This is a genomic window from Cupriavidus gilardii (assembly GCF_013314895.1).
In the GTDB taxonomy this organism is placed as follows: domain Bacteria; phylum Pseudomonadota; class Gammaproteobacteria; order Burkholderiales; family Burkholderiaceae; genus Cupriavidus; species Cupriavidus gilardii_C.
Genome location: NZ_JABTYE010000033.1, coordinates 1 through 42,629, shown reverse-complemented (window position 1 = coordinate 42,629; position 42,629 = coordinate 1). Strand labels below are relative to the sequence as shown.

General features: G+C 67.2%; 46 protein-coding genes and 1 pseudogene. 31 read left to right on the top strand and 16 right to left on the bottom strand.

What is annotated here, in order from left to right:
* The 3 genes from HTY53_RS22985 to amt all read left to right on the top strand — a co-directional run.
* The coding region (locus tag HTY53_RS22985) for a TorF family putative porin (RefSeq protein ID WP_368041061.1) at positions 1-191 on the top strand (191 nt) is incomplete at its 5' end.
* 66 nt (positions 192-257) lie between these two features.
* Positions 258-596 carry a P-II family nitrogen regulator gene (locus HTY53_RS22980; RefSeq protein ID WP_006159494.1) on the top strand — a complete coding sequence of 113 codons (339 nt, stop codon included), beginning with the start codon at positions 258-260 and terminating at the stop codon, positions 594-596.
* A gap of 64 nt (positions 597-660) precedes the next feature.
* Positions 661-2,190: an ammonium transporter gene (gene amt, locus HTY53_RS22975; protein WP_174108912.1), complete on the top strand. Its 1,530-nt coding sequence runs from the start codon at positions 661-663 to the stop codon at positions 2,188-2,190.
* A 300-nt stretch (positions 2,191-2,490) separates the two neighbouring features.
* Here amt and HTY53_RS24995 read toward each other — a convergent pair whose 3' ends face one another.
* On the bottom strand, positions 2,491-2,613 hold the full coding sequence (locus tag HTY53_RS24995; RefSeq protein WP_274383356.1) for a hypothetical protein: 123 nt from the start codon (positions 2,611-2,613) through the stop codon (positions 2,491-2,493).
* 94 nt (positions 2,614-2,707) lie between these two features.
* Between HTY53_RS24995 and gshA the strand changes: the two genes are divergently transcribed.
* From gshA to mnmH, 9 genes are all read left to right on the top strand, one after another.
* Positions 2,708-4,003 (top strand): glutamate--cysteine ligase, encoded by a 1,296-nt coding sequence (gene gshA / locus HTY53_RS22970; RefSeq protein WP_006578775.1) that lies wholly within the window; start codon positions 2,708-2,710, stop codon positions 4,001-4,003.
* Between the two features lie 57 nt (positions 4,004-4,060).
* Positions 4,061-5,047: a glutathione synthase gene (gshB, locus tag HTY53_RS22965; protein WP_174108911.1), complete on the top strand. Its 987-nt coding sequence runs from the start codon at positions 4,061-4,063 to the stop codon at positions 5,045-5,047.
* 90 nt (positions 5,048-5,137) lie between these two features.
* A complete protein-coding gene (locus HTY53_RS22960; RefSeq protein WP_174108910.1) occupies positions 5,138-5,593 on the top strand; it encodes a PTS sugar transporter subunit IIA in 456 nt (151 codons plus the stop codon).
* Complete coding sequence (locus HTY53_RS22955) at positions 5,562-5,831, top strand: HPr family phosphocarrier protein (protein ID WP_006579200.1); 270 nt, start codon at positions 5,562-5,564, stop codon at positions 5,829-5,831. Before HTY53_RS22960 ends, HTY53_RS22955 begins: the two co-directional genes overlap by 32 nt.
* Positions 5,832-5,881: 50 nt before the next feature.
* On the top strand, positions 5,882-7,663 hold the full coding sequence (gene ptsP, locus HTY53_RS22950) for a phosphoenolpyruvate--protein phosphotransferase (RefSeq protein ID WP_174108909.1): 1,782 nt from the start codon (positions 5,882-5,884) through the stop codon (positions 7,661-7,663).
* A gap of 214 nt (positions 7,664-7,877) precedes the next feature.
* A complete protein-coding gene (locus HTY53_RS22945; protein WP_174108915.1) occupies positions 7,878-8,186 on the top strand; it encodes a (2Fe-2S)-binding protein in 309 nt (102 codons plus the stop codon).
* 120 nt (positions 8,187-8,306) lie between these two features.
* Positions 8,307-8,786, top strand: a complete 480-nt coding sequence (gene bfr / locus HTY53_RS22940) for a bacterioferritin (protein WP_006579203.1) — start codon at positions 8,307-8,309, stop codon at positions 8,784-8,786.
* 228 nt (positions 8,787-9,014) lie between these two features.
* Positions 9,015-10,070: a selenide, water dikinase SelD gene (gene selD, locus HTY53_RS22935; protein WP_174108908.1), complete on the top strand. Its 1,056-nt coding sequence runs from the start codon at positions 9,015-9,017 to the stop codon at positions 10,068-10,070.
* Positions 10,070-11,203, top strand: a complete 1,134-nt coding sequence (mnmH, locus tag HTY53_RS22930) for a tRNA 2-selenouridine(34) synthase MnmH (RefSeq protein ID WP_174108907.1) — start codon at positions 10,070-10,072, stop codon at positions 11,201-11,203. The genes selD and mnmH overlap by 1 nt, the downstream gene beginning before the upstream one ends.
* A gap of 81 nt (positions 11,204-11,284) precedes the next feature.
* Here the strand turns inward: mnmH and HTY53_RS22925 are convergent, their stop codons facing one another.
* The 3 genes from HTY53_RS22925 to gpmA all read right to left on the bottom strand — a co-directional run bounded on the left by HTY53_RS22925 (position 11,285) and on the right by gpmA (position 14,647).
* Positions 11,285-12,034 (bottom strand): HesA/MoeB/ThiF family protein, encoded by a 750-nt coding sequence (locus HTY53_RS22925; protein ID WP_174108906.1) that lies wholly within the window; start codon positions 12,032-12,034, stop codon positions 11,285-11,287.
* Positions 12,035-12,110: 76 nt separating this feature from the next.
* Positions 12,111-13,724, bottom strand: a complete 1,614-nt coding sequence (locus HTY53_RS22920) for a S41 family peptidase (protein WP_174108905.1) — start codon at positions 13,722-13,724, stop codon at positions 12,111-12,113.
* 176 nt (positions 13,725-13,900) lie between these two features.
* Positions 13,901-14,647 (bottom strand): 2,3-diphosphoglycerate-dependent phosphoglycerate mutase, encoded by a 747-nt coding sequence (gene gpmA / locus HTY53_RS22915; protein ID WP_174108904.1) that lies wholly within the window; start codon positions 14,645-14,647, stop codon positions 13,901-13,903.
* Between the two features lie 162 nt (positions 14,648-14,809).
* Here gpmA and HTY53_RS22910 point away from each other — a divergent pair, with 162 nt between their 5' ends.
* The 3 genes from HTY53_RS22910 to secB all read left to right on the top strand — a co-directional run bounded on the left by HTY53_RS22910 (position 14,810) and on the right by secB (position 16,302).
* Positions 14,810-15,223, top strand: coding sequence for a rhodanese-like domain-containing protein (locus tag HTY53_RS22910; RefSeq protein ID WP_174108903.1), 414 nt, complete (start codon positions 14,810-14,812; stop codon positions 15,221-15,223).
* A 149-nt stretch (positions 15,224-15,372) separates the two neighbouring features.
* Positions 15,373-15,630: a glutaredoxin 3 gene (gene grxC / locus HTY53_RS22905; protein ID WP_006579210.1), complete on the top strand. Its 258-nt coding sequence runs from the start codon at positions 15,373-15,375 to the stop codon at positions 15,628-15,630.
* A 153-nt stretch (positions 15,631-15,783) separates the two neighbouring features.
* Positions 15,784-16,302: a protein-export chaperone SecB gene (gene secB, locus HTY53_RS22900; RefSeq protein WP_149317143.1), complete on the top strand. Its 519-nt coding sequence runs from the start codon at positions 15,784-15,786 to the stop codon at positions 16,300-16,302.
* A 64-nt stretch (positions 16,303-16,366) separates the two neighbouring features.
* Here the strand turns inward: secB and HTY53_RS24990 are convergent, their stop codons facing one another.
* The gene (locus HTY53_RS24990; RefSeq protein WP_302480494.1) at positions 16,367-16,495 is read right to left on the bottom strand and encodes a hypothetical protein; all 129 of its coding nucleotides are present in this window, start codon (positions 16,493-16,495) and stop codon (positions 16,367-16,369) included.
* Between HTY53_RS24990 and HTY53_RS22895 the strand changes: the two genes are divergently transcribed.
* Positions 16,494-17,519, top strand: a complete 1,026-nt coding sequence (locus HTY53_RS22895; RefSeq protein ID WP_174108902.1) for an NAD(P)H-dependent glycerol-3-phosphate dehydrogenase — start codon at positions 16,494-16,496, stop codon at positions 17,517-17,519. The two genes, HTY53_RS24990 and HTY53_RS22895, sit on opposite strands and share 2 nt — an antisense overlap.
* On the top strand, positions 17,516-18,520 hold the full coding sequence (locus tag HTY53_RS22890) for a tripartite tricarboxylate transporter substrate binding protein (RefSeq protein WP_174108901.1): 1,005 nt from the start codon (positions 17,516-17,518) through the stop codon (positions 18,518-18,520). Before HTY53_RS22895 ends, HTY53_RS22890 begins: the two co-directional genes overlap by 4 nt.
* Before the next feature lie 100 nt (positions 18,521-18,620).
* Here the strand turns inward: HTY53_RS22890 and trmL are convergent, their stop codons facing one another.
* Both trmL and HTY53_RS22880 read right to left on the bottom strand, forming a co-directional pair.
* Positions 18,621-19,091: a tRNA (uridine(34)/cytosine(34)/5-carboxymethylaminomethyluridine(34)-2'-O)-methyltransferase TrmL gene (trmL, locus tag HTY53_RS22885; RefSeq protein ID WP_174108900.1), complete on the bottom strand. Its 471-nt coding sequence runs from the start codon at positions 19,089-19,091 to the stop codon at positions 18,621-18,623.
* Positions 19,092-19,139: 48 nt separating this feature from the next.
* Positions 19,140-19,871, bottom strand: a complete 732-nt coding sequence (locus HTY53_RS22880) for a ComF family protein (RefSeq protein ID WP_174108914.1) — start codon at positions 19,869-19,871, stop codon at positions 19,140-19,142.
* A gap of 144 nt (positions 19,872-20,015) precedes the next feature.
* Between HTY53_RS22880 and HTY53_RS22875 the strand changes: the two genes are divergently transcribed.
* The 8 genes from HTY53_RS22875 (at position 20,016) to HTY53_RS22845 (ending at position 26,877) form a co-directional block, all read left to right on the top strand.
* Positions 20,016-20,978: a methyltransferase domain-containing protein gene (locus HTY53_RS22875; RefSeq protein ID WP_174108899.1), complete on the top strand. Its 963-nt coding sequence runs from the start codon at positions 20,016-20,018 to the stop codon at positions 20,976-20,978.
* A gap of 304 nt (positions 20,979-21,282) precedes the next feature.
* A complete protein-coding gene (locus tag HTY53_RS22870) occupies positions 21,283-21,795 on the top strand; it encodes a DUF2244 domain-containing protein (RefSeq protein WP_174108913.1) in 513 nt (170 codons plus the stop codon).
* Between the two features lie 62 nt (positions 21,796-21,857).
* Positions 21,858-23,111, top strand: coding sequence for a cytochrome c oxidase subunit II (gene coxB, locus HTY53_RS22865; RefSeq protein WP_174108898.1), 1,254 nt, complete (start codon positions 21,858-21,860; stop codon positions 23,109-23,111).
* Positions 23,112-23,150: 39 nt separating this feature from the next.
* Positions 23,151-24,755 (top strand): cytochrome c oxidase subunit I, encoded by a 1,605-nt coding sequence (gene ctaD / locus HTY53_RS22860; protein WP_174108897.1) that lies wholly within the window; start codon positions 23,151-23,153, stop codon positions 24,753-24,755.
* 107 nt (positions 24,756-24,862) lie between these two features.
* The gene (locus HTY53_RS24650; protein ID WP_217435719.1) at positions 24,863-24,994 is read left to right on the top strand and encodes a cytochrome oxidase small assembly protein; all 132 of its coding nucleotides are present in this window, start codon (positions 24,863-24,865) and stop codon (positions 24,992-24,994) included.
* A 39-nt stretch (positions 24,995-25,033) separates the two neighbouring features.
* Positions 25,034-25,660: a cytochrome c oxidase assembly protein gene (locus tag HTY53_RS22855; protein ID WP_174108896.1), complete on the top strand. Its 627-nt coding sequence runs from the start codon at positions 25,034-25,036 to the stop codon at positions 25,658-25,660.
* Between the two features lie 22 nt (positions 25,661-25,682).
* Positions 25,683-25,898 carry a DUF2970 domain-containing protein gene (locus HTY53_RS22850; protein ID WP_174108895.1) on the top strand — a complete coding sequence of 72 codons (216 nt, stop codon included), beginning with the start codon at positions 25,683-25,685 and terminating at the stop codon, positions 25,896-25,898.
* 118 nt (positions 25,899-26,016) lie between these two features.
* Positions 26,017-26,877 carry a cytochrome c oxidase subunit 3 gene (locus HTY53_RS22845; RefSeq protein WP_174108894.1) on the top strand — a complete coding sequence of 287 codons (861 nt, stop codon included), beginning with the start codon at positions 26,017-26,019 and terminating at the stop codon, positions 26,875-26,877.
* A 79-nt stretch (positions 26,878-26,956) separates the two neighbouring features.
* Here the strand turns inward: HTY53_RS22845 and HTY53_RS22840 are convergent, their stop codons facing one another.
* The 6 genes from HTY53_RS22840 to HTY53_RS22815 all read right to left on the bottom strand — a co-directional run bounded on the left by HTY53_RS22840 (position 26,957) and on the right by HTY53_RS22815 (position 35,913).
* The gene (locus HTY53_RS22840; protein ID WP_174108893.1) at positions 26,957-28,249 is read right to left on the bottom strand and encodes an MFS transporter; all 1,293 of its coding nucleotides are present in this window, start codon (positions 28,247-28,249) and stop codon (positions 26,957-26,959) included.
* Positions 28,250-28,294: 45 nt separating this feature from the next.
* Positions 28,295-29,077 (bottom strand): peptidylprolyl isomerase, encoded by a 783-nt coding sequence (locus HTY53_RS22835; protein WP_174108892.1) that lies wholly within the window; start codon positions 29,075-29,077, stop codon positions 28,295-28,297.
* A 24-nt stretch (positions 29,078-29,101) separates the two neighbouring features.
* Positions 29,102-29,785, bottom strand: coding sequence for a respiratory nitrate reductase subunit gamma (gene narI, locus HTY53_RS22830; RefSeq protein WP_174108891.1), 684 nt, complete (start codon positions 29,783-29,785; stop codon positions 29,102-29,104).
* Between the two features lie 74 nt (positions 29,786-29,859).
* Complete coding sequence (gene narJ / locus HTY53_RS22825; protein ID WP_174108890.1) at positions 29,860-30,585, bottom strand: nitrate reductase molybdenum cofactor assembly chaperone; 726 nt, start codon at positions 30,583-30,585, stop codon at positions 29,860-29,862.
* Position 30,586: 1 nt separating this feature from the next.
* Entirely contained in the window at positions 30,587-32,113 is a 1,527-nt protein-coding gene (narH, locus tag HTY53_RS22820) for a nitrate reductase subunit beta (protein ID WP_174108889.1), read from the bottom strand.
* The gene (locus tag HTY53_RS22815) at positions 32,110-35,913 is read right to left on the bottom strand and encodes a nitrate reductase subunit alpha (protein WP_254600079.1); all 3,804 of its coding nucleotides are present in this window, start codon (positions 35,911-35,913) and stop codon (positions 32,110-32,112) included. Before HTY53_RS22815 ends, narH begins: the two co-directional genes overlap by 4 nt.
* On the opposite strand from HTY53_RS22815, the gene HTY53_RS24860 reads away from it, so the two are divergent.
* Positions 35,809-36,045 (top strand): hypothetical protein, encoded by a 237-nt coding sequence (locus tag HTY53_RS24860; protein WP_254600083.1) that lies wholly within the window; start codon positions 35,809-35,811, stop codon positions 36,043-36,045. The two genes, HTY53_RS22815 and HTY53_RS24860, sit on opposite strands and share 105 nt — an antisense overlap.
* Before the next feature lie 346 nt (positions 36,046-36,391).
* Here HTY53_RS24860 and HTY53_RS22810 read toward each other — a convergent pair whose 3' ends face one another.
* Positions 36,392-36,604, bottom strand: a complete 213-nt coding sequence (locus HTY53_RS22810; protein WP_006577163.1) for a twin transmembrane helix small protein — start codon at positions 36,602-36,604, stop codon at positions 36,392-36,394.
* A 60-nt stretch (positions 36,605-36,664) separates the two neighbouring features.
* On the opposite strand from HTY53_RS22810, the gene HTY53_RS22805 reads away from it, so the two are divergent.
* The 5 genes from HTY53_RS22805 (at position 36,665) to HTY53_RS22785 (ending at position 41,137) form a co-directional block, all read left to right on the top strand.
* Entirely contained in the window at positions 36,665-37,531 is an 867-nt protein-coding gene (locus HTY53_RS22805; protein WP_174108887.1) for an SURF1 family protein, read from the top strand.
* A gap of 18 nt (positions 37,532-37,549) precedes the next feature.
* A complete protein-coding gene (locus tag HTY53_RS22800; protein ID WP_174108886.1) occupies positions 37,550-38,209 on the top strand; it encodes an SCO family protein in 660 nt (219 codons plus the stop codon).
* 10 nt (positions 38,210-38,219) lie between these two features.
* Positions 38,220-39,401, top strand: a complete 1,182-nt coding sequence (locus HTY53_RS22795; RefSeq protein ID WP_174108885.1) for a COX15/CtaA family protein — start codon at positions 38,220-38,222, stop codon at positions 39,399-39,401.
* Positions 39,398-40,336, top strand: coding sequence for a heme o synthase (gene cyoE / locus HTY53_RS22790; RefSeq protein WP_174108884.1), 939 nt, complete (start codon positions 39,398-39,400; stop codon positions 40,334-40,336). The genes HTY53_RS22795 and cyoE overlap by 4 nt, the downstream gene beginning before the upstream one ends.
* Positions 40,337-40,498: 162 nt before the next feature.
* Positions 40,499-41,137 (top strand): SCO family protein, encoded by a 639-nt coding sequence (locus HTY53_RS22785; RefSeq protein ID WP_174108883.1) that lies wholly within the window; start codon positions 40,499-40,501, stop codon positions 41,135-41,137.
* A 66-nt stretch (positions 41,138-41,203) separates the two neighbouring features.
* Here the strand turns inward: HTY53_RS22785 and HTY53_RS22780 are convergent, their stop codons facing one another.
* The gene (locus tag HTY53_RS22780; protein ID WP_174108882.1) at positions 41,204-42,121 is read right to left on the bottom strand and encodes a GntR family transcriptional regulator; all 918 of its coding nucleotides are present in this window, start codon (positions 42,119-42,121) and stop codon (positions 41,204-41,206) included.
* A gap of 175 nt (positions 42,122-42,296) precedes the next feature.
* Positions 42,297-42,629: pseudogene (locus HTY53_RS22775) on the bottom strand (hypothetical protein); the annotation flags it as partial.

The following is a 42,629-nucleotide window of genomic DNA, read 5'->3' as shown; positions in this document are numbered from 1 at the left end:
AGAAGGTGCAGAACGTGGCGGACGCCTCGTACACCGACTGGAAGCTCGGTCTGACCAAGGACCTGGGCAACGGCTTCTCGGCGGCGGTCGCGTACATCGACACCAATGCCAAGCGCGGCGTCTACACCAACACCTCCGGCCGCTACATGGGCAAGGCCACGGTGGTCGCCACGCTCACCAAGACTTTCTAAACAGAAACAGGATCACCACGAGCGCGCGCCCGGTTGCAACGGGGCCGCGCTGTCAGGAGAACACGGATGAAACTGATCATCGCCGTCATCAAGCCGTTCAAGCTCGACGAGGTGCGCGAGGCGCTCTCGGACGTGGGCGTGTCCGGCATCACCGTCACCGAGGTCAAGGGCTTCGGACGGCAGAAGGGCCATACCGAGCTGTATCGCGGTGCCGAGTACATCGTCGACTTCCTGCCCAAGGTCAAGATCGAGGTGGCGGTGCCCGACGACGTGGTCGATCGCGCGATCGAGGCGATCGAAAAGTCGGCCCGCACCGGAAAGATCGGCGACGGCAAGATCTTCGTTGCGCCGATCGAGCAGGTCATCCGGATCCGTACCGGGGAGACCGGCGGCGACGCCCTGTAACGGCACGCCGGACGTCAACACAAGAGCGACACAAGCGCGAAAAGAGCGACAAAAGGGTATTCAGATGACTAGCTGGTTCAAACGATTGCTGACTGCCGGCGCCATGGCGCTGGCGCTGGGCACGGCAGGTATGGCCCTGTCGGGCCCGGCCGCGGCGCAGGACAAGCCCGCCGCCGAGGCTTCGGCCGCCGTCACGGCGCCGGCCGCCCCGGCTGCCGCAACGGCCGCTCCGGCAGCGGCCCCCGCGCCGGCCGCGGAAGCCGCGGCGCCGGCCGCCGCGCCGACGCCGAACAAGGGCGACGTCGCCTGGCTGCTGATGTGCACGGCCTTCGTGATCCTGATGACGCTGCCGGGCCTGGCGCTGTTCTACGGCGGCCTGGTCCGTTCGAAGAACATGCTGTCGGTGCTGATGCAGTGCCTGGTGATCTTCTCGCTGGTCGCCCTGCTGTGGGCCATCTACGGCTACAGCTTCGCCTTCACCGAGGGCAACGCCTTCTTCGGCGGCACCGATCGGCTGTTCATGAAGGGCCTGACCCCGGAAGCGGTCACGGCGACCTTCAGCAAGGGCGTGGTGATTCCCGAGCTGGGCTTCTTCGCCTTCCAGTGCGCGTTCGCCGCGATCACCTGCAGCCTGATCATCGGCGCCTTCGCCGAGCGGGCCCGCTTCTCGGCCGTGCTGGTGTTCATCGTGCTGTGGTTCACCTTCGCCTACATCCCGATGGCCCATATGGTCTGGTTCTGGCCGGGTCCGGATGCGTACACCGACGCTGCGGCGGCCGAAGCGGCTACGGCCAAGGCCGGCTGGCTGTTCCAGAAGGGCGCGCTCGATTACGCCGGCGGTACCGTGGTGCATATCAACGCCGCCGTCGCGGGCCTGGTCGGTGCCTATATGTTCGGCAAGCGGATCGGCTTCGGCCGCGAGGCGCTGCGCCCGCACAGCCTGACCTTCACCATGGTGGGCGCCTCGCTGCTGTGGTTCGGCTGGTTCGGCTTCAACGCCGGCTCGGGCCTGGAAGCGAGCGGCGGCGCCGCGCTGGCCTTCGTCAACACGCTGCTGGCGACCTGCGCCGCGGTGCTGGCATGGACCTTCGGCGAGTGGATCACCAAGGGCAAGCCGTCGATGCTGGGCGGTGCGTCGGGCGCGGTCGCCGGCCTGGTGGCGATCACCCCGGCCGCCGGCTTCGTCGGCCCGATGGGCTCGATCGTGATGGGCCTGGTGGCCGGCCTGCTGTGCCTGTGGGGCGTGACCGGCCTGAAGCGGATGCTCGGCGCGGACGATTCGCTCGACGTGTTCGGCGTGCACGGCGTCGGCGGTATCGCCGGGGCGATCCTGACCGGCGTGTTTGCAGCGCCGAGCCTGGGTGGCGTCGGCATCTACGACTACGTCGCCAACAAGGTGTCGGACGAGTATTCGATTGCCCACCAGGTCTGGGTGCAGACCGAAGGCGTGCTGACCACGGTGGTGTGGTCGGCGGTGGTGGCCTTCGTCGCCTTCAAGCTGGTGGACCTGCTGATCGGCCTGCGCGTGCCCGAGGACGAGGAGCGCGAAGGTCTGGACATTACCTCGCACGGCGAGACCGCCTACGAGGCCTGATTCAACGAAATGCGCGATGCGGGGACCCACGGCTTGCCGCCCCCGCATCGCCCACGGTGTTGTGCTGGAGAGCTGATTGGGAATCTTCTCTCAGGAGTTTTGCCCGGCCGCGTGCCGGGCTTTTTTATTGTCGGCCGCCCGCAAAGCCAGCGCCGGCGCGGGATTGCGGGGAGATAGGCAAGCACTGTTCGCCATCCGCTTAAATCCGAATTCAAAAACCTTCATTTGTGTTAAGGACAGCACCCGCATAGAGTGCAGGTGAGGCAGTTTCCTCCACCTGCAGAACGCTCCCCGTATCTGTCAGGCCACTTGAAACGCGGCGATGCCGCGTTTTTTTTTGCCCTCGCGACGGCGCTCCCCGCGCTCTTTGAAATCGGCCAGCCATCCCCATATTGTTAGCCCAAGGCGGAAAGGATCGGACATTGACCGGTCCCGCCGGCATTGGCATGCCAACTGCATGCAATTGGCCGTTCCTCTACAATCGGGGCGGACGATAAAGACGATCAATAGGATGGATATGGTCCCGCACCTCATCACCGCGCTGAACGGCCCGCTGCTCGAACTGGAAAAGAAGATACTGGACGCCACCCCGTCCATCGAGCGGTGGTTCCGTCTGGAATGGCAGGAGCATACCCCTCCGTTCTACTGTTCGGTCGATCTGCGCAATGCCGGCTTCAAGCTGGCCCCGGTCGATACCAACCTGTTCCCCGGCGGTTTCAACAATCTGGCGCCCGAAATGCTGCCGCTGGCCGTGCAGGCCGCGATGGCGGCGATCGAGAAGATCTGCCCGGATGCCAAGAACCTGCTGCTGATTCCCGAGCGCCATACCCGCAACATGTTCTATCTGCAGAACGTGGCGCGGCTGTCGCTGATCATGCGCCAGGCGGGGCTCAACGTCCGGCTCGGCTCGCTGTCCGAGGACATCACCGAACCGACCCCGATCGAGCTGCCCGACGGCCAGACCCTGGTGGTCGAGCCGCTGACCCGGCTGGGCACCAAGGACCGCCGGCTCGGCCTCAAGGACTTCGACCCCTGTTCGATCCTGCTGAACAACGACCTGTCGGCCGGCGTGCCGCCGATCCTGGAAAACATCAACGAGCAGTACGTGCTGCCGCCGCTGCACGCGGGCTGGTCGACGCGGCGCAAGTCCTCGCACTTCTCCGCCTACGACGAGGTGGCCAAGAAGTTCGCCAAGCTGATCGATATCGACCAGTGGATGATCAATCCGTATTTCGCCAAGGTCGGCGGCATCGATTTCCATGAGCGGGTCGGCGAGGAAGCGCTGGCCGACGCGGTCGAGGGCGTGCTCAAGAAGATCGCCAAGAAGTACCGCGAGTACGGCATCAAGGAAACGCCGTACGTGGTGGTCAAGGCCGATGCCGGCACCTATGGCATGGGCGTGATGACGGTGCGCGATCCGGCCGAGGTCAAGGGCCTGAACCGCAAGGAACGCAACAAGATGAGCGTCGTCAAGGAAGGCCTCGAGGTCAACGACGTGATCATCCAGGAAGGCGTGCATACCTTCGAGAAGGTCAACGAGGCGGTGGCCGAGCCGGTGGTCTACATGATCGACCGCTACGTCGTTGGCGGCTTCTACCGCGTGCATACCGGCCGCGGCGTCGACGAGAACCTGAACGCGCCCGGCATGCATTTCGTGCCACTGGCGTTTGCGCCGAACAGCATTCCGGACACGCATGCCAAGCCGGGCGCCGCGGTGCCGAACCGGTTCTACATGTATGGCGTGGTGGCGCGGCTGGCCTTGCTGGCGGCCTCGCTGGAACTGGAAAAGACCGACCCCAATCCGATCCTCTGATCGCCCGCCCCGGCGCCGGGGCGCTGCCAACGGGACCATCAACCGGAACACGCCAGCATGCGCATTCTGTTCATTACCGATCCGCTCGAGACCTTCAAGACCTACAAGGACTCCACCTACGCGATGATGACCGAGGCCGCCTCCCGCGGCCACGAGCTGTACTTCTGCCTGCAGTCGCAGCTGTCGCTGGTCGGTGGTGCCGTCGAGGCGGTGGCGCAGCGGCTGCATCTGACGGGCGCCGGGGAAGACCACGGCCACGGTCACGCGGCCTGGTTCCGCCTCGATGCCGCCGCCGCGATGCCGGTGCCGTCGTTCGACGCGGTGCTGATGCGCAAGGACCCGCCGTTCGACATGGAATACGTGACCAGCACCTGGCTGCTGGAACTGGCCGAGTCGCAGGGCGCCAACGTCTTCAACAAGCCGCAGGCGATCCGCGACCATTCCGAGAAGGTGGCGATCGCGCAGTTCCCGCAGTTCATCACGCCCACGCTGGTCACGCGCGATGCCGCCCGGATTCGCGCCTTCCACGCCGAGCATCGCGACATCATCCTCAAGCCGCTCGATGGCATGGGCGGCATGGGCGTGTTCCGCGTCGGTGCCGACGGCATGAACCTGGGCGCGATCATCGAAACGCTGGGCGCGAACGGCGTGCGCACGCTGATGGCGCAGCGCTATATCCCGGCGATCAAGGACGGCGACAAGCGCATCCTGCTGATCGGCGGCGAGCCGGTGCCGTACGCGCTGGCGCGCGTGCCGATGGCCGGCGAGGTGCGCGGCAATCTGGCGGTGGGCGGCACGGGGCGCGCCCAGCCGCTGTCCGAACGCGACCGCGAGATCGCGCAAACGCTGGCGCCGGTGCTGTGGCAGCGCGGCCTGCTGCTGGTCGGACTCGACGCGATCGGCGACTACCTGACCGAGGTCAACGTGACCAGCCCGACCTGCTTCCAGGAGATCATGCAGCAGACCGGTTTCCCGGTCGCCGGCATGTTCATCGACGCGCTGGAGCGGGCGGTCGCGGCGCGGGCGGACGCGAAGGGCGCCTGAGCACGGGCGCCTGCGCGCCGCAGCACACTGGGCGCGACGTTCCCGTTACCCCGCCTGCTACAATCGCGCCAATCCACAGGATTCACCATCATGGCAGGCATTCTGATCATCGCCCATGCGCCGCTCGCTTCCGCGCTGCGGGACTGCGCCGCGCATGTCTATTGCGGCGAGCCGAAGCGGCTCGAGGCGATCGACGTCGCTCCCGATGCGGAGCCGGCGGCCGTGCTGGCCGAGGCGCGCCGGTGCCTCGCCTCGGTGATCGAAGACAATGGGGCGCTGGTGCTGACCGACATTTTCGGCGCCACCCCCGCCAATATCGCCGCCCGGCTCGCCGAGCCGGGCCGGATCAAGGTGCTCGCCGGCGTCAATCTGCCGATGCTCGTGCGGGCGATCTGCTACCGCTCCGAAAAGCTGGACCAGCTCGCCACCAAGGCGCTCGCCGGCGGCTCGCAAGGCGTGCTGCAGATCGGCTCGACCACCGTACAGAACCAGATCGCCAACCACCCCGACAAGTATGCTGCAGAGGGACGTCACCATCATCAATAAGCTCGGGCTGCATGCCCGCGCCTCCGCCAAGCTCACGCAACTGGCGGGCAGTTTTGTCAGTCAGGTCAGAATGTCGCGCAACGGGCGCCAGGTCGACGCCAAGAGCATCATGGGTGTGATGATGCTCGCCGCGGGCATTGGCTCGACGGTCACGATCGAGACCGAGGGACCCGACGAGCAGGAGGCGATGGACGCGCTGACCGCGCTGATCGCCAATCGGTTCGGCGAGGGAGAATGAGGGCGCAGGCCCTGTCCGGATTTCACCAACGTTCCTGAACGGAGCGGTTCATGCCATTCGCCCTGCACGGCATCCCAGTCTCGCGCGGCGTAGCGATCGGGCGCGCCCACCTGCTGGCGCCCGCCGCGCTCGACGTGTCCCATTACCTGGTCGACGAAGACCGGCTCGAGGACGAGGTGGAGCGCCTGCGCAACGCGCGAGCCGCGGTGCGGGCCGAACTGGCAGCGCTAAAGCGCGACCTGCCGCGCGATGCGCCGGAGGAGATGGGCGCCTTCCTCGACGTGCACGCGATGATTCTCGACGACGAGATGCTGTCGCGCGAGGCCGAGAGGCTGATCCGCGAGCGCCGCTACAACGCCGAATGGGCGTTGACCACGCGGCTCGAGGATCTGATGCGTCAGTTCGACGAGATCGAGGACGAATACCTGCGCGAGCGCAAGGCCGATATCGAGCAGGTGGTCGAGCGGATCCTGAAGGTGCTGGCCGGCGCGCCGGTACTGACGCCGGCGCCGGTGCCCGCGATCGCGGCCGATGGCCAGCCGGCCCCCGGGGTCATCGTGGTCGCCCACGATATCTCGCCGGCGGACATGCTGCAGTTCCGCCATACCGTGTTCCACGGTTTCGTGACCGACCTCGGCGGGCGCACCTCGCATACCGCGATCGTCGCGCGCAGCCTCGACATTCCGGCCGCGGTGGGCGTGCAGAACGCCAGCGAGCTGATCCGTCAGGACGACTGGATCATCATCGACGGCGATGCCGGGCTGGTAATCGTCGATCCGACGCCGATCATCCTCGAGGAGTACCGGCACCGGCAGAGCGAGCGGGCGCTGGAGAACAAGCGGCTGCAGCGGCTGCGGCACACCCCGGCGGTGACGCTGGACGGCATCGAGATCGATCTGCTGGCCAATATCGAGATGGCCGAGGACGCGTCCGCCGCGCTGGCGGCCGGCGCAGTCGGCGTGGGCCTGTTCCGCTCCGAATTCCTGTTCATGAACCGGCGCGGCGAGCTGCCCGGCGAGGACGAACAGTTCGAGGCCTACCGCGCCGCGGTCGAGGCGATGCGCGGGATGCCGGTGACCATCCGCACCATCGACATCGGCGCCGACAAGCCGCTGCTGGATTTTCGCGACGGGCGCGACGGCCGCGCCGAGGAATACGAGACCGCGCTGAATCCGGCGCTGGGTTTGCGCGCGATCCGCTGGTCGCTGTCCGAGCCGGCGATGTTCCTGACCCAGCTGCGCGCGCTGCTGCGCGCGTCCGCCTTCGGACCGGTGCAGCTGCTGTTCCCGATGCTGGCGCATGCGCGCGAGATCGACCAGACGCTGGAACTGCTAGCGCGCGCCAAGCACGAGCTCGACCAGCGCGGGGTCGCCTACGACCCGAATCTGAAGGTCGGCGCCATGATCGAGATTCCGGCCGCGGTGCTGCTGCTGCCGCTGTTCCTGCGGCGCATGGACTTCCTGTCGATCGGCACGAACGACCTGATCCAGTACACGCTGGCGATCGACCGGGCCGACAACGCCGTCGCGCATCTGTACGACCCGCTGCATCCGGCCGTGCTGCAGCTGATCGCACGGACCATCCGCGAGGCCAACCACGCCGGCGTGCCGGTCGCCGTCTGCGGCGAGATGGCCGGCGACCCGGCGATGACCCGGCTGCTGCTCGGCATGGGCCTGCGCGAGTTCTCGATGCACCCGGCGCAGCTGCTGCGCGTCAAACAGGAAATCCTGCATGCCGACTGCGGGCGGCTGGAGGGCCTGGTCGAGCAGGTGCTGTGCGCGTACGAGCCGGAAGAGGCCGCGGCCGCGCTGGCCAGACTGTCGCAACCCTGAAACCTTCGGGGTTATAGGGTGGCGAATTGATGCCTCGTACGCCACCCCTGTGCACCACAGGTGATGCCGTAAGCCCTTGATTTGGCAGCAAAGTGACGCCGATTCCCTTTAGTGTTTCTGTTTCTTAATGGGAATTGTTATCATTTTTGATCTCTGTTATTCTGCCTCCATCAGTCAGGACATGCCGGTGTCCGCGCTGCCCCAAGGAGGCTTTGTGTACGTCTGCATCTGCAACCAGGTAACCGATCGCGAGATTCATGGCGCCGTCCAGCTGGGCGTGTCGACGCTCGACGAGCTGGCCGAAACGCTTGGCGTCGGCACTTGTTGCGGCCGCTGCCGCGATTGCGCGCAGCAGGTCCTTGCCGAGGGCGTTGCAGCGTCCTGCCACAGCGCCTCCGCCGTGACGGCCCAGACCGTCCACGTCGTCCAGTTTTCCTCCTGTTCCTCGTCGGGACCGCGTGCCATAATGGACACACGGGACCCGGCAGTCGCGAACGACCAGCAAACCGAGCTGGTTGCCTGAACACGCTTGCCGATCGCAGACCGGCGATCGGCGCGTGTCTTCGTCGTTTTCTTCTGACTGCACGCGGCGCAACCAGCGCCGCGTCGTGTTTTTGCGGGCCCGTAGCAATTAGGAGCCCCCATGAAAGGTGACAAGAAGGTCATCCAGTACCTGAACGCGCAGCTCACCAACGAGCTGACCGCGGTCAACCAGTATTTCCTGCACGCCCGTATGTATCGCCACTGGGGCCTGAAAAAGCTCGGCGACGTGGAGTACAAGGAATCGATCGGCGAAATGAAGCATGCCGACCGGCTGATCGACCGCATTCTGATGCTCGACGGACTGCCCAACCTGCAGGATCTGCACAAGCTGCTGATCGGCGAAGACACGCCCGAGATGCTCAAGTGCGACCTGAAGCTGGAGCAGACCGCTCACGTGACGGTCAAGGAAGGCATCGCCTACTGCGAATCGGTCGGCGACTATGTCAGCCGCGAGATTCTGGTCGACATCCTGACCGATACCGAAGAACACATCGAGTATCTGGAAACCCAGCTGGATCTGATCGACAAGGTCGGCCTGCAGAACTATCTGCAATCGCAGATGGAGCCGGGCGAGCAGTAAAGTCCGGCCGCGGCAGGACCCGCAAGGCCCGTAACGCCAGTTTCCGGGCCGGGCGGTCGTCAGCGGCGCCTCACCGAGCCGCCCGCCGCCGCGCGCTTCCTAGCTTGAATCCCTCTCATTCCCATTCGGTTTCTCATCTCCGCTCCCGACTTGCCGGTCCGTTACCGGTCACCGATCTTCAGCGGTGCCGCCCCCTCCGCGGTCCGATCTCCGAGCGAGGACACCTTCATGCCGGAACCCATCCGATTGACGCAATACAGCCACGGTGCCGGCTGCGGCTGCAAGATGTCGCCGCAGGTGCTCGACGTGATCCTTGCCGGCAGCGGTCCGCAGCATCTGGATCCTCGGCTGTGGGTCGGCAATGCCTCGCGCGACGACGCGGCGGTCTACGCGATCGATGGCAGCGACGAGGGCCGCGCGCTGGTGTCCACTACCGACTTCTTCATGCCGGTGGTCGACGATCCCTTCGACTTCGGTCGCATCGCAGCAACCAATGCGATCAGCGACGTCTATGCGATGGGCGGCGACCCGCTGCTAGCGATCGCGATCCTGGGCTGGCCCGTCAATGTGCTGCCGCCCGAGGTCGCGCGCGAAGTGGTGGCCGGCGGGCGGCGTGCCTGCGACGAGGCCGGCATCGCGCTGGCTGGCGGGCATTCGATCGACGCGCCCGAGCCGATCTTCGGGCTGGCCGTGACCGGCATCGTCGAGCGCGCGCATCTGAAGCGCAACGACACTGCGCGCGCCGGTTGCCGGCTGTATCTGACCAAGCCGCTGGGCATCGGCGTGCTGACCACCGCCGGCAAGCAGGGCAAGCTGCGCGACGAGCATAGCCGCCTGGCGACCGACTGGATGTGCCGCCTGAACCGTCCCGGCAGCCGCTTCGGTCGGCTGGAGGCGGTGCGCGCGATGACCGACGTGACGGGCTTCGGCCTGCTCGGCCATCTGGTCGAAATGGCGGACGGCAGCGGGCTCACTGCGCGGCTGGACCATGCCGCGGTGCCGCTGCTGCCGGGGGTGCGGGACTACGTCGCGGCCGGCTGCGTGCCCGGCGGCACCCAGCGCAACTTCGCCAGCTACGGGCATCGCATCGCCTGTGTCGATGGCGAACTCGATGCGGCACGGCGCGCCGTGCTGTGCGACCCGCAGACCAGCGGGGGGCTGCTGGTCGCGGTCGAGCCCACGGGCGAAGCGGAATTCCTTGCCGCCGCCGCCCAGTGCGGCCTCACGCTCGAATGCATCGGCGAGATGACCGAGCGCGGCGATCACGCGGTGGTGGTGTGCTGATGGACAGTCTGCCCGGGTCATCGGCGGTGACCGCCAGGCCGGACAGCGCCGACTATCGCGCGCTGCTGCTGTCCGGCGTGCCGATGCTGGACGTGCGCGCGCCAGCCGAGTTCTTGCGCGGCGCCTTTCCGGGCGCAGTCAATCTGCCGCTGATGGACGACGACGAACGCCACCGCGTCGGCTGCCGCTACAAGGAGGAAGGCCAGCAGGCAGCGATCGCGCTCGGCCACACGCTGGTCAGCGGCGAGGTGAAGGCCAGGCGAGTGGCCGCCTGGGCCGAGTTCGCGCGGCGCCATCCCGACGGGTATCTGTACTGCTTCCGCGGCGGCCTGCGCTCGCAGATCTCGCAGCAATGGCTGCGCGAGGCCGGCATCGACTATCCGCGCGTGGTCGGCGGCTACAAGGCGATGCGGACCTACCTGATCGACACGCTCGATGCGGCAGTCAGCGAATGCGACTGGCTGGTGCTGGGCGGGCTGACCGGCAGCGGCAAGACCGCGCTGCTGGCCGAGCTCGACAACGGCGTCGATCTCGAAGCCCATGCCGCGCATCGCGGCTCCAGCTTCGGGCGCCGCGCACGTCCGCAGCCGACGCAGATCGACTTCGAGAACGGACTGGCCATCGATCTGCTGCGGCGGCGCGCGGCCGGCGCCGGCACGCTGGTGGTCGAGGACGAGGGCCGCTTCATCGGCAGCCGCGACGTGCCGCCGCGCCTGTACGCCCGCATGCAGACCAGCCCGCTGGTCTGGCTCGACGAACCGTTCGAGGCGCGCGTCGAACGTGTGCTGAAGGACTACGTGGTCGATCTGGCGGCGGAATTCATCGCCGCGCATGGCGCGGAGAAGGGCTTCGAGGCGTTCTCGGAACGGATGCGCGACGCACTGGCCGGCATCGCGCGCAGGCTTGGCGGGGCGCGCTACCAGCGCCTGGCCGCGCTGCTCGCGCATGCATTGCAACGGCAGGCACAGACCGGCGAGGTCGACGAGCACCGCCTCTGGATTGCGGTGCTGCTGCGCCATTACTACGACCCGATGTACGACTACCAGCGCGAGGCGAGGGAGAGCCGCATCGTCTTTCGCGGCGATCGCGCGGCGGTACGGGAATATTTGCGGGAGCGGGCCGGGCGCCGCTAAGTCCCGATGAACAGACGCCGCTCGCACGCGGGTTGATGTTCCCCTTTCCCGCTTGCGGGAGAGCGAAGGAACAGCGCGGCCTCAATGCCCGCCGCAAACCTCGCAATCGGGCGTGCGCGCCAGCGCCATCGTGGTCCATTCCATGCGGAACGCATCGACCATCAGCAGCCGTCCGGCCAGCGTCTCCCCGACACCGGCGATCAGCTTCAACGCCTCGGCCGCCTGCACGGTGCCGACCATGCCGACCAGCGGGGCGAACACGCCCATGGTCGCGCAGGCCGCCTCGGGCGCATTCTCGGACGGCGGAAACAGGCAGGCGTAGCACGGCGCATCGTCGCGCCGGCGATCGAACACGCTGATCTGCCCATCGAAGCGCAGCGCGGCCCCGGAGACCAGCGGCACGCGATGCGCAACGCAGGCGCGGTTGACCGCATGGCGCGTGGCGAAGTTGTCGCAGCAGTCCAGCACCACGTCGGCCTCGCGCACCAGCGCATCGAGTTCGCTGTCGCCCACGCGCGCCGGCACCAGGCGCACATCGATCTCGGGATTGATCCGCAGCATGCCCTCGCGCGCCGACTCGACCTTGGGCCGGCCAACGTTGGCGGTGGTATGCAGGATCTGGCGTTGCAGATTGGTCAGGTCGACATCGTCGTTGTCGACCACGACGATGGTGCCGACGCCGGCCGAGGCCAGGTAGGGCAGCGCGGCGGCGCCAAGGCCGCCGGCGCCGATCACCAGCGCGCGGCCGTTCAGCAGCCGGCTCTGGCCTTCGATGCCCAGTTCATCGAGCAGGATGTGCCGCGAATAGCGCAGCAGTTGATCGTCGTTCATCGGGCGGGCGGCGGGACCGGGGCCCCGCCGCGATGCGTCGGTCTACGCGTTGTACAGACGTGGTTCAGGCGTTCCGTCAGGGTGCCTTGCCGGTCGGCGTGCCGAGCGGCTTGCCCATCGGCGCGCTGGCCGGCGGCTTGCTGTCCGGCTTCACTTCCGGTGCGGCCGGCTTGGCGTCCGGTGCCGGGGCCCGCTTGGACGGATCGGCCTTGACCGGTCCCTTGGGCGCCTTGCTGTCGGACACCGGCGTGGCCTCGAGCTTCGAATGCGAGCGCTTGACCGGCTGGCCCTTCAGCTGGGCGATGGCCTGCTGCAGCATGAAGTCCTCGGCGGAGCCGAACTCCACCGGCTTCTTGCGCCGATCCTTCTCGCGCTCCTCCGGCGTCTTCTTCGCGTTCTCTTCCTCGAGCCGGCGCAGTTCCTCGACGCGGCGCTGTTCGCGCTCGGTCATCTCGGCTTCCTCGGACTCCTGCTTGTTGTGCAGATGGCGCTCGGTATCGATCTCGCGCGTGATCAGCGCGTCGTCCGGATCGCCTTCCGGGTTCTGGTCGACCGGAATGTCCGGACGGATGCCCTTGGCCTGGATCGACTTGCCCGACGGCGTGTAGTAGTACGCGATGGTCAGCTTGATGCCGGTATCGTTGGTCAGCGGCCGAACGGTCTGCACCGAGCCCTTGCCGAACGTGGTCTTGCCCATGATCAGCGCGCGCTTGTGGTCCTGCAGCGCGCCCGCGACGATTTCCGAGGCCGACGCCGAATAGGCGTTGGTCAGCACCACCATCGGGATCTTCTTGAACAGCGGCGGCAGCTCTTTCAGCGGATCGTCCTCGACCGAAGACAGCCGGTAGTTGTTGAAGTTGGTCTTGTAGACCCGCTTGGCGTCAGGCACCTGGCCATTGGTCGAGACCACGGTCACGTCCTCGGGCAGGAAGGCCGCCGACACGCCGACCGCGCCCTGCAGCACGCCGCCGCCGTTGTTGCGCAGGTCCAGCACCAGACCCTTCATGTTCGGATTCTTCTGCGCCAGCTCGGCCAGACGCCGGCCCAGGTCGGACACGGTGCGTTCCTGGAAGCTGGTCAGGCGGACCCAGCCGATGGTCGGATCGACCATCTTGGCCTTGACCGACTGCACGCGGATCTCGGCGCGCGTGATCGACACCGGGAAGGTGCGTTCCTCGCTCTTGCGGTAGATCGTCAGCGTGACCTTGGTGCCGGGCTCGCCGCGCATGCGCTTGACCGCCTGTTCGAGCGGCAGCCCGCGCACCGGCTTGTCGTCGATGCGGGTGATCAGGTCGCCGGGCTGGATGCCGGCGCGGAAGGCGGGCGTGTCCTCGATCGGATTGATGACCTTGACCAGGCCTTCTTCCTGCGAGATCTCGATGCCGAGGCCGGCGAAACGGCCGCGCGTGCCTTCCTGCAGTTCCTTGAAATCCCTGGCGTCCAGATACGACGAATGCGGGTCGAGGCTGGCCACCATGCCCTTGATGGCTTCGGTCAGCAGCTTCTTGTCGTCGACCGGTTCGACGTACTCGCGCTTGATCTGCCCGAAAATGTCCGCCATCAGCCGCAACTGCTCCAAGGGCAGCGGCCCCGAGGAATTCTGTGCGGTCGCGGAAAGCTGCAGCGTGGCGAGCACGCCGGCAACGAGTCCCGCGGAGACAAGGCTGATGTTCTTGAGCGTCTTACGCATGTGGGCTGCCTGAACGTTGGATGGCGCCGGGCAGGGCGCCGTGGATTGCGCCGGTTGCGGCGTGGCGCAAGGGGCGCTGCCGGTCCGGTCTGACCGACAGTATAAGAGCGGGCGGAAAAAAAGGCCGCGCCGCGATACGGCGCTGGCCTTGATGCACCGGGCCTGGCGCGTCCGGCTCAGCGCGCCTTGCCCTGGCTGGCGACCGCGGCCAGCGAGGCGGCGATCGCTTCCTGGTCGCCCAGGTAGTAATGCCGGATCGGCCGCAGCTCGGCGTCGAGCTCGTACACGAGCGGCGTGCCGTTGGGAATGTTGAGGCCCACGATATCGTCATCGGAAATCTGGTCGAGGTACTTCACCAGCGCGCGGATGCTGTTGCCATGGGCGGCGATCACCACGCGCTTTCCGGCTTTGATGTCCGGTGCGATCGATTCGTTCCAGAGCGGCAGCACGCGGGCCACCGTGTCCTTCAGGCATTCGGTCAGCGGAATCAGTTCGCGCGGCACGTTGGCATAGCGCGGATCGTCGAACGAGGCGCGCGGGTCGGTCGGCTCCAGCGCGGGCGGCGGGGTGTCGTAGCTGCGGCGCCAGACCAGCACCTGCTCGTCGCCGAACCTGGCCGCGGTCTCGGCCTTGTTCAGACCCGCCAGTGCACCATAGTGGCGCTCGTTCAGGCGCCATTCGTTGCGCACCGGGATCCACATCAGATCCATCTCGTCCTGCACGTGCCACAGCGTGCGGATTGCGCGCTTGAGCACCGAGGTATAGGCCACGTCGAACGCGTAGCCGGCGTCCTTCAGCAGTTGACCGGCCTGCCGCGCCTGCTGGGCGCCGGTCTCGGTCAGGTCCACGTCGACCCAGCCGGTGAAGCGGTTTTCGAGATTCCAGGTCGATTCGCCGTGGCGGATGAGAACGAGTTTGTACATGCTGCTTCCAAAGAGTGAGAATGCTGCGCGCGCCGCTTGTCAGGGCTTGCCAGGCATTCGCCAGGCACTCCGCGACACGGGAACCGAGCCCCGCGGACATGGGCCTGGGCGCGAAACCGGCTATTTTATAATGCCGCCGACACAACCCACCGGAAACCCAACGTGAATTTCTTCGCCGACTACAACAACCTTGCCCTGATCGCCCTCGCGGTGGTGTCGGGCGGCCTGCTGGCCTGGCCCACCATTTCGCGCAGTGCGGGCGGCAAGACGGTCAATGCGACCACGGCGACGCAGCTGATCAACAAGCGCGGCGCCGTCGTCGTCGATATCCGCGAACCGGCCGAATACGCCAAGGGCCACCTGCCGCAGGCCAAGAGCGCGCCGCTGGCCGAGCTGGCCAATCGCGCCGCCAGCCTTGCGAAGGACAAGTCCGCCCCCATCATCGTCGTATGCCAGACCGGCCAGCGTTCGTCCAAGGCGCACGCGGCACTCAAGCAGGCCGGTTTCGGCGAGGTCTATTCGCTCGAAGGCGGCGTGGCCGCCTGGCAGCAGGCCGGTCTGCCGCTGGTCAAGTAAGCGGGCGGGCCGCGCCGGGCCGGGCGGGAAGCGCCGCCGGCAGGCTCCGCCCGACGCTGGTAAAGTCCAGAGATCGACATGTCGACCGGCCGCCGCCCACATGCCGTGGCGGGGCCGGTCCGAACCGCAAGATGCAAGGAGATAAGCGCATGGCCCGCGTCGTCATGTACAGCACGATGGTGTGTCCGTATTGCCAGATGGCCGAGCGCCTGCTGCGCTCGAAGGGGGTCGAGACGATCGAGAAGATCATGATCGACCGCGAGCCCGGCAAGCGCGAGGAAATGATGAGCCGCACCGGTCGCCGTACCGTGCCGCAGATCTATATCGACGACCGCCATGTCGGCGGCTTCGACGATCTGTCAGCGCTCGATCGCCAGGGAGGCCTGGCGCCGCTGCTGGCCGCCTGACTCCCGCCCGCGCGCGGATGAATTCGTCATCCGCGTCATGTACCATATGCGTTTTCCAACCGGACCACGCGGTGGGCCGCCGCCAGTGCGCGCGGCCGCCCGCAGCCCGTCCCCTTCCCCCACGTTCGATTCCCGCCTTTCGGGCAGCCATCCATGAGCGACCAGCAAACCAATCAGCAGCAGGACGATCAACCCTACTTCAATATCCAGCGCGTCTATCTGAAGGACATGTCGCTGGAGCAGCCCAATTCGCCGCAGATTTTCCTCGAAACCGAAGCGCCTTCGGTCGAGGTGCAGGTCAATGTGGGCGCCTCGCAGCTGACGGACGGCATCTTCGAGGTCGTCGTGACCGGTACGGTCACCACCAAGGTGCAGGACAAGGTCGCCTTCCTGGTCGAGGCCCATCAGGCCGGCATCTTCGATATTCGCAACGTGCCGGACGAACAGCTCGATCCGCTGCTGGGCATCGCCTGCCCGACCATCCTGTATCCGTACCTGCGCAGCAATATTGCCGACGTGATCACGCGTGCGGGCTTCCAGGCCATCCATCTGTCCGAAATCAACTTCCAGGCGCTGTACGAGCAGCGCCTGCAGGCGGCGATGGAGCAGGCGCAGGCCGAAGGCGGCGGTGCCGGCATCGTGATGCCCGATGGCACGCAGGCGCGTCACTGATCGCTGCGAACTCTGCCGGCGGAACGGGGCTGCGGCCCCGTTCCGCCTTTTTGCGTCTATAGCATCAATAGCTGCCAGCGCAGGCATTGCTGCCTTCGCTGCGAGCGCATCCATCGCGTCCACCGTCAGGCGTGCAGCGGCCTGACGCATCGACGAACGCATCGACGAACGCATCGACCAACGCCTCGACCATGAACCTCGCCTTTCTCGGAGCCGGCGCCTGGGGCACCGCGCTGGCCAGCCATGCCGCCGCCGCGCATCCGGTCGTGCTGTGGGGCCGGGACGCCGGCCAGCTCGCCGCGATGGCGGCCTATGGCGTCAATGCCGCCTATCTGCCGGGCGTGCCGCTGTCCGACCGCCTCGCTTATGAAGCGGACTTCGCGCGGGCGGCGGCGCACGCGCTGCGCGCGCCCGACGGGCTGGTGATCGTCGCCACGCCGGTATCGGGGCTGCGCGAGATGACGCGGCGCCTGGCCACCGAGGCCGCCGCGCACGGCGTGCCGCTGCGCATGCTGTGGCTGTGCAAGGGCTTCGAGGCGGGCACGCACGCGATGCCGCATCAGATGGTGGCCGAGGAACTGGCGGCGGCCGGCGCGTCGGTGCCGGTCGAATACGGCGTGCTGACCGGGCCCAGCTTCGCGCGCGAAGTTGCGCTAGGGCTGCCGTGCGCGCTGACCGTGGCCGGCAACGCACCGGCAGTGGCCGAGCTCGCGCAGCGCGCCTTCCATCATCGCGCGATGCGCATCTACGGCAGCGACGATCTGGTCGGCGTCGAGGTCGGCGGCGCGGTCAAGAACGTACTGGCGATCGCCACCGGCGCCAGCGACGGGCTGGGCCTCGGGCTGAACGCGCGCGCCGCGCTGGTCACGCGTGGCCTCGCCGAGATGACGCGGCTGGGGCTGGCGCTCGGTGGGCGCGCCGAGACCTTCATGGGCCTGGCCGGCATGGGCGACCTGATCCTGACCGCGACCGGCGATCTGTCGCGCAACCGCAAGGTCGGCCAGCAATTGGCCGGCGGCCGGACGCTGGAGCAGGTGCTCGCCGATCTGGGCCACGTCGCCGAGGGCGTGCGCTGCGCGCAGGCGGTGGCGGCACTGGCGGACCAGCACGGCGTCGAGATGCCGATCACGCGCGCGGTTTGCGCGGTGCTGTTCGAGGGGTTGGCGGTGGCCGACGCGGTCACGCAGCTGCTGCAACGCGACGCGCGCGACGAATGACGGTACCGATTCGCCTGAAACAGCGCCGGCATTGGCTGGGCGCGCTGGCCGCCTGCGGCGGTGCGCTGGCGCTGCCGCGCTCGGTGATGGCGGCCGACAAGGACTGGCCCGCGCGGCCGATCCGCATGGTGGTGCCGTTTCCGCCTGGCTCGTCCCCGGACCTGATCGCGCGGCTGGTCTGCGAACCGCTGGCGCAGGCGCTGGGCCAGCCGGTGGTGATCGAGAACCGGCCGGGCGCCGGCGGCAATATCGGTACGGGCCAGGTCGCGCGCGCGGCGCCCGACGGCTATACGCTGCTGTTCACCATCAACGGTCCGCTGGTCACGGCGCCGACGCTGTCGCGCCATCTGCCCTACGATCCGGTGCGTCAGCTGGCGCCGGTGACGCTGGTGGCAACGTCGCCCAACGTGCTGGTGGTCGACCCGCGCACCGGCGTGCGCGATCTGCGCGAATTCGTCGCGCTGGCGCGCGCGCGGCCCGGTGCGCTGAACTACGGCTCGGTCGGCAACGGCAGCGCTGCGCATCTGGCTATGGAGCAGCTGAAGGCGCGTGCCGGCATCTCGCTCGAACACATCCCGTATCCCGGCTTTCCGCAGATCGCGGCGGCGATGATCGGCGGGCAGATTCAGGCAGCCTTCATGGTGCCGGCGATCGCGATGCCGCAGGTCAACGCCGGCAAACTGCGGGTGCTGGCGGTCACCACCAGCGGCCGCACCAGCCTGTTGCCCTCGGTGCCGACCGTGGCGGAATCCGGCTATCCCGGCTTCGAGGCAATCTCGTGGCAGGCCGTGCTGGCGCCGGCCGGCACGCCGGCGCCGATCGTCGATCGGCTCTATCGCGAACTGGTGAAGATCATCGGCAGCGAAGCGGTACGCACGCAGATGCGGGCGCAGTACTTCATGCCGGCCGGCACCGCACCGGCGTCGCTGCGCCAGACCATGGCGACCGAAAAGGCGCGCTGGGACCAGGTCATCCGCGCGGCCGGCGTGCAGCCGGAATAGCGGGCAAGCCGAATAGCGGGCAAGAGTAGCGGCCGGAGTTAGCGGCCGGAAATAGCGGCGCGGAATGGCGGCGCGGAATCAGCGGCGAGGACGTCGCCGCTCAGGCGCCGCCGGCGAAGCCCTGCTGGCGCCAGGCCTCGAACACCACCACCGCCACCGTGTTCGACAGATTCAGGCTGCGGTTGTTGGGCCGCATCGGCAAGCGGATGCGCTGCGACGGCGCGAACCATTCGCGGCGCTCCGGCGCCAGGCCGCGCGTCTCCGACCCAAACACGAACCAGTCCCCGGGGGCGAAGGTCACCTGGCCGAACGGCGTCGAGCCATGCGTGGTCAGGGCGAACATGCGGGCGGGATCGGGCCGTTCGTCGGCGAGGAAGGCGTCCCAGTTCTCGTGCACCTTCATGCTGGCGTACTCGTGATAATCGAGGCCGGCGCGGCGCATGCGCGCGTCGTCCAGCGGAAAGCCGAGCGGCTTGACGAGGTGCAATTGGGCGCCGGTGTTGGCGCACAGGCGGATCACGTTGCCGGTGTTCGGCGGGATCTCGGGTTCGACTAGGACGACATGGAACATGGCGCGCGCAGCTTACCGTGCCGGGGCGCCGCTGTCATCCCGCGGCTGTCATCGGGACGGCGCCGGCGTGCGCAGCGCCACCAGCGCGGTCACGCGCGCCGCGCCATGGCGCTTGAGCACGGCGGCTGCCTCGGCCAGCGTGGCGCCGGTGGTCATCACATCGTCGACGAGCGCAACATGTCGTCCCTGCACCCGTCCCAGCAGCCGCGCGGCCAGCCGGTCCGGGCCGGCATGGCGCGCCAGCGCGAACGCGCCGGCGACGTTCAGGTGCCGGCGGTCTGCCGCCAGCGCGGTCTGCGGTGCGGTGCTGCGAGAGCGCACCAGCAAGTCGGCGCTGGCCGCGGCGCCGAGGCGGGGCGCGAGCCTGCGTGCGATTTCCCACGATTGATTGAAGCCGCGCTCGGCCAGCCGGTCCGGCGCCAATGGAATCGGCACGACGAGGCAGGGTTGCTCGGCCGCATCGCCGGTTGCCGCTGACTGCAGCGACTGCCGTGCGGTCCACGCCGACGCCAGTTCGCGCGCGAGCCAGTTCGCCATCGGCAGCACGCCGCCGAACTTCAGCGTCAGCACCAGCGCCTCACGTGGCGGGGCGTAATCGCCGAGCACGATGGTGGCGTCGAAGGCGGGCGGCGCGCCGCGGCACATCGCACAGAGGCTGGCGTCTCGTTGAGGCAGGGCGCAGCGCGGGCAGCGCGGCGTCGGCGCCAGCAGGTCGTTCGCGCAACCGGTGCACACGACGTCCGCCTGCACCTGCCCGCACAGCACGCAGGCACAGGGCAGCCACCACTGCGCCAGGCGTTCGCGCACGCCGCCGGCAAGCCGGGCGAGGCGCGCGTATACTGTCGGCCCGGCGCCACCGCGCGGACCCGCCGCGCCCTCGCGGCGCGCGCCGCCGTGCCGATCCTCGTCCTTGCCGCCGCTTCCGTGTCCACGCCTCACGCCGACTCCCCCGAATCCTTTCTGCCGCCCGCGCGGCTGACCCGGCTTGCCTTCGACCGGCGCAGCCGCGATTTCGCCCAGCTCGATTTCCTGCTCGGCGAGATCGGCCGGCGCATGCAGGAGCGCATGCCGCTGATCCGCATCCAGCCCGAACGCGCGCTCGATATCGGCTGCGGCCAGGGGCAGGGCCTGGCGGCGCTGCGCGCGCAGTATCCCGATGCGCAGATCGCCGGCCTCGATATCTCGGCCGCGATGCTGGCGCATGCGGCGCAGCGCGATCCGCAGCGGCAGCCCGGCTGGCTCGGCCGCCTGCTCGGCAAGCGGCCGACGTTCGATCTGGTGCAGGGCGATCTTGCCACGCTTCCCTTTGCCGAGGGCACCTTCGATCTGCTGTGGTCCAACCTGGCGCTGCACTGGCATCCCGAGCCGCATCGCGTCTTTCCCGAATGGCACCGCGTGACGCGGACCGACGGTCTCGCGCTGTTCTCGCTGTTCGGCCCGGACACCTTGCGCGAGCTGCGCGATGCCTTCGCCGAGGTCGACGCCGAGGCGCACACGCTGCGCTTCGTCGACATGCACGATATCGGCGACATGCTGGTCCACAGCGGCTGGTCGACGCCGGTGATGGACATGGAAACGCTGACCGTCACCTACGAGACGCCCGAGCGGCTGCTGCGCGACGTGCATGCCTTCGGCGGCTTGCGCCGGCCCGCGGGCGGCGCCGACGAGCAGCCAGGCTTGCGGGGGCTGAAGGGCCGCCACTGGCACCAGGCGCTGCTGGCGGCGCTGGAGCGTCGGCGCAATCGCGACGGCGTGATCGCGCTGACCTTCGAGATCGTCTACGGCCATGCGTGGAAGCTGCCGCCCAAGGGCGGCCAGCTACGCGACGAACAGGGCCGTACCGTCGTGCCGATCGACCGCATCGGCCGCGGCCGCCCGCGCGGCTGAGCCCCGCCTGGCTCGCGCCGGCCTCGCGCGGGACGTTGCATCAACCTCGCTCCGAGAACCCCGAGGCCCCGCCTGCGTCGCGCCGCCGCACTGCCTTCGTGCATCGTCGCGCTGTGGCGCGGCCGCCTTGCCGCGCCGGACTTGGCTTGTTACGGTTGACGAAGCGCCCTATAATGCGCCAGTTTGTCGCAGTGGTCCCCTGGCACAGAAGATCGGCGTTTTAGCACCGAAGCAGTGCAGCAGTGCGGTGAAGCCGGCAGAATTCCAGGCGTGCAACCGATGCAGCGATGCAGAGTGGTTGGCGATGCAGGAACTCGGTATCGCACTCCAGACGGCGCGTGACGGGCCCGGTGAACGTTCAAACGGAGCCCATGCCGTGCCGAACAACGACTGGCTGATGAAGCGGAATTGTTCGCTGTCTCCACGCCAGGTCGGCTGGTTTTACCTCTCCATCGTCAGTATTTCCCTTGCCATCGCCCTGTTCTTCGCGTGGCGAGGAGCCTGGCTCGTGCTGCCCTTTGCGGGGCTCGAGCTGGCCGGGCTCGGCGTGGCATTGCTCGCCTATGCACAACACGCGACAGACTACGAGCGCGTCACGCTCAGCGAGGGCAGGTTGGTGGTCGAAAAGGCCAGCGCCGGTGAGGTGACCCGCGACGAATTCAACCCGCACTGGGTGCGGGTCGAACTGGGCGAATCGTTCCCGGCGCTGGTGGTGGTGCGCTCTGGAACGCACGCTGTGCAGGTGGGGTGTTTTCTGGACCCGTACAAGCGACGAAAGTTCGCGCAGGAACTCGTTTCAGCATTGCACGCCTTGTAAAAGGTCGGCACGGTTGGGAGCGAGGGGCAGATTCGAATCTGTAATTTGGGTAGAGACAACAAATGAAAATGTGGAAGAAGGCATCCGCAGCGTGTCTGGCAGGCGCTTCCCTGCTCGCCAGCCAGGCAGCCCTCGCTGTCGAAGACATGCCGGGCGGTCCCGCCGTTCGTCAGCTGAACCTGACCGAGCCGGTCACCAAGATCGCCGAGCAGATTCACTGGCTGAACTGGATGATGCTGATCATCTGCACGGTGATCTTCATCGCGGTGTTCAGCGTGATGTTCTATTCCATCTTCACGCACCGCAAGGCCAAGGGCTCCAAGCCCGCCTCCTTCCACGAAAGCATCACGGTCGAGGTGGTGTGGACCATCATCCCGTTCCTGATCGTGATCGGCATGGCGCTGCCGGCGACCAAGACCGTGGTCGCCATGAAGGACACCACCAACTCCGACATCACCATCAAGGCCACCGGCTACCAGTGGAAGTGGGGCTACGACTATCTGAAGGGTGAGGGCGAGGGGATCTCCTTCGTGTCCACCCTGACCACCCCGCGCGAGCAGATCAACAACGAGGCGCCCAAGTCGAACACCTACCTGATGGAGGTGGACAACGAGATGGTGGTGCCGGTCAACAAGAAGATCCGCATCGTCACGACTGCCAACGACGTGATCCACGCCTGGATGATCCCGGCCTTCGGGGTCAAGCAGGATGCGATTCCGGGCTTCGTGCGCGACACCTGGTTCCGCGCCGAGAAGACCGGCGTCTACCGCGGGCAGTGCGCCGAGCTGTGCGGCAAGGAACACGCCTTCATGCCGATCGTGGTGCGCGTGGTAACCGACGCCGAATACACCAAGTGGGTCGACGAGAAGAAGAAGGCGATGGCCGCCGCGGCCGACGACCCCAACAAGACCTGGACCCTGGACGAGCTGAAGGTGCGTGGCGAGAAGGTCTACGCCGCCAACTGCGCGGTCTGCCACCAGCCCAACGGCAAGGGCGCCGGCGCCTTCCCGGCGCTGGACGGCTCGAAGATGGTCAACGGCCCGCAGGCCGACCAGATGCATATCCTGCTCGAGGGCAAGGGCGGCATGCCGTCGTGGAAGCAGCTGTCCGACACCGAGCTGGCCGCGGTGATGACCTATACCCGCAACGCCTGGGGCAACAAGACCGGCGAGGCCATCCAGCCGGCCGACTTCGTCAATGCGCGCGCGGGCAAGTTCCCCGAGGGCGGCGGCGCCAAGTCGGCGCAGGGCGCACCGGCGGACGCCAAGCCCGCCGCCGAGCAAGCCAGCGCGGGCGCCCAGGGCGCCGCGAGCTGAACGCGTGGACGTTAGAACAGGATTTCAGGAGTTTTCGCGATGAGTACTGCTACCCCGGACGCACTCGCCCATCCGCACGACCACGCGCATGACGAACACCACGATCATCCGCATGGCTGGCGCCGCTGGCTGTTTGCCACCAACCACAAGGACATCGGCACGCTGTACCTGCTGTTCTCCTTCACGATGCTGATCTCGGGCGGCGTGCTCGCGCTGCTGATCCGCCTGGAGCTGTTCGAGCCGGGCCTGCAGTTCTTCCGCCCCGAGCTGTTCAACCAGTTCACCACGATGCACGGCCTGGTGATGGTGTTCGGCGCGATCATGCCGGCCTTCGTGGGCTTCGCGAACTGGATGATCCCGCTGCAGATCGGCGCCTCCGACATGGCGTTCGCGCGGATGAACAACTTCAGCTTCTGGCTGATGCCGCCCGCCGCGCTGCTGCTGGCGCTGTCGTTCTTCGTGCCGGGCGGCGCCACCGCCGCCGGCTGGACGCTGTACGCGCCGCTGTCGGTACAGATGGGTCCGGGCATGGACATGGCGATCTTCGCCATGCACATCATGGGCGCGTCGTCGATCATGGGTTCGATCAACATCATCGTCACCATCCTGAACATGCGGGCGCCCGGCATGACGCTGATGAAGATGCCGATGTTCTGCTGGACGTGGCTGATCACCGCCTACCTGCTGATCGCCGTGATGCCGGTGCTGGCGGGCGCCATCACCATGGTCCTGACCGACCGCCACTTCGGCACCAGCTTCTTCTCGGCGGCCGGCGGCGGCGACCCGGTGATGTACCAGCATATCTTCTGGTTCTTCGGCCACCCCGAGGTCTACATCATGATCCTGCCGGCGTTCGGGATCATCTCGCAGGTGGTGCCGGCCTTCTCGCGCAAGCGCCTGTTCGGCTACAGCTCGATGGTGTATGCGACCGCCTCGATCGCAATCCTGTCGTTCATCGTCTGGGCCCACCACATGTTCACCACGGGCATGCCGGTGACCGGCCAGCTGTTCTTCATGTACGCGACGATGCTGATCGCGGTGCCGACGGCCGTGAAGATCTTCAACTGGATCGCCACCATGTGGAAGGGCTCGATGACCTTCGAGACCCCGATGCTGTTCGCGATCGGCTTCATCTTCGTGTTCACCATCGGCGGCTTCACCGGCCTGATTCCGGCGGTGGCACCGATCGACATCCAGATCCAGGACACCTACTTCATCGTGGCGCACTTCCACTATGTGCTGGTGGCCGGCTCGCTGTTCGCGCTGTTCGCGGGCTTCTACTACTGGGGTCCGAAGTGGAGCGGGTTCATGTACAACGAGACCCGCGGCAAGATCCACTTCTGGGGTTCGATCATCTTCTTCAACATCGCCTTCTTCCCGATGCACTTCCTCGGGCTGGCTGGCATGCCGCGCCGCTATGCGGACTACGCGATCCAGTTCGCGGACTTCAACGCGATCTCGTCGCTGGGCGCGCTGGGCTTCGGCCTGATGCAGGTGTATTTCTTCTTCTTCGTGGTGCTGCCGTCGTACCGCGGGGGCGAAGTTGCGGCCGACAAGCCGTGGGAGGGCGCCGAGGGCCTGGAGTGGACCGTGCCGTCGCCGGCGCCGTTCCACACCTTCGAGGTGCCGCCGCAGGTCCGGTAACGGCATTTGGCAAGGCGGGTGGCGGGCATACGGGGCGGCAAGAGGCGCGCCCCGCCCGCCGCACCGGCCACGGCGGCCACCGCGGCCGCTCCCTATTCGAGAATTCGATGCAGCATCCAAACAAAAGCCCATCGCCGACCGATCGCAAGGCCGCCAATCGCCGTCTCGGCCTGATCCTGCTGTCGATCGTGCTGGTCTTCTTTTTGGGTTTCTTCGCCAAGATGACCTGGCTCGGCTGAGTTGGCTGACCAGGCTAGGCCCCGCTGCAAGGTATCGAGATGAGCACGAAGCAGCCGGTTCCGACCGGCGACGTCGAGGACAAGCGCTACAACCGCGGCATGATGCTGCGGCTGCTGGTGATCGTCGCCGTGATGTTCGCCTTCGGCTATGCGCTGGTGCCGCTGTACAAGAAGATCTGCGAGATCACCGGCATCAATGTCGTCACCACGCGCGAGCTCTACGGCGCCAGCGCAGGCAAGGTGAGCCAGAACACGCAGGTCGACACCAGCCGCACGATCACGGTGGAGTTCGATTCCAACGCGCGCGGCCCGTTCGCGTTCCGTCCGGTCAAGACCAGCATGCAGGTCCATCCGGGCGAGATGGCGACCATCGTCTACGAGGTCGCCAACGGGCAGAGCCGCGATATCTCGGCGCAGGCGATTCCGAGCTACGCGCCGAAACAGGCCACCCAGTATTTCAAGAAGCTCGAGTGCTTCTGCTTCCAGCAGCAGACGCTGAAGGCGAAGGAATCGCGCGAGATGCCGGTGGTGTTCGTGATCGACCCCGACTTGCCCAAGGACGTCGAGAATATCACCTTGTCGTACACATTCTTCGAGATCGGCACCCCGCTGGCGCCTGCGCCGCAGGGCCATCTCGACCAGCCGCCGGCCAGCGCCGGCAGCTGAACGCAGTAGAGGAGGGGCTGCCATGGACGAGCTGAAGGACGCGGTCAAACGCAAGATGTCGTTCTGGCAGACGCTGCGCGCGGTGTTCTGGTCGTTCATCGGCCTGCGCAAGGGTGAGGAACACGATCGCGACATGGCGAACCTGAACCCGATCCATGTGATCGTCGCCGGTGTGCTGGGCGCCGTGATCCTGGTGGTGGTGCTGATCGGCATCGTCCGTCTGGTGGTCGGCGGATAGGCGGGCGGTCAGCGAGCAGGCGGGCCGGCCGGAACAGGCAACAGAAGACAGAGCGTCGTCCGCCCTCGGGCAGCCGGCGTATAACGATGAATCAGAGATCTGAGCTGGAGAAAACAGAATGAGTGCGAATCGCGCAAACGCTCCGTACTACTTCGTACCGGGCCCGTCGCGCCATCCGATCACGGCGAGCCTCGGGCTGCTGCTGACCGCCGCCGGGGCGGCAGGCTGGGTCAACGGCCAGCCGTGGGCGCCCTATGTCTGCGTGCTGGGCATCCTGTGGTTCCTGTTCGTGCTCAAGAGCTGGTTCGGCGACGCGATCGGCGAGTCGGAAGGGGGCATGTACGGCCGCCGCATCGACGTCTCGTACCGGTGGTCGATGGGCTGGTTCATCTTCTCCGAGGTGATGTTCTTCGGCGCCTTCTTCGGCGCGCTGTTCTACGCCCGCGTCTACACGATGCCGTGGCTGGGCGACCTGAACAACAAGATCCTGTGGCCCGATTTCGCCGCGGTGTGGCCGAACGCCGGTCCGGCCGGCACGGTCGAGCCGTACGAGGCGATGGGCCCGTGGCCGATCCCGACCATCAACACGGCGCTGCTGCTGATGTCGGGCGTCACGCTGACCTGGGCTCACCACGCGCTGCTGGCCGGCAAGCGCAGCCAGGTGGTGCAGGGCCTGGTGCTGACGATCCTGCTGGGCGCGGTCTTCATGGGCTTCCAGGTCTATGAATACATGCACGCCTACGCGGACCTGAACCTGAAGCTGACCTCGGGCATCTACGGTTCGACCTTCTTCCTGCTGACCGGCTTCCACGGCTTCCACGTGACGATGGGCGCCATCATGCTGACGGTGGTGCTGATCCGCGTGCTGAAGGGCCATTTCACGCCGGACCATCATTTCGCCTTCGAAGGCGCCGCCTGGTACTGGCACTTCGTCGACGTGGTCTGGCTGTTCCTGTACGTCGTGGTGTACTGGCTGTAAGCGGACACCAGTTCGAAGGAGCAAAAAAGGGGGGCGCATCGCGCTCCCCTTTTTTATTGGCCGGGATTCCGACTTTGCTTCAGGCCGCACCGGCCCGCGCAACGCCGCCGCCGCCCATCACCGGCGTACGCCGCACCTCGGCGAAATAGATCAGGATCAGCGACACCCAGACGATGCCGTAGAGCAGCATGAAGCAGCTCGACCGCACCCGCGTGAGGTCCAGCAGCGCGCCGAACAGAATCGGCAGCAGGAAGCCGCCGACGCCGCCGGCCAGACCCACGATGCCGGTGACCACGCCCATATTCCCGGCGAAATCGTCCGCGACATACTTGAACGTCGACGCCATGCCGAACGCGAACACCGCGCCGAGCACGAAGGTCAGCACGACGAAGGCCGCCATCGGCGTGTGCAGCGCGATGGTCAGCGGACCGTCGATGGTGTGGATCGTGAAGTCGGTGGGCGGATAGGACAGCAGGAACAGGCAGATCCACGCCACCCACAGCCCCCACCACGTCACGCTGTGCGCGCCGAGCCGGTCGGCCAGCAGGCCGCCGACCGCGCGCAGCACCGAACCCGGCAGCGAGAACCCGGCGGCGAACGCGGCCGCCGCCACCAGCGTCATGCCGTACTGCCCCTGCAGATACTGCGGGATCCACAGCGACAGCGCGGTGAAGCCGCCGAAGGTGATCGAGTAGTACTGGCACAGCCGCCAGACCCGGGGATCGCGCAGCACCTTGAACGATTCGGTCCACGAGCCGCTCTGCTTGCCCGCGCCCGGATCGCGTGCCGAGGCCAGCCAGAACAGCCCCGCGGTGACCAGCAGCGCCACCGCATAGACGCGCGGCACGGCGCGCCAGCCGTAGGCCTGCTGCAGCGCCGGCGTGACGAACAGGTTCACCGCCGCGCCGACCGTGCCGGCGCCGAAGAAGCCCATCGCGAAGCCGCGCTTCTCGGCCGGGAAGAAGCGCGCCACATAGGGCGTGCCCACCGCGAACGACGCCCCGACGCAGCCGAGGAACAGCCCGATCAGCAGGAACTGCCACAGCGCGGTGGCATAGCTGACCGCGAACACCGGCAGCGCGCAGACCGCCAGCAGCACCGTCATCACCATGCGGCCGCCGAAGCGGTCGGTCCACGCGCCCAGCGGCAGCCGCATCAGCGCGCCGGTCAGCACCGGCGTCGACGTCAGCAGGCCGAACTGCGTGCTGTTCAGGCCCAGCTCGTCGCGCAGCGGCACGCCGATGACACCGAACATCATCCAGACCACGAAGCAGACCATGAAGGCCAGCGTGCTGGCGATCAGCACCGACCATGCCTGCGCCGACACCCTGGTGCCGTTGCCGACCGCCGCCACGTTCGCCGTCGAACTCATGTCGTTCTCCTCGGGGAGCATCAGGATCGATGTTCTGCCGCCGCGCTACTGCACCAGCGGGCCGTTGGTCTCGCCCAGCTCCACGCCGACGATGCTGGCCTGCGCGGCCAGGATCGCGATGTATTGCTGGATTGCCTTGTGCCGCACGCGCTCGCCGAGAAAGCGCGCGATCCCGGCCCGGGCCTCGTCGAACGGCACCGTCTCGCCGGGCACGCGGCGCTCGACCCGCACGATATGGAAGCCGAAGCGCGTCTTGACCAGCCCCGGCAGTACGCCCAGCGCCTGGCTGTCGAACAGCGCCTGCTCGAACTCCGGCACGCTGTCGCCGCGCAGCAGCTGACCGAGGCTGCCACCGACGCCGGCCGACGGGCAGTTCGACATCTCGCGCGCGGTCGCTTCGAAGACCTCGGGCTGCGCCAGCAGCCGCCGCAGCGTCTGCTCGGCCTGGTGCCGGACCGGGGCCAGCGCACCGCCGCCGGTCACCGCAAACAGGATATGGCTCGCGTAGACGATCTCGTTGCGCCGGAAGCGCGCCGGATGGCCGTCGTAATAGCGCCGGCAATCCGCTTCCGTCGGCGCGGGCACGCTGACCTCGCGCGCAATCAGATCGTCGACCGCGGCGTCGTCGAGTTCCGCCCCGGCACCGACAATGCCCAGCGCCGCCGCGCGTTGCCGCAGCAGTTCGCGGATCGCCAGCGCGCGCCGGGCGCTGGCGATCGCGTCAGGGTCTTCGGGGTAAAGCAGGCTCTCCGCGTGGATCGCGTCGGCGCCGATCGCAACGCCATTGACGCTGGCCGGGGCGATGGCCGCCATGGTGGGTTCGTTCATCACGATGTCTCCATCACCGCAGGGTCAGCGCTTGCGCACCAGCTGGAACGGCCGCACCAGATAGGCGACCGTGCCCATGCCGCTCCAGATATGGATCATCCGCGTGAACGGCGACACCAGGAACAGCGTGAAGCCGAGCAGGATATGCAGCTGGTAGGTCAGCGGCACGCCGCGCAGCATGTCGGCGGCGGCGGGCTGGAAAGTCACGATGCCCTTGACGTAGCTGGTCAGCGATTCGAACAGCACGCCGTCCATATGCCGCATCGAGAGCACCACGGTCCACAGCCCCAGGGCCAGCTGCACCCACAGCATCAGCACGATCACGATGTCCGAGACGCGGCTGTTGCGGCGGATCCGCGCATCGAACAGGCGCCGCCAGATCAGGATCGACAGGCCAATGATCGCGACCACGCCGGCCGCGCCGCCGCCGACCATGGCGAGCAGCTGATGGCCCGACGCCGACAGGAACGGCGACACCAGCCAGTGCGGCGCAAGAAAGCCGACGAAATGGCCGATCACGACCACCAGGATGCCCCAGTGGAACAGATTGCTGCCGATCTGCAGCGAGCGATGCCGCAGCAGCTGCGAGGTGTCGCTCTTCCACGTGTACTGCTCGCGGTCGAAGCGGATCAGGCTGCCGAGCAGCAGCACCACCAGGCAGATATAGGGGTAGATGCCAAACAGGAACGTATGCAGGTAGTGCGTCATGGCGGCCCTCCGTTCGAATCGGATATGCGGGTATTCGGTACTCGGTGCTCGGTGCTCGGTATTCGTATTCGATATCAGCGCGTGGGCCGCTTGTCGTAGAAGCGGACCGGCTCTGCCGCGGGCTGACCGGCGCCGACAAAGCGGACCGGCTCGTCGGCGTAGGCCGCGTCGAGTTCGCGATAGTCGGCCGCACTCGGCACGCGCGCGGCGTCGTCCGCGTCCGCCGCCGCGAGGTCGGGCAGCGTGACAGCCGGCGCTCGCTCGCCGATCATCCGCAGCAGCGTGCCGAGCAGCAGCGCGTAGTGGCTGCGCCGCTGCGCCAGCTGGCTCGCGATCGACTGCAGGATCTCGCCGGTCTCCGCCAGCAGCGCCAGCGCATCGGGCCCCGGCAGCCGCGACAGGTGTTCGAGGAAGACCGGCAGGTAGTCGGGCAGATGCCCGGGCTGCAGCCGCAGGCCGTTGCGCTCGTACATCTGCAGCAGATCGACCATCGCCTGTCCGCGATCGCGCGATTCGCCATGCACGTGTTCGAACAGATGCAGCGAGGTCGCGCGGCCGCGATCGAACAGCGCGACATAGTTCTCCTGCAGCGTCAGGGCGTCGCGCGCGGCCAGATAGTCGAGAAAGCGTGCGATGTCGGCGCGGCTGTCGCGCGGCAGCGAGCGGTCGCCGCCCACGCGCCGGCGGGCCTCGAGCACCGCGTCGAGCAGCGCGGGCTCGGGATAGTCGAGCAGCGCCGACAACAGCGAGAAAGTCGCCGGCGATGGGTCGGCGTTACGCGAGAAGACGTCGGCGAACATGTCAGAACTCCTGGCGGATCGGGATCTTGCGATTGCCCTTCCTGGTGCTGAACAGGCCGGTCTCCGAGCGTCCATCCGAGCAGCCGTTGCCGAACGAGAAACCGCACGAGGAGCGCAGGTCGAAGGCATCCTCGGCGTATTCGCGGTGCGAGGTCGGGATGACGAAGCGGTCTTCGTAGTTCGCGATCGCCAGGTAGCGGTACATGTCCTCGACCTGCGCGACGTTCAGCCCCGCCTGCGCCAGCACGCCGCGCGCGTCGATGCCGTCGACATGCCGCGCACGCATATAGGCGCGCATCGCCAGCAGCCGCTCCAGCGCCAGCTTGACCGGCGCCTCGTCGCCCGCTGTCAGCAGATTGGCCAGGTAGCGCAGCGGAATGCGCAGCGCGCCGACGTCGGGCAGATAGCCGTTGATGCCGAGGTCGCCGCTGTTGGCCGCGGCGTTGATCGGCGATAGCGGCGGCACGTACCAGACCATCGGCAGCGTGCGGTACTCCGGATGCAGCGGAAAGGCGATCTTCCAGTCGATCGCCATCTTGTAGACCGGCGACCGGCGCGCGCCCTCGATCCAGCTGGCCGGCACGCCGTCGCGCTCGGCCTGCGCCGCCACCTCGGGATCGTTGGGGTCGAGGAACAGCGACAGCTGTGCCTCGTACAGGTCCTGCTCGGACTCGACGCTGGCCGCCAGTTCGATGCGGTCCGCGTCGTACAGCAGCACGCCCAGATAGCGGATGCGGCCGACGCAGGTCTCGGAGCAGACGGTCGGTTCGCCGGCCTCGATGCGCGGATAGCAGAAGATGCATTTCTCCGCCTTGCCGCTATGCCAGTTGAAATAGATCTTCTTGTAGGGGCAGCCCGACACGCACATGCGCCAGCCGCGGCATTTGTCCTGGTCGACCAGCACGATGCCGTCTTCCTCGCGCTTGTAGATCGAGCCCGACGGACACGCGGCCACGCAGGCGGGATTCAGGCAGTGCTCGCACAGGCGCGGCAGATACATCATGAAGGTGTTCTCGAACTGCCCGTAGATGTCCTTCTGCACCTGTTCGAAGTTGTAGTCCTGCGAGCGCTTCGCGAATTCGCCGCCGAGGATCTCTTCCCAGTTGGGGCCCCATTCGATCTTCTCGAGCCGCTCGCCGCTGATCAGCGAGCGCGGCCGCGCCACCGGCATCGCGCGGCTGTCGCCGGCCTCCTGCAGATGCGCGTAGTCGAAGGTGAACGGCTCGTAGTAGTCGTCGATCTCGGGCAGGCGCGGATTGGCGAAGATCTGCGCCAGGATCCGCCATTTGCTGCCCAGGCGCGGCTCCAGCCGGCCGTCGGCCTTGCGGGTCCAGCCGCCGCGCCAGCGCTGCTGGTTCTCCCAGTCCTTCGGGTAGCCGATGCCGGGCTTGGTCTCGACGTTGTTGAACCAGGCGTACTCCATGCCCTCGCGGCTGGTCCAGACGTTCTTGCAGGTCACCGAACAGGTATGGCAGCCGATGCATTTGTCCAGGTTCATCACCATGGCGATCTGGGCGCGCACTTTCATCGGGCCTCTCCCTCGCGGAGCTTGTGTTCGGTGGCCGGGTTGACCGGATCGGGCTGCGCATCGTCGAGCCAGTCGACGCGCCGCATCTTGCGCACGATCAGGAATTCGTCGCGATTGGCGCCGACCGTGCCGTAGTAGTTGAAGCCGTACGACAGCTGCGCGTAGCCGCCGATCATGTGGGTCGGTTTGAGCGAGACCCGCGTGACCGAGTTGTGGATGCCGCCGCGCCCGCCGGTGATCTCGGACCCCGGCGTGTTCACGATCTTCTCCTGGGCGTGGTACATCATCACCATGCCGCGCGGCACGCGCTGGCTGACCACGGCGCGCGCGCACAGCGCGCCGTTGGCGTTGTAGCACTCGATCCAGTCGTTATCGACGATGCCGACCTGCTTCGCGTCGTCCTCGGCGATCCACACGATCGGTCCGCCGCGCGACAGCGTCAGCATCAGCAGGTTGTCGGTGTAGGTACTGTGGATGCCCCACTTCTGGTGCGGCGTGATGAAGTTCAGCACGATCTCGGGATTGCCGTTCGAGCGCGTGCCGACCATGCCCGCGTAGCTGCCGGTGTCGATCGGCGGCTTGTAGACGCACAGCGACTCGCCGAACGCGCGCATCCACGCGTGGTCCTGGTACAGCTGCTGACGCCCGGTCAGCGTGCGCCAGGGAATCAGCTCGTGCACGTTGGTGTAGCCCGCGTTGTACGACACGTGTTCGGATTCGATGCCGCTCCAGGTCGGCGACGAGATGATCTTGCGCGGCTGTGCCTGGATGTCGCGGAAGCGAATGCGTTCGTCCGCGCGCGCCTGCGCCAGATGCGTGTGGTCGGTGCCGGTCAGCGCGGACAGCGCCTGCCATGCCTTGACCGCGACCGCGCCATTGGTCTCGGGCGCCAGCGACAGAATCACCTCGGCCGCGTCGATCGCCGAATCGATGCGCGGCCTCGGGCCCACGCTGTCGACATCGTCCCCATCCCGCGTGCGCTGGTTCAGCTCGCCCAGCCACCGGACCTCGTCCTCGGTATTCCAGCCGATGCCCTTGCCGCCGTTGCCCAGCTTGTCCATCAGCGGTCCCAGCGAGGTGAAGCGGCGATAGGTGGCGGGGTAGTTGCGCTCGACCACGGTCACCGACGGCATCGTGCGGCCGGGCTGCGGCTCGCATTCGCCGCGCTTCCAGTCGCGGACGTCGAAGGGCTGGGCCAGCTCGGCCGGTGTGTCCTTGCCGATCGGCGACAGCACCACGTCGCGCTCGACGCCGAGATGGCCCTCCGCGAGTTCGGAGAAACGCTTCGCGATGCCCTTGAAGATGTCCCAGTCGCTCTTCGACTGCCAGGCCGGATCGACCGCCGCCGACAGCGGATGGATGAACGGGTGCATGTCGGAGGTGTTCATGTCGTCCTTCTCGTACCACGTCGCCGTTGGCAGCACGACGTCGGAGTACATGCAGGTGGTCGACATGCGAAAGTCCAGCGTCACCAGCAGGTCCAGCTTGCCCTCGGGCGCGCGCTCGTGCCAGGCCACCTCTTCGGGGCGTGGCACCTCGCCATGACGGCCCTCGCCGATCTGCTCTCCCTGCACGCCATGCGTGGTGCCCAGCAGATGCTTGAGGAAGTATTCGTGTCCCTTGCCCGACGAGCCCAGCAGGTTCGAGCGCCAGACGAACAGATTGCGCGGAAAGGCTCGCGGATCGTCGGGGTCCTCGCAGGCCATGCGCAGCGCGCCGGACTGCAGGCCGTCGGCGATCACGCGGCCGGCCGCGGCCGGATCGGCGAGCTGACTGCCCAGCTTGCGGCCCAGCTCCAGCGGGTTCTGCAGCAGCTGCGGCGCGGACGGCAGCCATCCCATCCGTTCGGCGCGCACGTTGTAGTCGATCGGCGCGCCATGGAATTGCGACTTGTCGGCCAGCGGCGACAGCAGTGCACCGGGGTCCATCGGGTCGTAGCGCCACTGGTCGGTATGGGCGTAGAAGAACGAGGTCGCGTTCATCTGCCGGGGCGGGCGGTACCAGTCCAGGCCGAACGTGAGCGGCGTCCAGCCGGTCTGCGGGCGCAGCTTTTCCTGGCCGACATAGTGCGACCAGCCGCCGCCCGACTTGCCGACGCAGCCGCACATGATCAGCAGATTGATGATGGCGCGGTACGACATGTCCATGTGGAACCAGTGGTTCAGCCCCGCGCCGAGAATCACCATCGACCTGCCTTCGGTCTTGTGCGCATTCTCGGCGAACTGCCGCGCCACCGCGATCACGTCAGCGCGTTTGACGCCGGTGATCGCCTCCTGCCATGCCGGCGTGTACGGCACGTCGTCGTCGTACGAGGCCGCGATGTCGCGGCCGCCCAGCCCCTGGTCCAGCCCGTAGTTGGCGATGAACAGGTCGTAGACCGTCGCGACCAGCATGTCGCCGTTGCGCGTGGCAATGCGGCGCGCGCCGATCCGGCGCGACAGCACCGAGGCATGGCCGGTATTCGGAAAGTGCGGATGCGGGACGTTGCCGAAATAGGGAAACTGCACGTCGACGATCTCGTCGTGCGCCTGCGCCAGCGACAGACGCGGCACGATCGGCGTGCCGTCGGCGCTTTCCATGCGCAGATTCCACTTGCCGGCGTCTTCTCCGGGCCTGCCGTCCTGCCGCTGACCCCAGCGGAAACCGGCCGAGCCGAGCGGGACCACGATGCGATCGGAGGTCTCGTCGATCATCACGGTCTTCCACTCGGGCCGATTGCTCTGCCCGAGCGCGTCGTCGAAATCGGCGGCACGCACCAGCCGCTCGGGCACATAGCCGTCGACATGCGGCACCAGCCGGACCAGGCAGGGCATGTCGGTATAGCGGCGGCAGTAATCGAGGAAGTAATCGCTGCGGCCGGCCGCCAGATGGAATTCCTTCAGCACCACGTGGCCCATCGCCAGCGCCAGGGCCGCGTCGGTGCCTTGTTTCGGATGCAGCCAGATGTCGCCGAACTTCGCGCCTTCCGAATAATCGGGAAAGATCGATACCACCTTGGTGCCGCGATAGCGGACCTCGGTCATGAAATGCGCATCGGGCGTGCGGGTCTGCGGCACGTTCGAGCCCCACATCACGATGAAGGTCGAGTTGTACCAGTCGGCCGATTCGGGCACGTCGGTCTGTTCGCCCCAGGTCTGCGGCGAGGCCGGCGGCAGATCGCAATACCAGTCGTAGAAGCTCAGGCAGACGCCGCCCAGCAGCGACAGATAGCGCGCGCCGGCGGCGTACGACACCATCGACATCGCCGGAATCGGCGAGAAGCCGACCACGCGGTCCGGGCCGTGCCGGGCGATGGTATGGACGTTCGCGGCGGCGACGATCTCGTTGACCTCGTCCCAGCTCGAGCGGACGAAGCCGCCCAGCCCTCGGCGCGACTGGTAGCCGCGCCGCGCCTGCTCGTCGTCGACGATCGAGGCCCAGGCCTCGACCGGCCCCATCGACTGGCGCCGCTCGCGCCACAGCTTGACCAATGCGCTGCGCACCAGCGGATATTTGAGCCGGTTGGCGCTGTAGAGATACCAGGAATAGGAAGCGCCGCGCGAGCAGCCGCGCGGTTCGTGATTGGGGAGATCGGGACGGGTACGCGGATAGTCGGTCTGCTGGGTTTCCCATGTCACGATGCCGCCTTTGACATAGATTTTCCAGGAACAGGAACCGGTGCAATTGACGCCATGCGTGGAGCGCACGATTTTGTCATGCTGCCAGCGCTGGCGATAACCGTCCTCCCATTTTCTGTCTTCGTCGGTGACGGCACCGTGACCATTGGAGAATGCGATGCGCTCCGTCGAAAAGTAACGCAAGCGGTCGAGAAAATGGCTCATGACGGCTCCGATCGTGCTCGCGTGTCGGCGATGCGGAAAACGGCGGCAACAGCCATCCCGCACGTGCATGCGCACGCGCACCGACGAGGCGATTTATGGGGCGGCTTTTGATATTAGTGGGCGAACGCGAAATTGCAAATTCGCGTTCGAGCCACATTAACATGCCATATCGATCGGTAAAAACGGAACGAAAAGTTTCTTTGATCTGAATCAAAATTGGCGAATGACGCAATGGCAGGCGTTCCATTCGCATGATTTACAAATCGCGTTTCAGTTATGTACCGAAATGCCGGTGATCGCGGCGACACGGATGCGGGGGGAGGCCCGTGGCGGCGATCCTTTAGAATGCGGGATTGCCGTGCGTTCCCTGCCAGCACAAAAAGCAAGCGCCGCAGGAGTCCACTCCCTGCGGCGCTTGCTTTTGGCCGGCTGTCCGTTGGCGCGCGGGCGCCGGGCGCTACGGTCCCGTGCGGATGCCCGTGCTTTCGATCCATCCCATCCAGTAAGAGAACAGGATGAACAGGAACAGCGCGATCGACAGGCCGACTCGTACCGTCAGCGAGCGGACCATATGCGCGCTCGACTTGCCACGGTCGCGCATCATGAAGAACAGGGCGGAAGCCAGGCTGGAGACGATCAGGATGAAGGCAATGACGATGACGATGCGCATGGCGGCGGTCGGGGCAATGGTGCGCCATTATCGCACCGCGTCTCCGGGGCGGTTCCCGCGATGAAACTGCTGCGCGCGCTCAGCCCGGTGCCCACGGTGGCCGCTCTGGTGGTCATCGCGGTGACCTGTGCGCTGGGCAACTGGCAGCTTGGCCGCGCCCACGACAAGATCGCGCGCGCCGAGCGCTTGCGGGCGCTGGCCGATGCCCCGCCGCTGCAGGTCGGCACGGCGCTGCCCCCGCTGCCCGCGGCCGAACTGGTCTCGCGCAACGTGGTCGTGCGCGGCCGATTCGATCCGGCCCACACCGTGCTGCTGGAAAATCGACCGCACGGCAACGGGCAGGACAGCCGCTCCGGCTTTCTGGTGCTGACGCCGCTGCTGCCCGAAAATGCCGGGAGCGCCGGCCCGACCGGCACAGGCGCCGCCCCCGCCACCGCCACCGCCACCGCCATGGAACGCCCCCGCGCCGTGCTGGTGCTGCGCGGCTGGCTGCCGCGCGATGCGCAGGACCGAACCCGCATTGCTCCATTTCCGACACCCGCGGGCACCGTGACCGTACAGGGGGTGGCACTGGCCGACGTGCCGAAGGTCTATCAACTGGGCGCTCCCGACTCCCAGCGCGGCGAGCGCATCCGGCAGAACCTGGATCTCGACGCCTTCGCCGCCGAACTGGGTACGCCCCTGCAGCCGTTCGTGCTGCAGCAGCGCAGCGACAGCGGCGATGGCCTGGCGCGCGACTGGGCGAGCGCTGACCTCGGCGTCGAGCGCCACTACGGCTATGCGTTTCAGTGGTATGGTCTGGCCGCGCTGACGCTTGTATTGCTGGTAGTGCTGACCTGGCGGCGTGCCCGCCGCCGCGCCACACCGGCGGATGAAGGCCGGGCCACGGCCACGGCGCCCGCGGGCGGTGCCAGCCACGACGATTAATCACTCCGACGACTATCCATGCCTTCCGATCCCGCCACGGCCAAGCCGGCCGCGCCGCAAGACTCCCGCAGCGATCCGCGCATCGATGCCCGCACGCGCCGCGGACGGATCCAGATGCTGTTGCTGCTGCTGGTCTGCGCCTCGCCGGTCATCGCCTCGTATCTGACGTACTACGTGTTCCGGCCGGCCGGCGGGCAGACCAACTACGGCACGCTGATCGAACCGCAGCGCCCGGCGCCGGCCGTGCGCGTGACGGACGAGCGCGGCCAGGCGGTGCCCCTGCAGGACTTCAAGGGCAAATGGCTGCTGGTGTCGACCGACAGCGCCGCTTGCGACGAGGCCTGTGCGAAGAAGCTGTTCACGATTCGCCAGATCCGGGCCGGACAGGGCAAGGAGCGCGAGCGCATCGTGCCGGTCTGGCTGATCGGCGACGATGGCCCGATCGATCCGCGCCTGAGCGCCGCCTACAACGAGCCCTATGCCGGCGTGCGCTTCCTGCGCATGAACCGCGAGCAGATCCGCGGCTGGCTGCCGCCCGCCGAGGGACAGCCGGCCGAGGCCACGCTGTACCTGGTCGATCCGCTGGGCAATCTGATGATGCGGTTCCCCAAGGACCCGGACCCGAAAAAGGTGCATTCGGACCTCAGCCGCCTGCTCAAGTACAACCGCATCGGCTGATGGAGGGCCCATGCTGACTCAACTCGCCCTGATCGGCCTGCTGCTGGCCCTGCTGCCGCTCAGCTATGTGCTGGCCCGCGGCAGCCGCGACAAATACCGCAAGCTGGTCTGGATCACCGCCTTCCTGACGCTGGACCTGATCATGTTCGGCAGCTTCACGCGGCTGACCGACTCGGGCCTGGGCTGCCCGGACTGGCCCGGGTGCTACGGCCATTCGAACCCCTATGCGGCGGTCGAGCATATCCGCGCGGCCGAGACCGCGCTGCCCAGCGGGCCGGTGACGTGGGCAAAGGCCTGGATCGAGATGCTGCACCGGTACTTTGCGATGGCGGTCGGCGTGCTGATCATCGCGCTGGTGGTGCTGGCCTGGAGCAAGCGTCGCGAACTGAAGCAATCGCCGTGGTTCGCCACCGGCGTGCTGCTGCTGGTCTGCGTGCAGGGCGCGTTCGGCGCCTTCACGGTCACGATGAAGCTGCAGCCGATCATTGTCGTGACCCATTTGCTGCTCGGCATGGCGCTGCTGGCCGCGCTGATCTGGCTGGGTTCGCGCAGCGACCCGCCGCGCGCGATCGCGCCGTCGGCCGTCCGCTTGCGCTGGCCGGGACGGATCGCGCTGGCGCTGCTGGTGATCCAGATCTTCCTCGGCGGCTGGGTCAGCACCAATTACGCGGTGCTAGCCTGCACCGATTTCCCGCTGTGCAACGGGCAATGGATCCCCGAGATGGACTTCCGCCATGGCTTCACGCTGTGGCGCCCGCTGGGCATGACGGCCGATGGCGACTACATCCCGCATTCGGCGCTGGTGGCGATCCATTGGGTGCACCGGGGGTTTGCCGTGGTGGTGCTGGGCTATCTCGCCTGGTTCGCGTTGCGCACCCGCCATTTCGCGCCGCTGGCGCGCGCTTCTCATTGGCTGCTGGCGGTGCTGGTGTTGCAGTTGGCGACCGGTTTGTCGAATATCGTGCTTGATTGGCCGCTTTTGCCGGCAGTCGCCCACAATGGCGGCGCGGCGGTGCTGCTGATGCTGTTGGTCAGGCTCAATTACAATATTGGGCTTGCGACCCGTGCCGCCACTGCCGCGGCCCCCGGTTCATTCGATCGCACCGCCGCTGCCGACCGGGTTGCCGATGCTGCCCCGGCTCCCGATGCCGCCGGCGCAAATCGCCCGGCCGACACCGCGCGCGCCTCATGAAAGACAAGACTTCCGTGGCCACCACCGCTACCCAGACCCAGCAACCGCCCAGCCGGCTGCGCCACCTCGCCCGCCAGTACGCCGCGCTGACCAAGCCGCGCGTGACGCAACTGGCGGTCTTCTGCGCCATCATCGGCATGTTCCTGGCCACGCCCGGCATGGTGCCGTGGCGAGTGCTGATCGGCGGCGCCGCCGGCATCTGGCTGCTGGCCGCCGGCGCGTTCGCGATCAACTGCCTGGTCGAACAGAAGGTCGACGCGCTGATGCGCCGCACCGCGTGGCGGCCGTCGGCGACCGGAGAGATCGGCACCAGCCAGATCCTGGTGTTCTCGCTGGTGCTGGGCGGCGCCGGCATGTGGCTGCTGCACGCGTTCACCAACGATCTGACGATGTGGCTGACGTTCGCCACCTTCGTCGGCTACGCGGTGGTCTACACGATCCTGCTCAAGCCCGCCACGCCGCAGAACATCGTGATCGGCGGCCTGTCGGGCGCGATGCCGCCCGCATTGGGCTGGGCCGCCGTGGCCGGCGACGTGCCGGCCGAGGCCTGGTTCCTGGTGCTGATCATCTTCACCTGGACGCCGCCGCATTTCTGGGCGCTGGCGCTGTACCGCCGTGCCGACTATGCGAAGTCGGGCCTGCCGATGCTGCCGATCACGCACGGCGAGCGCTTCACGCTGCTGCACATCCTGCTGTACACGCTGGTGATGATCGCGGCCACGCTGCTGCCCTTCGTCTATGGCATGAGCGGCTACATCTATCTGGTGGCGGCGCTGGTGCTGGGCGGCATCTTCCTGGCCTATGCGTGGAAACTGTACCGGCAGTACTCGGATGCGCTGGCGCAGCGCACCTTCCGCTTCTCGATCCTCTATCTGTCGCTGCTGTTCGCCGCGCTGCTGATCGACCACTACTTCAAGTTCGTGCCGCAGCCGTGATGGCGTGATGGCACGAGGGCCGTGATGGCCGCGACAAGATGTCGCGGCGGCGGCCCGCTGCGCCGCGATCGGCGATACTAGCCGCTGCCGCCAGCGCGCCTGCCGCGCCACCTCGGGCTCCATATGCCGACACGCTGACAAGCCGATAACCGAACCGACACCATGCGCACTGCCTTGTTTTCCTCGCCCGCTTTCCCGTCCCTGATCAATCTGCCGCGCTTTCTGCGGATCGCGCTGCTGGCGCTCGCGCTGGCGGGACTGGCCGCCTGCGGCCAGCAGAAGCCGACCTTCCAGAATATCGACGTGACCGGCGGCAGCGAATTCGGCAAGGACTTCAAGCTGATGGACCACACCGGCAAGGAGCGCACGCTGGCCGACTTCAAGGGCAAGGCGGTGGTGATGTTCTTCGGCTATACCCATTGCCCGGACGTCTGCCCGACCACGATGGTCGAGTGGAAGAACGTGATGGAACAGCTCGGCCCCGACGCCGATCGCGTCCAGGTGCTGTTCATCACCGTCGATCCGGAGCGCGACACGCAGCAACTGCTGGCCCAGTACGTGCCCGCCTTCGATCCGCGCTTCCTCGGCATGCGGCCCGCCGACGAAGCGGCGTTGCGCCAGCTCACCAAGGACTTCAAGGTGTTCTACGCCAAGGTGCCCGGCAGCGCCCCGGGCAACTACACGGTCGACCATTCGGCCGGCAGCTATGTGTTCGACCCGGAAGGGCGCCTGCGGCTGTTCATCCGCCATGGCCAGGGCACCGAGCCGATCGTCAAGGACATGAAGCAGCTGCTGTCCTGATTGTGCCGGTTATGCCGATTGTGCCGATTGTGCCGATTGTGCCGAATGGCCCCGGCCACGCCCGGTTCAGCCCTTGTTGAAGATGCTGTAGAAGTCCGGAGCGCCGACCTCGGTCACGGTCAGGTCCAGCGACCCCTCGATATGCTCCAGATGCTCGCGCATCAGCGCGCGAGCCGCGCTCTCGTCGCGCTTCTCGATCGCCGCGATCAGGTCGCGGTGCTCATGCTCGGGGCAGGCCGGCGCGCCCGGCCGGTCGTACAGCGTGATGATCAGGCAGGTCAGCGAGACCATCTCGCGGATGACCTTCTCCAGAATGGCGTTGCCGGCCATTTCCGCCAACAGGATGTGAAATTCCCCAGATAGCCGGATCACCGCGGCGCGGTCGCCGCGTGCGCGCGCCGCGTCCTCCTCCTGCACGTGCCGCTGCAGGCTGCGGACCTTGGCGGGCGTGGCGTGGCGAGCCAGCGTGGCCGCCAGTTCGGGTTCGATGACCTGACGAGTCTGGAAGACCTGATGCGCCTCCTCGACCGTCGGGCTGGCGATGAAGGCGCCACGGTTCGGCACCAGCGTGACCAGCTTCTCGTGCGCCAGGCGCGCGAAGACCTGGCGGATGCGCGCGCGGCTCGCCCCGGTGACCTCGCACAGCCGTTCCTCGACCAGCTTGGTGCCGGCCAGCAGCCGGTGTTCCATGATCGCGGACAGCAGGCTCAGATAGATCGCCTCGGTGGCCGAGGCTTCCGCGGTGCCGCTTTCCGGGGTCTCGGTTGCGCTTGCGGCTGCGCTGGCAGTTGCATTCGCAGCTGAGTCGGTCGCAGCGTTGACTGCCTCGGCGGTCATGGTCTGCGCGTCCTCAGCCGGCGACGAGGCGGTGCGGGACGCCGTCTTGCGGACTACAGATTTGCCGGCGGCGGTCTTGCGCGCGGCCGGCGTGGGCGCCGAGGCGGCGGCCGTCTTGCCGCCGTTCGACTTGCGAAGTGATGACATTGTGACGATGCGCGGTGGACTTTGTCACCGCGATTGGCGACGAACGATCCGCATATCGTACACAAAGCGGGCGGCACCGGCCCGAAACGTCGCCACAGAGGTGAATCGATCCCGGTAGCGCGCCCCGTGCCGCGACACCGCGCGCGGGGCGGCATCTCGCCATTGTGCCGATCCGTCAGAGCGCCAGCGACAGATCGCCCTGCACGGCGGTCAGCGTCGAGTGGCGGGTGGGTCCGGCATACGGATGCGTCTCGATCCAGTGCCGCGCGATATCGATGCGGCGCGCGATCCAGACCTTGTCGTGCGACTGCACGTAGTCGAGAAAACGCTGCAGCGCGCGGAAGCGGCCGGGGCGGCCGAGCAGCCGGCAATGCATGCCGATCGACAGCATCTTCGGCTGGTTCAGCCCTTGCGGATCGCCCTCGGCGTAGAGCACGTCAAACGCGTCCTTCAGATACTGGAAGAACTGCTCGCCGGTATTGAAGCCCTGCGGCGTGGCAAAGCGCAT

Excerpts from the sequence above, each read along its gene's own strand:
- trmL (WP_174108900.1), bottom strand. The coding sequence starts at position 19,091 with ATGTTCCATGTCGTCCTAGTCGAACCCGAGATCCCGCCGAACACCGGC.
- narH (WP_174108889.1), bottom strand. The coding sequence starts at position 32,113 with ATGAAAGTGCGCGCCCAGATCGCCATGGTGATGAACCTGGACAAATGC.
- ctaD (WP_174108897.1), top strand. The coding sequence starts at position 23,151 with ATGAGTACTGCTACCCCGGACGCACTCGCCCATCCGCACGACCACGCG.
- gpmA (WP_174108904.1), bottom strand. The coding sequence starts at position 14,647 with ATGTACAAACTCGTTCTCATCCGCCACGGCGAATCGACCTGGAATCTC.
- ptsP (WP_174108909.1), top strand. The coding sequence starts at position 5,882 with ATGCCATTCGCCCTGCACGGCATCCCAGTCTCGCGCGGCGTAGCGATC.
- HTY53_RS22800 (WP_174108886.1), top strand. The coding sequence starts at position 37,550 with ATGCCTTCCGATCCCGCCACGGCCAAGCCGGCCGCGCCGCAAGACTCC.
- HTY53_RS22955 (WP_006579200.1), top strand. The coding sequence starts at position 5,562 with ATGCTGCAGAGGGACGTCACCATCATCAATAAGCTCGGGCTGCATGCC.
- cyoE (WP_174108884.1), top strand. The coding sequence starts at position 39,398 with ATGAAAGACAAGACTTCCGTGGCCACCACCGCTACCCAGACCCAGCAA.
- coxB (WP_174108898.1), top strand. The coding sequence starts at position 21,858 with ATGAAAATGTGGAAGAAGGCATCCGCAGCGTGTCTGGCAGGCGCTTCC.
- gshA (WP_006578775.1), top strand. The coding sequence starts at position 2,708 with ATGGTCCCGCACCTCATCACCGCGCTGAACGGCCCGCTGCTCGAACTG.
- selD (WP_174108908.1), top strand. The coding sequence starts at position 9,015 with ATGCCGGAACCCATCCGATTGACGCAATACAGCCACGGTGCCGGCTGC.
- HTY53_RS24990 (WP_302480494.1), bottom strand. The coding sequence starts at position 16,495 with ATGGTCGAGGCGTTGGTCGATGCGTTCGTCGATGCGTTCGTCGATGCG.
- HTY53_RS22870 (WP_174108913.1), top strand. The coding sequence starts at position 21,283 with ATGCAGGAACTCGGTATCGCACTCCAGACGGCGCGTGACGGGCCCGGT.
- secB (WP_149317143.1), top strand. The coding sequence starts at position 15,784 with ATGAGCGACCAGCAAACCAATCAGCAGCAGGACGATCAACCCTACTTC.
- amt (WP_174108912.1), top strand. The coding sequence starts at position 661 with ATGACTAGCTGGTTCAAACGATTGCTGACTGCCGGCGCCATGGCGCTG.
- bfr (WP_006579203.1), top strand. The coding sequence starts at position 8,307 with ATGAAAGGTGACAAGAAGGTCATCCAGTACCTGAACGCGCAGCTCACC.
- HTY53_RS22890 (WP_174108901.1), top strand. The coding sequence starts at position 17,516 with ATGACGGTACCGATTCGCCTGAAACAGCGCCGGCATTGGCTGGGCGCG.
- HTY53_RS22805 (WP_174108887.1), top strand. The coding sequence starts at position 36,665 with ATGAAACTGCTGCGCGCGCTCAGCCCGGTGCCCACGGTGGCCGCTCTG.
- HTY53_RS22835 (WP_174108892.1), bottom strand. The coding sequence starts at position 29,077 with ATGAACGAACCCACCATGGCGGCCATCGCCCCGGCCAGCGTCAATGGC.
- HTY53_RS22780 (WP_174108882.1), bottom strand. The coding sequence starts at position 42,121 with ATGTCATCACTTCGCAAGTCGAACGGCGGCAAGACGGCCGCCGCCTCG.
- HTY53_RS22895 (WP_174108902.1), top strand. The coding sequence starts at position 16,494 with ATGAACCTCGCCTTTCTCGGAGCCGGCGCCTGGGGCACCGCGCTGGCC.
- HTY53_RS22925 (WP_174108906.1), bottom strand. The coding sequence starts at position 12,034 with ATGAACGACGATCAACTGCTGCGCTATTCGCGGCACATCCTGCTCGAT.
- mnmH (WP_174108907.1), top strand. The coding sequence starts at position 10,070 with ATGGACAGTCTGCCCGGGTCATCGGCGGTGACCGCCAGGCCGGACAGC.
- HTY53_RS24860 (WP_254600083.1), top strand. The coding sequence starts at position 35,809 with ATGCTGCCAGCGCTGGCGATAACCGTCCTCCCATTTTCTGTCTTCGTC.
- HTY53_RS22840 (WP_174108893.1), bottom strand. The coding sequence starts at position 28,249 with ATGAGTTCGACGGCGAACGTGGCGGCGGTCGGCAACGGCACCAGGGTG.
- HTY53_RS22920 (WP_174108905.1), bottom strand. The coding sequence starts at position 13,724 with ATGCGTAAGACGCTCAAGAACATCAGCCTTGTCTCCGCGGGACTCGTT.
- HTY53_RS22795 (WP_174108885.1), top strand. The coding sequence starts at position 38,220 with ATGCTGACTCAACTCGCCCTGATCGGCCTGCTGCTGGCCCTGCTGCCG.
- HTY53_RS22785 (WP_174108883.1), top strand. The coding sequence starts at position 40,499 with ATGCGCACTGCCTTGTTTTCCTCGCCCGCTTTCCCGTCCCTGATCAAT.
- HTY53_RS22845 (WP_174108894.1), top strand. The coding sequence starts at position 26,017 with ATGAGTGCGAATCGCGCAAACGCTCCGTACTACTTCGTACCGGGCCCG.
- HTY53_RS22855 (WP_174108896.1), top strand. The coding sequence starts at position 25,034 with ATGAGCACGAAGCAGCCGGTTCCGACCGGCGACGTCGAGGACAAGCGC.
- gshB (WP_174108911.1), top strand. The coding sequence starts at position 4,061 with ATGCGCATTCTGTTCATTACCGATCCGCTCGAGACCTTCAAGACCTAC.
- HTY53_RS24995 (WP_274383356.1), bottom strand. The coding sequence starts at position 2,613 with ATGTCCGATCCTTTCCGCCTTGGGCTAACAATATGGGGATGGCTGGCC.
- narJ (WP_174108890.1), bottom strand. The coding sequence starts at position 30,585 with ATGTTCGCCGACGTCTTCTCGCGTAACGCCGACCCATCGCCGGCGACT.
- HTY53_RS24650 (WP_217435719.1), top strand. The coding sequence starts at position 24,863 with ATGCAGCATCCAAACAAAAGCCCATCGCCGACCGATCGCAAGGCCGCC.
- HTY53_RS22810 (WP_006577163.1), bottom strand. The coding sequence starts at position 36,604 with ATGCGCATCGTCATCGTCATTGCCTTCATCCTGATCGTCTCCAGCCTG.
- HTY53_RS22980 (WP_006159494.1), top strand. The coding sequence starts at position 258 with ATGAAACTGATCATCGCCGTCATCAAGCCGTTCAAGCTCGACGAGGTG.
- grxC (WP_006579210.1), top strand. The coding sequence starts at position 15,373 with ATGGCCCGCGTCGTCATGTACAGCACGATGGTGTGTCCGTATTGCCAG.
- narI (WP_174108891.1), bottom strand. The coding sequence starts at position 29,785 with ATGACGCACTACCTGCATACGTTCCTGTTTGGCATCTACCCCTATATC.
- HTY53_RS22960 (WP_174108910.1), top strand. The coding sequence starts at position 5,138 with ATGGCAGGCATTCTGATCATCGCCCATGCGCCGCTCGCTTCCGCGCTG.
- HTY53_RS22850 (WP_174108895.1), top strand. The coding sequence starts at position 25,683 with ATGGACGAGCTGAAGGACGCGGTCAAACGCAAGATGTCGTTCTGGCAG.